Below are 57,671 nucleotides of genomic sequence, written 5' to 3'. Positions count from 1 at the left end.
ATAATAATAAGAATCTCGGTGTATCTTTGTATTTTATAAGACATTTTCACAAAAAAATGATAAGATAAGAAATGGATGTAGCTATAGTGATGGTTTAAAATTTTCTCGGGAATAATCTTCCCGCAGAATTTACATATGTTTACCGGTGTTTCAGGTGAATATGGAAACAAAATTTATATTGAAGGTGATTTAGGATGAAGAGAATTGGAGTTCTTACAAGTGGAGGAGACGCTCCGGGGATGAACGCTGCTATTCGTGCAGTTGTACGTAAAGCGCTGCATGAGGATATGGAAGTTTATGGAGTAAATTACGGTTTTGCCGGACTCGTAGCTGGAGATATCAGAAAATTGACTAGAAGAGATGTCGGGGACATGATTCAGCGTGGCGGTACATTTCTTTACTCCGCACGGTATCCGCAATTCGCAACAGAAGAGGGCCAGCTGAAAGGGATCGAACAGCTCAAGCGTTTCGGGATCGAAGGATTAGTAGTTATTGGTGGAGATGGATCATACAGGGGCGCTTATGCACTGACGAAACATGGTTTTCCATGTGTAGGACTCCCCGGAACAATTGACAATGATATCGCAGGAACAGATTATACGATCGGATTTGATACAGCGATCAATACTGTACTTGAAGCATTAGATAGAATCAGAGATACAGCTACTTCCCATATCCGTACGTTCGTCATAGAGGTGATGGGTAGAGATGCCGGAGACATTGCTTTATGGGCCGGTGTGGCCAGCGGATCAGAACAGATCATCATCCCTGAAAAAGATTTTGACATTACTGAAGTCGCTGAAAACATAAGACAAGGTCGTGAAAAAGGCAAAAAACATTCAATTATCGTGCTTGCTGAGGGAGTTATGGATGGCCAGGAATTTGCTGAGAAACTTGATGCGATCGATAATTTCCATGTCCGGGTAACTGTTTTGGGACACGTGCAAAGAGGCGGTTCGCCGACTGCAAGAGATAGAGTTCTAGCCTCTCAATTTGGAGCTAAAGCCGTAGAAACCTTGAAAAAAGGTCGAGGCGGTGTATGTATCGGATTAGATAAAGAAGAATACATTGTAAGAGAAATTATTGATACTTTAGACAATATGAAGCACGAACCTAATCTTAACCTTTATAAGCTGAATGAAGAAATTTCAACCTAAAGGGATGCCATAGTTATTAATTATTTTAAATCGTCATTATATTAAAATTATATAGGAGTGTTACGTATGAAAAAAACGAAAATTGTCTGTACCATTGGCCCGGCCAGCGAATCACTGGATACGTTGGTCAAGTTGATTGAAGCTGGGATGAACGTTGCCCGATTAAATTTCTCTCACGGTGATTTTGAAGAACACCTTGCACGTATTGAGAACATCCGCAAAGCCTCAGAAAAAACAGGAAAAATGGTAGGTATCATGCTCGACACAAAAGGGCCTGAAATAAGAACAAACAACATGAAAGACGGAGCTATTACCATTACAAAAGGCGATACTGTTCGTGTTTCAATGACAGAAGTAGAAGGAACAAAAGAAAAATTCTCTGTCACGTATGAAGATCTGATCAACGATGTTACACCCGGTTCAAGTATTCTTCTTGACGATGGACTTATTAATTTACAGGTTACCGATCTTGATCACGACAATGGAGAAATCGTTACTGTAGCTCAGAACACCGGTGTTTTGAAAAATAAAAAAGGTGTCAACGTTCCTGGTGTATCAGTCAAATTACCAGGTCTGACAGAAAAAGACCGTGCTGACATTCAATTCGGACTGGATAACAATATTGATTATATTGCAGCTTCTTTTGTAAGACGTCCATCAGATGTTTTAGAGATTACTGAAATTCTTGAAAAAGAAGATAAAATGCATGTTCAGATCATACCAAAAATCGAGAATCAAGAAGGTGTAGACAATCTTGAGGAAATACTCGCTATTGCTGATGGCCTGATGGTTGCTCGTGGTGATTTAGGAGTGGAAATACCAACTGAAGATGTGCCGATCGTCCAAAAACGTATGATTTCTTTGTGTAACAATGCTGGGAAACCCGTTATCACTGCAACTCAAATGCTGGATTCGATGCAGATCAATCCACGCCCTACACGTGCAGAAGCTTCAGACGTAGCTAATGCTATATTTGACGGAACGGATGCGATCATGTTGTCAGGAGAAACCGCTGCAGGAGATTATCCAGTAGAAGCAGTAAAAACAATGTACAACATTGCAATTCGTACAGAATCATCGTTAGTTAACCAGGATGCTTTCGCATTAAAATCCTTTGACCAAACAGATATGACAGAAGCTATCGGTCAAGCAGTAGGCCATACAGCCAAAAATCTGAACATTCACACGATCGTTGCTGCTACTGAATCAGGTCACACTGCACGTATGATTTCAAAATTCAGACCGAAAGCAGATATTTTAGCCGTGACTTTCAGCGAAGAAACAGCAAGAGGGTTGGCTCTGCAGTGGGGTGTACAGCCAACAGTTGCCGGAAAACCTACATCAACAGATGATATGTTCAACCTGGCAACTCAAACGACGGTTGATAAAGGATTTGCCAAAGAAGGGGACTTGATCCTCATCACAGCTGGAGTGCCTGTCGGCGAACGTGGAACGACAAATGTTATGAAGATCCAGTTGATTGGATCTAAACTTACCAGCGGTCAAGGTATTGGGTCGGAATCTGTTATTGGTAAAGCGATTGTTGCCAATACAGCTGATGAAGCAATTGAACGTGCTATAGAAGGTGGTATCTTAGTCGTCAAGAGTACAGATAAAGAGTACCTTCCGGCAATTGAAAAATCTGCAGCCATCGTTGTAGAGCAGGGTGGGTTAACTTCTCATGCAGCAGTCATAGGTATTGCTATGGGAATTCCAGTTATTGTTTCTGCTGAAAATGCCACAGAATTGATTGAACAAGATGAACTGATCACAGTTGATGCTCGTCGTGGAATCATTTACCGTGGAGCAACGACAGCGATCTAAGGCGTCTTTAAAAACAGTAAACTAGAATAATAAGCTATAAATGAGATAGTGGTTGATAGAATTCTTAGGATCGGTATGTTAAGTCGCCTTCCAATAACATTCAATCACTGTCTCATTTTTTATTTAAACGTAACGGTAAAGGAGTATGACATGACTAATGATATGGCAACAACAATAATAGCTATAGTCACAGATAAAAATGATAAGGAAGCATTTGTCCAGAAAAACGGTATCACCTACAAAGTTATTTCTGATGATGATGTAACTATTGGCAGTACGTTAAGAGGTTTTGTTTATACAGATAAACAAAATAACGCAGTATTTACGACAGATATACCTGAAATCACTAAAGAAACATTCGGCTGGGGAACTGTGGTCAAAGTAAACAGGAAACTGGGTGTTTTTGTGGATGTAGGATGGCAAGATAAAGATGTTGTCGTTTCTATGGATGACCTGCCTGCAGAAGGACGTCTTTGGCCAAAAGAAGGGGATAAGCTTTTTCTTTCTATTAAAGTGGATAGAAAAAATCGTATTTGGGGGGATTTAGCTGACGAAGAAAAATTGTTTGACGATTACATTGAAGGCACGAAAGAAATGCATAATCAGGATGTTTCAGGGATCGTGTTCCATCTCAAAAAAAGTGGGACGTATATAATGACTGATGAGAAGTATATTTTATTTGTTCACCCAAGCGAACGTGATAAGGAACCTCGGCTGGGTCAAGAAGTGTCTGGTCGTATTATTGGAGTCAGAGAAGATGGAGTGTTGTATGCATCGATGCAGCCACGTGCACATGAAATGATTGAAGATGATGCGCTGATGTTACTTGAGATGCTTAAACGTTCAGAAAATGGTTCGATTCCATTTCATAATAAGACAGAACCTGAGGTCATCAAAAAACAGTTCGGTATAAGTAAAGGACAATTCAAACGCGCTGTAGGAAGATTAATGAAGAAAAATATCGTTTATCAAGATGAAAATGGAACAAAATTGAAACAAGACTATAAAGAAAATCTGAAAATAGATAAATGAGGTTGAATTTATGATCGACCATGAACCATTTGATGAGTATCTCGTATTTTTAAAAATCGAAAAGGGGTTATCTTCTAATACCGTCAGCAGCTATAAAAGAGATATAGAACAATATATATCTTTTCTCGACAAAAATAAGGTGAAATCATTTGCTGCCATTGATCGTTACCTGATACTGGCATATTTTGGTGAACAAAAAAAGATGAATAAAGCAGACAATACGATTATTCGCATGTTTTCAAGTATAAGAAAATTTCACCAGTATTTAAAGCAGGAGGGACACACGGAGGATGATCCTATGTTATATGTCAAGACACCGAAGAAAGCAGACACCCTTCCTAAAACTGTTTCTATGCAGCAGATAGATAAGCTTCTCTTGACACCAGATACAAACAAGCCTCTAGGTGTGAGGGATCGTGCCATACTTGAGGTCATGTATGCTACTGGCCTGAGGATATCAGAGTTGATCGAGTTAAAAACGAATGATTTGCATTTATCAATGAAGTTGATCCAAATCGTTGGAAAAGGAAACAAGGAACGGCTCATTCCCATCGGAGATGAAGGGTGTAAATGGCTTGAATATTACATGACGACGAGCCGTGTGCAATTACTGAAAAAAACAGAACTGGAAACGTCTGTTGTGTTTTTAAATGTACGCGGAAAGCCTCTGAGCAGACAGGGTGTCTGGAAGAATATAAAAAAACTGGCATTGAAAGCAGGATTGTCCAGGGGTATTACACCCCACACATTAAGGCATTCCTTTGCTACGCATTTACTTGAAAATGGAGCCGATCTCAGAGTAGTACAGGAACTGCTGGGACATGCCAATGTGTCGACGACTCAAATTTATACACATATAACAAAGCACAGACTTAAAGATGTCTACACGACCTATCATCCCAGAGCTTAATAATAATTATGAGGATAAATTAAAAATATCTTCATAAAAGCGCTAATTATGTTGGTATTCTTGCATTTTAGAGAAGTCTGATTTATTCTTAAAGTAAGTGAAAATTAAAAGGAGGAAGTTTTTTATGAGTTTTGATCGCGTTCATTTAATTGTTCTGGATTCAGTTGGCATCGGGGAAGCGCCGGATGCCAAAGATTTTAATGACGAAGGAGCCCATACACTAGGCCATATTGCAGAAGAAGCAGGGTTAAATGTACCTCATATGCAATCTTTAGGTTTAGGTAATATCGCACCTTTAAAAGGAATCGAGCCTGTTGATTCACCAAAAGGCTTTTACACTAAACTGGAAGAAAAATCAGTAGGTAAGGATACAATGACAGGCCACTGGGAACTCATGGGCTTGCACATAAAAACACCGTTCAGAGTCTTTCCTGATGGGTTTCCTGAAGAACTTATCAACCAGATCGAAGAGCACACTGGAAGAAAAGTAGTGGGGAACAAACCCGCTTCAGGAACTAAAATCATTGACGAACTTGGAAAGCATCAAATGGAAACAGGCGATTTGATCGTTTATACATCTGCTGATCCGGTACTTCAAATCGCTGCACATGAAGACATCATACCTGTTGAAGAGCTTTACGAGATCTGCGAGTATGTTAGAGACATTACAAAAGACGACCCTTATATGATCGGTCGTATTATTGCGCGTCCATATGTAGGAGAACCTGGTAACTTTACACGTACCAGTAACCGTCATGACTATGCTCTCAGCCCATTTGGCGATACTGTCCTTGACTCTCTTAAAGAGGATGGAAAAGACGTTATTGCCGTCGGTAAAATCAATGATATCTTTAACGGACAAGGAATCACAGATTCAGTACGTACCAAATCGAATATGGACGGCGTCGATCAACTTCTGAAAGTCATGGACAGAGAATTCAATGGTATGAGTTTCACTAACTTAGTCGATTTTGACGCTTTATATGGTCACCGTAGAAATGTAGAAGGATACAGGGATGCTCTTGAAGCATTTGACGCACGCATACCGGAAATTTATGAGTCCCTGGACGAAAATGACCTGCTCATAATTACAGCTGACCACGGAAACGATCCGACAGCTGAAGGAACTGATCATACGAGAGAGTATATTCCAGTTATGGTTTATTCCAAGAAATTTGAAGGCGGAAAAGAATTGCCGCAAGGTCTGTTTGCAGATATCAGTGCAACTATCGCCGATAATTTCAATGTCAAAGGAACTGGCTTTGGAGATAGTTTCTTAAATAAATTAAAATAAAATGAACAGAGGAGAAAAAATGAATGGCTGACAAGTATACTCAAGCAATCGAAAAAGCATCAACATTTCTTGAAAGCAAAGGAATGGAAAAACCTGAGGTAGGGCTTATTTTGGGATCAGGCTTAGGAGAACTGGCAAATGAAGCAGAAAATGCCGTTGTCGTTCCTTATGAAGATATCCCTGAATTTCCTGTATCCACTGTAGAAGGTCATGCTGGACAACTAGTATATGGCGACCTTGGTGGAAAGAAAGTTGTAGCTATGCAGGGACGCTTCCATTACTATGAAGGGTATGACATGCAGGAAGTGACGTTCCCTGTGAGAGTAATGAAAGCATTAGGAGTTAAATCGCTGGTAGTAACTAATGCCGCTGGAGGAGTCAATGAAGACTTTACACCAGGTGATTTGATGATCATCACTGATCATATCAACATGATCGGGGTCAATCCGCTTCACGGTCCGAACAACAATGAACTCGGGCCAAGATTTACAGATATGAGCAGTGCCTACAACAAAGAATATCAGGCTGTGATTGAAAAAGTAGCGTCACAGCAGAATATTGATGTTAAAAAAGGTGTTTACATGGGCTTTTCAGGTCCGACTTACGAAACGCCTGCTGAAGTTAGAATGGCACGTACGTTAGGTGGGGATGCAGCAGGGATGTCTACCGTTCCAGAAGTGATCGTCGCGAACCATGCAGGCCTGAAAGTTGCTGGTATTTCATGTATTACAAATTACGCTGCCGGCATGCAGGAGAACTTGAATCATGATGAAGTTGTGGAAGTCACTACACGTGTAAGAGAAACATTCAAATCCTTAGTTAAATCTGTAATTGAAAATTTATAAATAGTCTTTTTCACTGAAACTAACAGAAAGGACACATGTCTATAAACGTGTGTCCTTTCTGTTTTTACTTATCCGTATCCGTTTGATTTTTGTGGTGTAAATAGGTATGATAATCTTAAACGATTTTCTTACTTTCAAGGAATCAATCAAACAAGAAATGTGGTAAATCATGAATAAACAGACCTATAATAATCGCTTGAAAAATAACATGCATGTTGATGAATTGAACCACCTGACCATAAACGGGGTCAGCACTGTAGATATTGCAAAGAAATATAGCACGCCTGTGAATGTCTATGATTTAACTTTGATCAAAGATAAAATCAGTGCATTTAAAGATGCTTTCAGAACTTATGAAAGCAAAACACAGGTAGCCTATGCAAGTAAAGCCTTCTCTTCCCTGGCTTTGTTTGAATGGCTAGCTAAAGAGGACGTTTCTTTAGATGTCGTATCAGGCGGCGAACTATTTCTGGCTTTAAAAGCAGGATTTGATAGAGAACGGATTCATTTTCATGGAAACAATAAATCTTTAGAAGAACTTGAAACAGCTATTACAGAACAGATCGGGTGTATCGTAGTCGACAATTTTCATGAAATCACGATGATCGAACATTTAGTAAATAAATATAATGTAACGATCGATGTCTTACTTCGGGTAACACCCGGAGTTCTAGCCCACACACATGAATATATTTCAACGGGACAGGCAGATTCGAAATTCGGCTTTGATTTAGCTTCAGGTCAAGTAGATAAGGCGATCAGGGAAATACAGCCTATCGAAGGGATAAAGTTGATCGGACTGCATTCTCATATTGGGTCACAAATATTTGAAGTAGAAGGTTACGAGCTAGTAATTGAAAAATTGTTGAAAAGAGCGAGAGACTGGAGAGACAGCTACGGTTTTGACTTGCAGGTCTTAAATGTGGGAGGCGGATTTGGTATCCGTTATACTGAAGAAGATACACCGCTTCCTTTAGAGGATTACACTATAGCTATTATGCAGTCTGTAAGGAAACATTCTAAACAAAACAATTTAAAACTCCCAGAAATATGGATCGAGCCCGGTAGAAGTATTGTAGGGGAAGCTGGGACTACTCTCTATACGATCGGATCGCAAAAAACGATTCCGGATATCAGAAAGTATGTATCCATCGACGGAGGAATGGCTGATAATATCAGACCGGCCTTATATCAGGCGAAGTACAGCGGTGTTCTTGCAAATAAGGTTCATGATACAAATGAAGAAAAAGTATCCATTGCCGGAAAAGCGTGTGAAAGTGGCGATATGCTCATATGGGATATTACACTTCCTGAACCTGTTCCGGGTGATATCCTGGCAGTCTTCAGCACAGGGGCCTATGGTTACGCCATGGCGAGCAATTATAACCGTCTGACAAAACCGGCTGTTGTATTTCTTGAGAACGGCAATGATTTTCTTGCGATTAAAAGAGAAACTGTGGAAGATCACTTGAAGCTGGAGAACAGCATCAAAAACTGGAAATAATATAGGAGGGCTTTCATGCTCATCAGGTATAAAGCTGATTATCAGAAAATCACGATGGGATTATTGTCCTATGTACCCGATTTAAAAGATACAGCTCGTTTAACTAAAGAGATGGAATGGTACGACCAAGAAGAGAACAGACAGCTTTTTCTGTGGAAAAGTGAAGAAACAAAAGATTTAGCCGGTGTGCTTGGAATTGAAGAAGATGAGGAAATCATCCTGTTAAGACATATTGCTATCAATCCTTCTTATAGAGAAGAGGGTATGGCCTACTCGATGCTATCTGCACTGCAGAAAATGTATGAAAACAAACGGATAGTAGGCACGATTGAAACAGCCGCGCTCGTGACGAAATGGCAGAAAAATGTCGATCATGATTAATACAGCAAAGCAGGGATCATTATGAGCGAACAATGGAAGGTAAATTTAGATATTTTCGAAGGACCACTAGATCTACTCCTGCATTTAATCAATAAACTGGAAATAGATATATATGACATTCCCATAAAAGAAATTACTGACCAATATTTAAACTATATAAAGGCCATGCAGATTTTACGTTTGGATATTGCGGGAGAATATCTAGTTATGGCTGCGACTTTGATGTCGATCAAAAGCCAGCTTCTTCTACCAAGAAATGAGACGTGGGAAGAAGAAGGAGAAGAGTACTTTGTGGAAGAAGAGTCTATTTTAGATTTACAGAAAAAGCTGCTTGAGTATCGTAAAATAAAATATGCTGCTTTGAAACTGGATGAAAATCGAAAGAATAGAGAACAGCATTATTCAAAACATCATGAGGATCTATCGGAATTTCAGCAGTTTATACCTATGGAAGCAGAAGAAATCAAAATTCAGGATCTGATCGGTGCATTTAGTGTCATGATCGAAAGAAAAGAGTGGTTGAATCCCGCGCCTAATACAGTTGATTTAGAAGAAATCAGTATCAACGAAAAAATTGTGTGGCTGGAAAATAGATTGCAGAAAAATAATCGGGACATTCCTTTTAGACAATTATTTACCCAACCAACCAAAAGAGAGTATGTGGTCACCTTTCTGGCGCTCCTGGAAATGATGAAAGATAATAAGGTAATCATCAGACAAGCCGAAAGCTTTGGTGAGATCTATTTATCAAAGTCATAACAAATAAAAGAATGGGATGGTTCAGTAAGATGAAAGAACTTGCTACATATGAAGCACTATTATTTACTGCAGGCGAAGAAGGAATGGGACTTGATACGTTAGCGCGGTTGACCCATTCGACTCCCGATCATGTCAGAGTATGTCTAAACAGGCTTTCGGAGCGTTATCTGAATGATGAGAGCAGTGGACTCAAACTGATAGAAACAGCCGAAACATATCGATTAGTCACTAAAAAAGCATTCTCTTCAGTTATAGAGAAATATGCACAATCGCCTTTAACTAAAAAATTGAGTAAAGCTTCAGTTGAAACATTAGCCGTCATTGCCTACAAACAGCCGATCACGCGAATGGAGATTGAAGAAATCAGAGGCGTTCAACTATCTTCTAGTCTGCAAAAGTTGAAATTGAGAAATCTTATTCACGAAATCGGGCGTGTCGATGCCCCTGGTCGTCCAGTGCTTTACGGCACCACAGACTATTTTCTGGATTATTTTGGACTGAATGATTTAACGGAATTACCCGAACTGGAAATAGAAGAAAAAGCAGAAAATCAACCGCTGTTTGATGAAGAGACAGGATTTTAAAGGAGAATATTATGGAACGTCTACAAAAAGTAATGGCGCATGCAGGCATTGCGTCTCGCAGAGGCTCAGAAAAATTGATACAAGAAGGTAGAGTAAAGGTCAACGGAAAAGTCGTTACCGAAATGGGTCTGAATGTCAGTAATAAAGATGCAATAACAGTCGATGATGTTCCGATAACAAAAGAACAGAAACTGTATTTTATTTTAAATAAACCTAGAGGAGTCATCTCAAGTGCGGTGGATCCAAAAGGGAGAAAAACAGTGGTAGATTTCTTTGAACACATCGATCAGCGGGTCTATCCAGTAGGACGCTTGGATTATGATACCACAGGCGTTCTTTTATTGACCAATGATGGAGAACTAACTAACCAGCTTACTCATCCAAAATACGGGATTGAAAAAACATATATCGCTAAAGTGACAGGGGTTATAGATAAAACAGCGATAAAAAAGCTTGAAAAAGGCCTAAAGATCGATAACTACAAAACCCTGCCGGCAAAGGCAAGGATATTGGAAATCGATAGTAAGAAAAATAAAAGCATGGTCGAACTGACGATCCATGAAGGAAAAAATCATCAAGTGAAAAAGATGCTTAAAACTGTTGGCTATCCTGTCGAGAAGTTGAACAGAGTTCAGTATGGATTTTTAACTACAGAAGGACTGAAGTCAGGAGAATGGCGTGAGCTGAAATCTTTTGAAGTGAAAAAATTAAAACAGCTGGTCAATGAAAGTCTTTAAGAGTGAATATGTTGGCGGAAAACGAATGCGTTAGTTATAATGGTGTTGACTTGATTTTATTGAAAAACAGTTTGCCGATAATGACCAAAGTACGAATCAGAGGAGTGTCTAAACATGACTGACGAGACTAATGAAGAGAATAAAAAGAAATTACTGGTAGTTGATGATGAAGACCGGATCAGAAGACTACTGAAAATGTACCTGGAAAAAGCGGATTATAGTATTGAAGAAGCAGAAAATGGACGAAAAGCCTTGGATATGGCCAAGGAAAATGACTATGACTTGATCCTTTTAGATGTCATGATGCCCGAATTAGATGGTCTTAAAGTTGCAGAAGAAATCAGGAAAGAAAAAGAAACACCCATTATGATGCTTACAGCTAAAGGAGAAGAACTGAACCGCATACAAGGGTTTGAAGTAGGTGTTGACGATTATATCGTTAAACCATTCAGCCCTCGGGAAATAGTTTTACGGGTAGCAGCTATTTTGAAACGAACCAAAAGCGAATCGTTAAATGCATCCAATGGAGATATTTCCGATACATTAACGCTTCCTCATCTGGAAATAGACAATGACTCAAGAAGAGTCACTGCAGACGGAAAAGCTGTTAATTTAACTCCGAAAGAATATGACCTTCTTCATTACTTGATGTCTTCACCGGATCAGATTTTCGGTCGGGAACAATTATTGAGAGAGGTATGGAAGTACGAATTCTTTGGTGATCTGAGAACTGTAGACACACATATCAAACGCTTAAGAGAGAAATTGAAAAAAGAATCAGTTGTTGCGTCGAAAATGATTGAAACAGTTTGGGGGCTTGGGTATAAATTAAATTCATATCCAGACGAAGAGAGGTAATCGTATGAAATTAAACGTAGTGGCGATCAGGATCTGGCTCATTACTTTTGGTATCACGATATTATCTTTCTTCATAACAACAGTCTATTATGGGGTTTTTTATTCTCATGAAATCAAAGAAAACTACATGGATGAATATGAACAGGTCATAGAAAATATGGAGAGACTGACGACTGTCGATCCAGATTTTTTATTGGAAAATATAGAAGCAATCAATAACTTTCATCCCCAAGTCAATTTTGCTCTATTGTTAGATGATACGTATTCCTCAAACGATGACGATTGGATTCAACCTTTTGACGAAAAGGAGAAGGAAGAGATAGCCAGGGAACCTGCTATAATGGATAAAATTTATTCCAGTGACCATGTGGCGATACGATCAGATCAAAATGATGGATACGAAGCGAATATCCCCTATGTTTTTCACATCAAGCCAGCGGTTATAGATGGTCAGGAGGCTTTATTATATTCATGGGCTGATTTATCTTTTTTAGTGACACTGGAAAAAAGGATCAGTTACTTATTGACGGGACTGATACTTGCCCATCTTTTAGCTGCGCTTTATTATTATATGTATTTGAAACGCAATGTTTCTGAGCCGATCAATGCCATGACAAATATTGCTTTTGACTATGCCCGGGATGATTTTAGTCGCCAGCTATCTATATCAGGTCGCGATGACTTATCAGAGCTGGCAATGGCAATGAATAAAATGGGCCATTCTCTGGAAACCAATCGGATGGTCGTTAGACAGGAAAAGGAATTGTTGTCTCATATCCTGGACAATGTCGAAACGGGAATTTTATATTATGATTCTGATAGAACGCTTCTTTTGTCCAACCCGACCGGTGATATTTTTCTGACACATTATCAGATCGAACAGGCATCGTCATCAAAGCAGGATGATTTTGTCGACATTGCAGAAAAACTAAATGATGTTTTTAATACAAAAACATCTGTGGAATTCACTATCGAGTTGAAAGAGACTTATTATGTTGTCAGTATACTGCCTTTACTTGAAAGAGACAGTAGAGAATTACGTGGATTTGTCGTATCAACTAAAGATCTGACAAAAGAACACCGCCTAGATAAAATGAGGGTAGACTTTATCAATAATATTTCTCACGAATTACGCACACCTCTGGTAATGATCCAGGGCTACAGTGAAGCGATCCTGGATGATGTAGCTGAAACCTTAGAAGAAAAGAAAGAAATGGCTCAAATCATTAGAGACGAGTCGCAGCGTATGAACCGCATGGTCAATGAGATGCTGGACTTGTCACGGATGGAAGCGGGCTATATCGAACTGCAAAAGACAGAGGTAAACATGAATACTTACCTCCGTAATCTTCTTTTCCGATTCGATACAATGGCAAGTGATGTAGAGGTTTCCCTCCAAATGGAAGCACCGAAGGAAACTATTTTACTGACGCTGGATAAGGATAAAATGGATCAGGTCTTTGTGAATCTTGTCAATAATGCTATCCGGCATACAAGTATGACGGATAAGGATGAAAAAATCGTGACCCTGCAGCTTCTTAAAGAGGAAGAGCTGGATGAAGTGGTCATGATCGTTAAGGATACTGGAACAGGAATACCTGAGGAAGATTTGCCTTATATTTTTGATCGCTTTTTCAAGGCAGACAAGTCACGCAATAATCAGTTGTCTAAAGCGAAGGGTACTGGAATAGGTCTGTCTTTAGTTAAGAATATCATAGAAGCACACGACGGATATATTGAAGTAGAATCAAGTTTTGAGGAAGGTTCTGCCTTTATTATCCATATCCCAAGTGAATCTAATGAAGAATAGGAAATTGATACTGACTGAAAACGTCTCGAGATAGTGAAATATAAAACAAACACTTGATATCTTTTATTATTGTGCTATAATGAATACAAATTAAAAATAATGATTCATCTTCAGGGGCAGGGCGAAAATCCCTACCGGTGGTAAAGTCCACGAGCGAGTAAAATTGCTGAACTGGTGTAATTCCAGTACCGACAGTATAGTCTGGATAAAGAAGATGGAGCTTTTTGACTGAACGTAAAACTGTCTATAGCTCTGTTTGTCTCCTGAAAATTGGGATAAACAGAGTTTTTTTATTATCTCTTTTTCAGGAAACAACAAGACAGTGACATTCAGGGAAGTTCACCCTCAGTAGGATGAATCCTTTTAGGAGGATTTATTATGTCAAACAACAAAACAAAGAAGCTGGTAGGCGTTGCCATGCTGGCCTCTATAGCTTGGGTAGTTTCTATGCTGTCTTTCCCGCTCTTACCTGGCTCTCCATTTTTAAAGGTGGATTTCAGTGATCTGGCTGTTTTATTCGGCATGTATGTCTACGGACCTGCTGCCGGTGTTTCTATAGCCTTTATTCGTTCACTTTTATCATATGTGCAAAAAGGAGGCGAAATGGGCTTCCCTATCGGAGATACGGCTGCATTTATTGCATCGATTTCCTTTACTTTACCCATATATCTTATCATCACAAGGTATGGTCTTTCCATCAAAAATAAAGTGATCAGCATATTCTCATCCACTCTATCTCTGACAGTGATGATGGCACTTTTAAACTGGCTCTTTATCGCTCCGGCTTATATGGCTGTCATGGGGTTTGATGTCGGACCTATGCGTTCGTATCTACTGTTGGCTGTTGTTCCTTTTAATATGTTGAAAGGTGTTTTAGTTGGACTTACTTTTTATGTTGCCTTTACTAAGCTGAAGCACTGGTTGGATAAAATGCAGAAAAGATTCAAAAAGAAGCACTTTTCTTCAATGATCGCCAATGAAACTCGGTAAATTTAAAATTAAAACTTAAAAAAGAAGCGAGATCATATGTCTGAGATAGTCGTATGATCTTTCTTCTTTTTTTGTTTTTTCTTGTACACTATTTTCTCTGAGATCAGAGATTAATAGTGCTATAATAAAATCCAGGTGAAGGAAATACTTAGCGGTGGGGGATGATGTAATGGAACGTGATTTTCTTTTTAAATATGTCATAAGCTTATTTAATGAAAAGACTTGTGTCACGACCAGGCAGCTGAAGTTGATTGCGACAGCCAAACGAACACCTTCTGTTTTATTTAATGTTGAAAAAAATAAACTCTATGCACTTTTCGGTCTTTTTCCAGAAATGACTGAGAAAAAATGGGAGAAGTTGTCAATGTTTCTAGTAAGTAATGATTTACTTGCTTTACAAGATGAACATTTGGTACTGACTGAAAAAGGCATAAAAAGCAAAACAGCTTTTTCTGACCAGTTTCCAGTAATTAATCATTTGAATCAGTTAAGTTATTATGGTACACTTCCTCTATTTTTTAATCGAATGATTTTTGTTACACAAGTATTGTCAGAATACAGTTTCAGGAATAAAAATTATTCTCCTTTTCTATCCTCAGTAAATGAGCAGCGAAAACTAAAACAATGGCTGATCGAACAGAAGTTGCCGATGAACTCATTGACGTCTAACTGGGCGGCTGAGTTGAAAGCCATGTTAAAGACTTTACCTACTGAAGAAGCTGATTTCATCTCGGCTCATTTTACTGGATATGATGTTTACGGCGAAACAAGTCGTCAATTACAGGAAAGATATGGATTTTCGAAAGAAGAATATAGAGTTAGATTACAACAATTCAACTATAAGATCACTCTTTTAGAGCCGACCCAGTATCCTCTGTTATCCGCTCTTTTGAAAGATACACATAAGGAATGCCATGAAGGGTTGAGTCACAGTGCGAATATAACGAAGCAGTTACTTGAAAAAGGTAAAGGTATTGATGACGTCGCCAGAATGCGAAAATTAAAAGTCAATACGATCAGAGAACATATCCTGGAGTGTGTTTTAATTTTAAATTGGCCCTATTTTAAACGCTATATATCCAGAGAAAAATATGCTGCTTGCCGTGCACTATTAAATAAAAAACCAAAATTACAGTATGCTGAAGCAAAAAATGTAGTCGAGGATCTGGATTTTTTTGTTTTCCGATTGGTTGAAATCGAAAGGACGAGACGTAATGGACAAATCATTGAAAAGTCAGGTATATGATACTCTTGAAATGAAATTCGGATTCAAAAAGCTGAGACCGGGGCAAGGAGAAGCGATAGAAGCTGCTTTGACAGGAAAGAATTCGCTTGTCATGTTACCGACAGGTACCGGAAAAACTTTGTGTTACCAACTGCCATCTTATTTGATGCGTGGTACGACATTAATTATTTCTCCACTGCTTTCTCTTATGGAAGACCAGGTTGAAAAAATGAAGAGAAATGGAGAGAAATCTGTCCTCGCTTTAAACAGTCATATGTCAGCAAAAGAAAAAAGACAAGGACTTGAATTTTTGCATACATATAAATTTATTTATGTCTCGCCAGAAATGCTGCAGCAGAAAAGAGTTGTAGAACGGCTAGAAGACATCGAGATTTCATTGCTTGTAGTAGATGAAGCTCACTGTATTTCCCAGTGGGGTATGGATTTCAGACCGGATTATTTAAAAATTGGCGATTTGAGAAAACAGTTATCAGAACCACTGACAATGGCACTGACCGCAACGGCGGTTTACGAAGTGAGAAAAGAAATCATTGAAAATTTGAAACTTGAATCAAATATAAAAGAAGTAATTTATTCTGTTGATCGCCCGTCGATACAGTTGAGAGTTGAAAGATGTCAAGGGGATAAGGTTTCGAAGGTGATCCATGCAGTAAATACCTTCGGCTCGTCCGGTATTATATACTTTTCAAGCAAAAAAATGTCGGAAAAAACAGCAGAAAAAATCAGACGAAGGACTGCGTTCTCTGCGGAAAGTTATCACAGTGAAATAGAAACCAAAGACAAGAAAAAAATACAGGCGCAGTTTTTAGCTAATAAATTAGATATCATCTGTGCGACGAGCGCTTTTGGTATGGGGATAGATAAACCTGATATACGTTATATTATTCATTATCACATACCTGCAAATCCTGAGATGTATTTACAGGAAATCGGACGGGCCAGCAGAGATAAAAAGGGTGGAATCGCCCTTCTTCTTTATGAACCTGGTGATGAGTATCTTCAAAAAAGACTGCAAGAAGCATCTCTCCCAGAAGAAAACGAACTGAAGTATGCATATCGGCATCCCGATGAATTGAAAAAATTTAAAGACGACAGCAAACTGCGACTTGCCCAATATTTTATAACTCAAAAAATAAACATCAAAGAAGCTTTAAAGCTCGTTGAAGAAAGAAAAGTACTTAAAAATAAACAATTGGCTGTTATGCTGCAGTATGTTATGTCAGATCAGTGTAAACGGGAATTACTATTAAATTATTTTGGCGAGGAAACGCTAGAACAGCAAAAAAAATGCTGTTCATATTGTGAAGAAAACTTATCGTTACCTTTTGAAAAACGTGGACCAAATTTGCATTATACTCAGAACAAAGAGGACTGGGAAACGATTTTGAACAAATTATTTAATTTCAACAGTCAGCCTTAAAAGTGCTTTTAAATATGCTATAATAAGTACCGTAACATTTGAAAGGAGTCACATAATGAGTAAAAATGATCGTCAATCCATGGAAGAGCTATGGTCAAAACGCTTTGACGAAGAATCTGAATTCAATGAAGGGGAACCCCTGTCAAGAAAAGCTAAAAGGGAAAGAGAAAAAAGTATTTCACCTATTCTAACTGTCACCTTGATATTCTTAGCTTTACTTATTATTTTACCAACATCCGCTTATGTCTGGTGGTCGAGTCGAGATTCACTGGCGGAAGAACCAACCAGTCCTTCAGTAGAACAGGTTGCTGAAAATAATCAGGAAGAAACAGATACTTTAGAGGAAAGCAAGGAAGAAAAAACAAGTAATGAATCTGAATCTGAAAAAGCAATGGATGAAAATCAAGACGGAGCGTCTATCAGCGAAGAAGCGCCAAAAGAAGAATCGGTGGATGCCGCACCTGAAACAGAAGAAACAGGTGAAGATCAAACAGCAACGGATCCAGAAGAAAAACAGCAAGTACCTGCGACGAGCACGGACACTTCTGAAACGACTGAAGCTGAAGAACCAACTGCAGATGAAGGAGAAAGCAGCGCTGCAGCTCAAAATGCCGCTTACTACACGGTCAAAGCAGGAGACAATATGTACCGTATAGCACTTAATCACGGCATGACTACTGAAGAGTTGATGCAGCTGAACGGCCTGCAGGATGAAACAGTTTATGTTGGTCAACAGTTACAGGTAAATTAATCTGACAATGAAAGTGTGGAGAGTATGGAAAACAAATCATTGACCATTGCGATAGATGGACCAGCATCATCTGGAAAAAGCACAGTGGCAAAAAAAATCGCTGCAGAGCTGGACTTGATTTATGTAGATACTGGAGCCATGTATCGGGCGTTGACGTATCAGGCTTTAGAAAAAAATGTGAATATAAAAGATCAAAATGCACTAGTTCAGCTGCTGAAAAAGACAGATATAACATTTGAACCTAATGAAAAAGGGCAATTTGTGTTTTCAAACGGAGTCGATATCACTCATGATATAAGAGATAACAATGTTACAAATACAGTCTCAGTGGTTGCCGCGCATCCAGAAGTCCGTAAATTAATGGTCAAGCGTCAACAGGATATGGCTTTGAATAACGGGGTCGTCATGGATGGACGTGATATCGGTACAGTAGTTTTGCCGGATGCGGATCTTAAGATATTTTTAGTTGCCAGTGTCAAAGAAAGAGCGGAGCGCCGACATAAAGAAAACAAGGAAAAAGGGATATTTTCAGATATGGATCAACTTAAAAAAGATATAGCTGAAAGAGACTATAAAGACTCCACTCGTGATTCTTCTCCTTTAAAACAGGCAGAAGATGCTATCCGGATCGATACAACCAAAATGACCATTGACGAAGTTGTAAATGAAATCAAACAATTGATTCAAAAGATATAATTAACAGTTATCAGATAAGATAGTATGTTTTAGTGGAAATTATTTTATTTATTCGGTACAATAAAAGATGTAGGAATTATTGGTTTTGGGAGGCAAATATAATGACAGAAGAAAACAGAAACGAAAGAGACATGAACGAGGTAACAGAAGAGGAAGCAGTAGAAACTGCAAAAGAGCAGGTACAGGTAGACACACCTGACGATACGACTGCACAGGATGTCTTTGCGGAAAACGAAAAGCAGCAGGTACATCCTGCAGTTGAAGTAGATGAGGCAGCATCTGGCGAATCGATGTCTGACGTAATGAAAGATGTCGATGACATCACTCCTGGTGATCTTGTTAAAGGTGAAGTACTGACTATCGACAGTGATAAACAAGTCATCGTTGGACTGGAAAGTGGTCAAGAAGGTGTGATTCCACCTCGTGAACTTTCAACTGAACGTTTTGATAAACCCTCTGATGTTGTCTCTATCGGCGACACGATCGATGTCGTCGTATTAAGAGATATCAAAGATAAAGAACAGGGTAGCTTTATCCTATCTAAAAAACGTGTCGATCAGCGTAAAGTATGGGAAGAATTACAGCAGAAATACGACAACGATGAAGTGATCGAAGCAACGGTTTCTCGTGTCGTTAAAGGTGGATTGACTATTGATCTTGGCGTACGGGGATTTGTTCCAGCTTCACAGATCGATACCCATTTCGTCAGTGACTTGAATCAGTTTGAAGGCAACACGTACAAATTTAAAATTATTGAAATCGATCCAAAAGAACGTCAGCTTATCCTTTCACGTAAAGTTCTCCTGGAAAAAGAGCGGGCAGCCGAGCGTGAGGAAGCACTTGAAAACCTTGAAGAAGGTTCAGTAGTTGAAGGTGAAGTCGTTCGCTTGACCAACTTTGGTGCTTTTGTGAATGTTGGCGGCGTTGATGGACTCGTTCATATTTCAGAGATCGCTCACGAGCGTATCGCATCTCCGAAAGATAAGTTATCCAAAGGGGACAAAGTAGATGTCAAAGTTCTTAAAGTCGACAAAGAGCAGGAACGCGTTTCCTTGTCCATCAAAGAGACATTACCTGGACCTTGGGATAATATCAAAGAAGAACTTCCAGCTGGAACTGTAACTAAAGGAACAGTCAAACGTGTCACTGACTTTGGTGCATTCGTTGAAGTAAAACCAGGTGTTGAAGGCCTTGTTCATATCTCGGAAATGGCACACAAACATGTGGAAACGCCACATGAAGTTGTAGCTAAAGATGAAGAAATAGAAGTCAAGGTATTGAGTGTCAATCCTGAAGAAGAACGTATTTCTCTAAGTATCAAAGCTTTAGAAGAAAATACGAATGAATCAGCAGACACTGAGCAACCTAAATCAGCGCCTAAGATGAAAGCTAAGGATAAACCAGAAATCACACAGCCATCATTGCGTGATGATGATGACGAAGGGGCATTCACGTTAGGTGACCAGATCGGTGATCAACTTTCAGGATTATTGGATGAAGATGACGAAGAGTAGTCAATAAAAAGGTATCTTTTACCGCACCCAACTGTATTTAGGTATAATGCCTATTGCAGTTGGGTGTCGTGCTTTATGAAACAATTATAACTATGGAAGAAGGTGTTATGGTGGTGAAACCAACTGTAGCCATTGTAGGAAGACCCAACGTCGGTAAATCCACGATTTTCAATCGTATTGTAGGAGAACGTATATCTATCGTCGAAGATACATCAGGAGTAACGCGAGATAGGATTTATGCTGATGCAGAGTGGCTTGGAAGAGACTTCGCATTAATAGATACGGGCGGCATTACTCTTGAAGACGAACCGCTTAACGTGCAAATCCGTCAGCAGGCTCAGATCGCAATAGAAGAAGCTGATGTGATCATAATGATAACAAGCGTAAAAGAAGGCGTTACTTATGAAGATCAGCAAGTGGCTCCTATTCTTTTCAAATCCGGAAAACCTGTCATACTGGCAGTGAACAAAGCTGATAATCCTGAACTCAGGAATGATATATTTGAATTTTATTCTCTAGGTCTGGGAGATCCTTTTCCTATATCGGGTTCTCATGGTCTAGGTCTGGGAGATGTGCTGGACGAGGCTTTAAAATATTTTCCAGAAGATTCAGAAGATGAGTATGATGATTCAACGATCAAATTCAGCGTGATCGGGCGCCCTAACGTTGGTAAATCAAGCCTTGTCAATGCCATTATCGGTGAAGAGCGGGTCATTGTCTCTAATATTGCAGGGACGACACGAGAAGCTGTAGATACTCATTTTCAAACGAAAGCAGGCCGGGATTTTGTTGTTATTGATACAGCAGGCATGCGAAAAAAAGGGAAAGTTTATGAATCCACTGAAAAATACAGTGTTTTAAGAGCCTTAAGAGCTATCGACCGGTCTGACGTCGTCTTATGTGTCATCAATGCTGAAGAAGGCATCAGAGAACAGGATAAGCGTGTATTTGGCTATGCTCACGAAGCCGGCAAAGGAATCATACTGGTTGTGAACAAATGGGACGCAATCGAAAAAGAAACCAATACAATGAAAGAATTTGAACTGGATGTTAGAGAAGGCTTCCAGTATTTAAGCTACGCACCAATCGTTTTTGTTTCTGCATTGACAAAGAAACGCCTTCATCTTCTGCCAGAGCGTATTGAAGAAGTCTTTATGAACCGGCACTTACGTATTCAGTCATCTATCTTGAATGATGTCGTCATGGATGCTGTGGCAACAAATCCGACTCCAACGGATAAAGGGCGCCGCTTGAAGATTTTCTATACGACACAAGTTTCTGTATCACCTCCAACATTCGTCATTTTTGTAAATGATCCGGAACTACTTCACTTTTCGTATGCACGTTTTTTAGAGAATAGGTTCAGAGATACATTTAACTTTTCGGGAACGCCTATTCGTATTATTCCAAGAAAACGAAAGTAGTAAAAAAAGACATCTTATTATTTATACTGCATAAGATTCTCATGAAAAAAAGCTGAAATTACAGGAGAATAGTACAAAAGCATTGCAGTATCAAGGATTCTGTGGTATCTTTTTAATTGAAATGTCATAACCGACTATTTCACCCAAGTGCATGTCAAGAAAAAGAATGCGGTTAGTTTGCAAATACATTCATTGAATTATATGCATTAGCTTCTTTCGAGGAGGTGAAAGATAACGATGGCAAATAAAGCAGAATTAATCGAAAAAGTAGCATCTTCAGCTGATCTATCAAAAAAAGATGCAACAGCTGCAGTAGAAGCTGTATTCGACTCAATCAAAGATACATTAGCTGACGGCGAAAAAGTACAAATCATTGGATTTGGTAACTTTGAAGTACGCGACCGCGCAGCACGTAAAGGACGTAATCCTCAAACTGGGGAAGAAATCCAGATTCCTGCAACTAAAGTTCCGGCATTCAAAGCTGGTAAAGCTTTAAAAGATGCAGTTAAAGCATAAAAATGTCATGCTTTTAAAACGTCGAGGTCCTAGGATCTCGACGTTTTTTGATAAATGGCTCTTATTCACCATAACTTATTACATAATTTGAAACTGATGTACCATGGCTAGTACATAGAAAAGTAAAACGGTTGACAATTAAATGGGTTGCACGTAATCTTAAAGAAATAGAACGACATTACTGAAAGGATGATGAATGGACAATGTCCTCCAATCGCAAAGAGGAAATAAAGAAAGAAGCAAAAGAGAGAAACGTCAGATTTCTGAGACTGATGTTTACAGATATCGATGGGGTGATCAAAAACGTTGAAGTCCCTATCAGTCAGCTGGATAAGGTTATGGACAATGAAATGGCTTTTGATGGTTCTTCTATAGATGGCTTTGTGGAGATCGATCAAAGCGATATGAAACTGCATCCAGACCTGGATACTTGGCTGATTTTTCCCTGGGAGCTCGAATCCGGTGACAGTCGGATCGCCCGCTTCATTTGCGATGTCTATATGCCTTCAGGTGAACCCTTCAAAGGAGACCCTCGAAGCAATCTCAAGCGCATTCTAAAAGAAATGGAACATTTAGGTTTTACGGAATTCAATTTAGGCCCTGAACCAGAATTTTTCTTGTTCAAGTTGGATGAGAACGGTAATCCAAGCAAGAATCTCAATGATCACGGCGGCTATTTTGATTTAGCACCGACAGATTTGGCAGAAAACTGTCGAAGAGATATCGTGCTGGAACTCGAAGCATTAGGTTTTGAAATCGAAGCCAGCCATCACGAAGCAGCACCTGGTCAACACGAGATCGATTGGAAGTACGCCAATGCAGTAGAAGCCTGCGACAATATACAGACGTTTAAATTGATCGTCAAAACCGTAGCTAGAAAACATGGGCTGCATGCCACCTTTATGCCTAAACCGATTGAAAACATCAGTGGTTCGGGCATGCATTTCAATATGTCTCTATTTAAAGATGGAGTAAATGCCTTTTACGATGAAAGCAGTGCAGACGGCTTAAGTACAACGACTTATCAGTTTATCGCAGGACTCTTGGATCACGCTCAAGCCTATACAGCTATCTGTAATCCAATCATCAACTCCTATAAACGACTGACGCCTGGATTTGAGGCGCCTGTTTATGTGGCCTGGTCTGAAACGAACCGGACACCTTTGATTCGCGTGCCATCTTCCAGAGGACAGTCCACACGCGTTGAATTAAGGAGCGTCGATCCGACAGCCAACCCTTATCTAGCTCTGGCAGTATTATTGAAAGCTGGTATGATGGGTATTTCTGAAGCTAAAAGTGCTCCAAAGCCTATCAACAAGAATATCTATAATATGGACCAGTTCGAGCGCGAAGAAAATCAAATTCAATCACTGCCTAAAACGATTGCCGAAGCACTGGAAGCACTGAAAAATGATGAAACGATCATTGATGCTTTGGGTCAGCACATTTTTGAAAGATTTGTAGCAGCCAGAGAAGCAGACTGGAGAAAATATTCCACTGCAGTATCACAATATGAAATGGATAGATACTTTAAGCTTTACTAATAAAGAATGAGCTTGGTAGTCGAACTCTTGAAAGAAGCAGATAAGGCTTCTTTCAAGAGTTTTCAACTGTAAACCATCTAAAGAACCACAAGTTATCGATCGATTTTAAGACAATGAAAGGACGGGATAATCAATGAAAGTATATACGGGTAGAGGAGATTACGGAAATACAAATTTGATCGGCGGACGAACAGTTAAAAAAACCAATGGACGTGTGGATGCTTATGGAAATATCGATGAATTGAATGCTCACATCGGTTTACTTGTAAGCATAGTCGATGAAAATTACAGAGATACAGAAAGAGGCATCCTTACAGATCTCTATACTATCCAGCACGACTTGTTCGATATCGGCAGTATCCTGGCAGATAAAGAAAACAAGCTGGCGTTTGTATTCAGTCCATCCAAATTCAAAAATATAGAGAAAAAAATTGACGAGCTGACGCCACATCTTAGCGAATTAAAATATTTTATCCTTCCAGGAGGGACGAAACCGGCAGCGCAAGCTCATGTAGTTCGAACAGTCACGCGCCGAGTAGAACGGGATATATTGGCATTTGCTGAAGAAGAGCCCGTTCAGGAAAATATTCTGATCTATCTGAATCGCTTATCTGACTACTTTTTTATTCTGGCAAGATATTTGAATAAGCGAGTAGGAAAGAGAGAAACAGTGTACACAAAAACAGGGGAAGTTTTTCATAATGATTAAGAGATAAAGCCTAAAAACAAAATTTAAACATGAAACCAGCTTGGCTGAGCAAATCTTTGAAAGAATAAAACCAATTTATTATTGACATCAGGCAATAATCGCTATATAATAAGTTCTGTTGGTAAAATTGTTCTGGTAGCTCAGCTGGATAGAGCATTCGCCTTCTAAGCGAACGGTCGGGGGTTCGAATCCCTCCCAGAACGTCATTATATTAAATAGACTAAAAAAGAAAAGACTCTGGTCTTTTCTTTTTTTTATGATTATTTACCTGCTGATACAAGTTTAATATAAGTAGAAGAAAAACAATTCAGCAGGCAATACTTTTAGCCAAAGGACAAAGTGGAATCTGACTTATTTGTGGGTGGTCACAACTGGAAGCATGTACTGCCTTCTCAAGTAAAATCTTTCTGTTAGAAGGACTTAAAGCGCACATCTGTGTCCATCTCGAACAAGTAAATCTTTCCACTGGTCACTACAAAAGACCTTTAACGCACACTCAAACATCATCTACTCCTTAGTTGTCAAGACGAGGAAAAACTTCACTAAATTTGGAAGATTCAATGAGTTCAGCTGGAACAAGAAATAAAGTGTTAAAGACATAGTCTAGAATCTAAAGTGATTTACACGGTAGTTCAAAGAAATGAATGAATAGTTTGAAACTGTTTTAAATACGGCATTTTTCCGCTATAATATAAAATGAATATAATTTAAGGAGAATGTATAGTGGATTGGTTTATTTCTTTACATCCTGTGATGCAGGCCTTTCTGGCTACGCTTTTTACATGGGGCGTAACAGCACTAGGTGCATCGCTGGTCTTTTTAATGAAAGATATGAATAAAAGTGTTTTAACTGCCATGTTGGGATTTGCTGCAGGGGTAATGATCGCAGCAAGCTTCTGGTCTCTCCTGGCTCCAGCTATAGAACTTGCTGAACAAACGAATGTACCCGGCTGGATACCCGCCGTCGTTGGCTTTTTAGCAGGAGGTCTGTTTTTATGGATCACTGACAAGTCGTTGCCTCATTTGCACCCAAGCCTAAATGGCAGCAGTGGTAAAGAGGAAGGAATCAAAACGGATTTAAGACGTAGTGTTCTATTGGTGCTGGCAATTACACTACATAATATCCCTGAAGGACTTGCGGTCGGCGTAGCGTTTGGTGCTGCTGCAGCTGGTTTTCCCGCTTCCACTGTAGCAAGTGCTATAGCGCTTGCAATAGGGATCGGACTTCAGAACTTTCCGGAGGGCGCTTCCGTGTCTCTTCCTTTGAGAAAAGAAGGTTTCAGCAGAACCAAGGCTTTTCTTTATGGACAGGCGTCAGGGATCGTCGAACCTATTGCCGGCGTGTTGGGAGCGGCTTTAGTTACCTCCATGCGGCCGATTTTGCCTTACGCTCTGGCTTTTGCCGCAGGTGCTATGATTTACGTAGTTGTTGAAGAATTGATTCCGGAAGCCAAAGTTGAAAGACACAATGATATAGGAACGATCGGTGCTATGATCGGTTTCACGGTCATGATGTTTTTAGACGTCGCTTTAGGCTAACAACAATTTTTGAACCTTATGTTTGGTGATAGGCTTACTGCTCTGTTAGAATTACAATAAAGAGGAGGATATCATCGTGAAAATATTAGAAGCTAAAAAAGAAGCGAAAGATATGGCTGTTGTAGTTGAAAATTATATACAGAAGATGGATTACTCAAAAGATGATCTGCTGCTTATATGTTCAGATGAGAATAAATCAGAATGCGAAAAAGTTAGAGGTATCGAAAATGAAACAGTTAATGTGAAAGAACTGGATACCGATAGAAAAGAAACCCTTAGAAAATATAGTCTTAACGAAGCAGATGAAAAACGGTTTGATGATGTGATCACTCAGGGAGGCTTTCTTATTTTGCTGAAAGACTCGTCTCATTCTATATTCAGTACGGAAGAAAAATCTGATCAGTCTGATGAAACAGACGAACCTCATACGAAAAAGATCAAAGACACATCAAAGAATTCTGACACATTATCATCCGAAGGGATCAAGGCTCCAGGGTTCGGTGTAGATTTTAATGAACCGCAATCCAATGCCGATACACACGAAGATGTTTTTAACCCTGATGACCCAGATCCAGACAATCTTCGAAAATAATTAAAACCGGGACGTCGGGGGAAGCTAGCGAAAATCTTCTGAGTCCCTTTTTTTCATTGAAAAAGCAGTGGACATTAGATATAATGTAACTTGTAAATACGGGAGTTACCCAAGCCTGGCTGAAGGGGACGGACTCGAAATCCGTTAGGCGGCTTTATGTCGTGCGAGGGTTCGAATCCCTCACTCTCGGTATATAGAAAGGAATGATGATATGGCTCTGAGAGATTGGTTCAAAGTACCGAATCTGCTGTCTTATTTCAGGCTGATCCTCATTCCTTTTTTTGTTTACTACTATCTAGGGGCAGAAACACAGATGGATCATCTGTTTGCCACAGGGATCCTTGTTCTGTCAGGAGTGACAGATGCCTTGGATGGCTATATTGCCAGGAAGTATGATCAGGGTACGCGTATCGGTCAGCTTTTGGATCCAGTAGCAGACAAACTGACTCAAATCGCGGTCGTAGGTGTGCTGATGATCAGGTGGCAGCTGTTTATTTTTTTATTTGTCCTGTTTTTGATCAAAGAAACATTTATGTTTGTCCAGAATATAAGACTTTATCGAAAAAATATGACGCTTGACGGAGCGAAATGGTATGGAAAAATTGCAACCATTATTTTTTATCTCACCATGTTCATTGCCGTCTTTTTCCCTAAACTATCGAGTGGCACAATAGCTGTTCTTGTAATATTAGCAAGTTCTTTTCAGTTACTGGCCTTTTATAAATATGCTAAACTGTTCAATGACATGGAAAACGAGTAGCAATGAGATTCTTTGCCTTAATCGACTATTTAGAAAAGATGAAGAGAAAGCAAACCAGCAAAAAAATAAGATTATTTAAAGGTGATGGATAAAAAGATGAACGAAGAAGAATTGAGGGCTTTAAGAATATTATTGAAAGCCTCTACCAGTGTTGAAAAACTTGTGAAAAAAGATATGAGTTCTTATGGATTAAACGCAACAGAGTTTACAGTTTTAGAGCTTCTTTACAGTAAAGGAAAGCAGCCTATCCAAAAAATCGGACAGCAAGTACTGCTTGCTTCGAGCAGCATCACTTATGTTGTTAAACAACTTGAAGAAAAGAGACTGATCAATCGGATCGTTGATGTAAGGGACAGGCGTGTCACGTTTTGTGAATTGACTACTAAAGGTAAATCGTTGATGGAGGATATTTTCCCTAAACACGCCGAGAAGATATCAGAAATTTTTGAATCATGTTCCAATGAAGAAGTTTTGGCTCTTCAGACGACACTTAAAAAGATAGGCTATAAAGCGGCTGATCTATTAAAATAATAGTGAGTCATTTGGATAAAGTTGTTGAGAGCCATCCGCTTGGAAGCGTTTAGTCGCTAAGATCGTTTTTTTATGGTATAATGATTAAAGGATTATAAAAAAACTATGAAAGAATTGAGGGATGAAAGTGGCAAAAGTTGAAATAACCACTGAAGTTCAAGACCTTGTGGAAACAGAACTTCGAAAAGGCGCCAGCAATTCCCGTATTGCTAATCTACTAGATTTGCCTTACAAAGAAGCAGTAGAGATTATTGAAACAATCAAAGAGAATTTGAGACCAGACGTTGGTGATGAAATCATTTTTACTTTTCGCGATGAACCAATGGAAGGTAAAATAGAAAAATTACTGACGAATAGTGCGATAGTTAAAATCAACTGGACGCATTCAGCTGAACGCATGCATGATTTGGTGGAAGAAAAAACAGTTGTTAATTTTAAGGATATCGAAGGCTTTAAAAGTCAAGTTAACGAAGAAGAACAAGAGTGAACAGCGGATAAGCCATTTTAAATGGCTTATTTTTTTTAGATTATTCTTGACAGAAATATAAATCTAAGTTATTATTTTGATTGTCAAATAGTTTGACGTTCAAAGCATATTTTAAATGTGAAATTGGAGGGGTTGGTGTGGATCAACGAATAAATGAAGTCAATGAATATTTAGTATCGATATTCAATGATGTCCTTATGATAGAAGAACGAACATTACAAATGAGTCAATTTAAAGATGTTTCGATTAAAGAAATGCACACAATCGATGCCATTGGGATGTATCAGGAACATACAACGAGCGAAGTTGCAAAAAAACTTGGAATCACTGTGGGAACACTAACGGTATCTGTTAACAATCTTGTCAGAAAAGGCTATGTTAAACGGGTGAGAAGCGAGATCGATCGTCGTGTTGTCCAGCTGGCGCTGACCAAAAGAGGCCGGTTACTCTACCGTGTTCATGATAAGTTCCACCGTGATATGGTAAAAGAAACCATTAATGAAATGGACGAAAAAGAGTCTGAAGTACTTATGCTGGGATTAAAAAATCTGCATAGGTATTTGGAACGAACGAAGGGACAGTTACCAGACTAATGAAAACATTCGGCGTAACCATTCATTCAACAGGTAAATATGTTCCAGATAACAGTGTCTACAACGAAACATTGACTCAGTGGATGGATACATCTGATGAATGGATTAGAAAAAGAACAGGAATTAAAAAAAGATATCTTTCTAAAGGTGAAGACACGAGCGATTTATGTATAAAAGCTAGTCTAGATGCTTTAAATAAAAGGAGAATCGATATCAGCCAGATTGGGTTAGTCATTGTAGCCACAATGACTCCGGACAGTCAGTCTCCTTCAGTTTCAAGCAAAGTACAAGCGGCTTTAAAAGCCAATAACGCTATGGCATTTGATTTGAGTGCTGCATGTTCGGGTTTTGTATATGGTTTGTCTGCGGCAGAGAAAATGTTGCGTCACATGGATCATCCCTATGCGCTTGTCATTGGTGGCGAAGTGATGTCAAAGACATTGGATTGGAATGATCGGAAAACCTCTGTGTTATTCGGTGATGGGGCTGGAGCAGTTATTCTGAAGAAAGAATCAGGTGCTGAAAGCTTTATTGCAGAAGATCTGCATACCGATGGAGAAAAAGGTCATGCACTCGTTTCAGGTGAGCAGGCAGTCAGAAATCCCCTTTGCGAAATGAATGTTAAAGATGGTTTTTTAGTGATGGATGGTCGTGCGATATTCAATTTTGTAACCAAATCGATACCTAAAAGTATTGAGCAGGTTTTAAAAAAAGGATCAGCAGACATTATAGATGTCGATTACTTTTTACTGCATCAGGCAAATGCGAGGATCATTGAAATCGTATCAAAAAAATTAGACCGACCGCTAAGTAAATTTTTGATGAATATCGAAAATTATGGGAATACGTCGGCTGCCAGTCTGCCTATACTGCTGGATGAATCGATCGAGAATGGAACGATCAAACTGAATAGTGGACAAACCATTGTTTTAAGTGCATTTGGTGGCGGATTGACCTGGGGAACGCTTTTAATAAAAATATAATAATAAACTAATAACTAAATGGAGGAATCAGCAATGACAACATTCGAACAAATTCAGGAAATTATCGTGGATCAATTAGACAAAGAAGAAAGCGAAGTACAAATGGATACAAATTTCAGAGATGAACTTGAAGCAGACAGTTTGGATTTATTCCAGATCATTAACGATATTGAAGATGAATTTGATATCAAAATTGAGTCTGAAGAAGGTTTGAATACAGTTAAAGATTTGGTAGACTACGTTGAAAAACAAAAAGAAGCTAAATAAATATGGAAGGAGCTCCTAGATGAATCAATCATTAATCGAAAAGATAGGGATCGATTATCCTATCATACAAGGAGCCATGTCCTGGGTAGCGACTCCAAGTCTCGCAGCAGCGGTCTCCAACGCTGGAGGCCTGGGTATGTTAGGTTCAGGCCATGAACCCGGAGAGTTTATCAGAGGATTGATCAAAGAAACAAAAAAGTTGACAGATAAACCTTTCGGGGTAAATTTACTGCTCTTGTCCCCATACGTGGATGAAGTCGTGGGTGTGATCTGTGAAGAGAACATCAAAGTGATAACGACAGGCGCGGGAAGTCCCGGAAAATATATGCATAGGTTCAAAGAAGCGGGAGTTACAGTTATACCAGTCGTCGCTTCAGTGGCATTAGCACGTCGTATGGAAAAAGAAGGTGCGCACGCCGTCATTTGTGAAGGAATGGAAGCTGGTGGACATATTGGTAAACTGACTACGATGACGCTTGTCCCTCAAGTCGTTGATGCGGTAAAAATACCCGTTATTGCAGCTGGTGGAATCGCTGACGGACGGGGTATGGCTGCAGCCTTTGCACTTGGAGCTTCTGCTGTTCAATTAGGTACACGGTTTGTTGTTGTTCATGAAAGTATTGCGCACGATACATTTAAACAGCGTATCATTAAAGCACGCGATATCGATACCGTAGTTACGGGGCAAATCACTGGACATCCAGTCAGAGTTTTAAGAAACAAATTAACGAAAGAGTATTTAAAAGTGGAAAAAGAATTGTCGAGTGACAATGATCCTGATTTTTCACGATTGGAAGAATTGGCTAAAGGAGCGCTTAGAAAAGCAGTCGTTGAAGGCGATAAAGATGGCGGCTCGTTTATGTCCGGACAAATAGCTGGTCTCGTAAAAAAAGAGCAGAGCAGTCATGAAATCATTCAGGAACTCATGAGTGAATATGGTGAAATAGTCAGGAATCCAATATTTTTTTGATTATTTACTTTGATATTCAAACAAATAAAATGAAAGCATATCTGCTTTTAAATGACTAAAGGAACAGGAGAGATCGTTTGAAAACTGCTTTTTTATTCAGTGGACAAGGAGCCCAGTACAACGAAATGGGCAAAGATTTTTATGATAACTATAGTGAAGTCAGAGGAATTTTTGATATGGCCAGTAGACAATTGGGTACTGATTTAGCTGAACTATGTTTCAATAATGATGCGCGATTAAATGAAACGGCCTATACCCAACCCGCCATACTGACTGTCAGTCATGCCATCGAACACATCGTGAAGACGTCCGTGGGCATTTCTCCCGACGCTGTTGCCGGATTGAGTCTAGGTGAATACACAGCTTTGGTTTCATCAGGCGCTTTAACTTTCGAAGAGGCGATACCTTTAGTTCATAAACGTGGTTCGTTAATGGAACAAGCTGTACCAGATGGAGAAGGAGCAATGGCTGCGGTTTTAGGTTTAAATGCCTCTACATTAGCACAACTATGTAAAGAAGTCTCAAAAGATTCCTTCGTTTCCATAGCGAATTATAACGCTCCAGAACAACTGGTTATCTCCGGTGAAACTGACGGAGTAGATAGAATAATGAAAAAAGCAATGGATAAGGGGGCCAAAAAAACATCACGATTAAAAGTGAGTGGCCCTTTTCATACGAAAATGCTGGAACCTGCTGCACATGAATTCTCTGAAGATCTTGGCAAAGTAGCTTTTAAATCGTTCACTACACCTGTCTATTCTAATGTCACAGCTGAAGTTTATACTGATGCTGCAATGATCAAACCACTTTTAGAAAAACAGATCGCATCATCTGTGAAATTTGAACAAATGATCAAACAAATGATTTCTGATGGGGTGACGACCTTTGTTCAAGTAGGACCTGGAAAAGCACTGCGTTCATTTGTTAAACGTATCGACAGAGATGTGACTGTGAAAAACATCGAGAAGATCAAGCAATTGGAAACCATTGCGAAGGTATTTCAGTCTTAAAGGAGCCGAGTATGGACAATAAAAAAGTTGTAATTGTTACGGGTAGTTCAAGAGGTATAGGTAAAGCGATCGCGTCTGCATTTTTAAAAGAAGGGCACACGGTCGTTGTCAATGGCCGATCGGAATTCACTCCTGAATTGCTGGAGTATTTCAATGCATTTAGCGGAGAGGTTCATCCTGTCGTAGGAGACATCAGCGATGAATCGTTTGTAAAAAAAATGATCAAAGAAATAAAGAAAACATTTAAAAAAATCGATGTCCTAGTGAATAATGCAGGACTTACGAGAGATAATCTGCTTATCCGAATGACCGAAGAAGAGTTTGATTCTACGCTGTCAGTTAATTTGAAAGGGACTTTTTTTACCGCAAGAGAAGTTGCTAAAGTTATGTTGAAGCAGCGCTCAGGGCATATCATCAACATTTCAAGCGTGGTAGGAACAATTGGAAATGTCGGACAGTCCAATTATGCTGCAAGTAAAGCTGGTGTGATTGGCTTTACAAAGTCTATTGCTAAAGAACTAGCATCACGCGGGGTTATGATTAATGCCATCGCACCTGGTTTTATTGAATCTGACATGACCGATAGCCTAACAGAGGACATCAAGGAACAGGCTTTGCAGTCCATACCACTCAAACGACTGGGTACGGTAGAAGAAATTGCAGAATTAGTGACTTTTTTGAGTGATCAGAAATACATTACGGGTCAAGTGCTGCATGTTGATGGCGGCATGGTCATGAATGGCTAAATCTAGGAGGATACAAATGGAAAGAGTTGTCGTTACAGGTTTGGGAGCTATTACTCCTTTAGGAAACTCTGCACAAGAATTTTGGACAGGATTAAAGACGGGAAAAAATGGTATTGGTCCTTTAACAAAATTTGATGGAGGAGCGATAGATGTTAGCGTCGCTGGAGAAGTGAAAAATTTTGTACCCAAGGAACTGATGGACAGAAAATTAGCTAAACGCATGGATCCCTTTTCACAATACGGTGTCGCAGCGGCACTAGAAGCAATGAGAGACAGCGGATTGGAGGACTTTGATTTTGATGCTGATCGATTAGGTGTGATTGTTGGTTCTGGTATTGGCGGATTAGATACGATGCAGAAACAAATCATAAAAATGCATGAAAAAGGATTAGATAGAGTGGAACCCCTGTTTGTCCCTAAAGCCATAGGGAACATGGTAGCTGGAAATATTTCGATTGCTACAGGAGCTAAGGGTCTTAATTTATCGATCGTCACCGCCTGTGCTTCGGGCAATAACTCGATCGGTGAAGCATTCAGACAAATCAAACACGGTTATGCAGATTATATGCTGGCAGGCGGATCTGAAGCGAGCGTGAATGAAATCGGCATGTCCGGCTTTGCTGCATTAAATGCCTTATCAACAAGCAATGATCCAGATACAGCCTCAATACCTTTTGATAAAAACCGCCACGGCTTCGTTATGGGTGAAGGTTCAGGTGTTATTATACTTGAAAGTCTGTCTTCAGCTAAAGAACGTGGCGCGCATATTTATGCTGAAATCGTTGGCTACGGCGCAACAGGCGACAGTTTCCACATGACGGCACCTACACCAGACGGCGAAGGGGCTGCGAAAGCTATGAAGATGGCCATGAAAGAAGCTGGGATAGAACCGGGCGAAGTAGGGTATATAAACGCACATGGAACATCAACACCGGCCAATGACTCTGCAGAAACGAGTGCTATAAAATTAGCCCTTGGAGAAGCAGCATCTAAAACAGTTGCAGTATCGAGCACAAAAAGTATGACTGGGCATTTATTAGGTGGAGCAGGAGCAATAGAAGCCATTGCGACCGTAATATCTCTTCAAGAAAACATTATGCCTCCAACGATCAATACAAAAGAATTGGATGAAAAATGTGATTTAGACTATATTCTCGGAGAAGCTCGTACAAAAGAAAACATCTATGCTTTAAACAATTCACTTGGTTTTGGCGGGCATAATGCGGTGACCTGTTTTAAAAAATGGAGTGATACTGAATGAAAAACGAAGAAATAAAAGAATTGATTCAATTGATCGATCAGTCTAGTCTCACGCATTTTGAATTTCAGAATGCGTCGGCTTCACTCAAACTCAGTAAGCGCGATGCTGATAGCACAAATCAAACGTTAGATTCAGTTCAAGCGAGTGAACAGGTTAGTACATTAAAGCAAGAAAGCAAAGCTAAACAAACGGAAAAAACAGAAATGGAAGTCGATTCAGTCGAGGTCGAAAATGCAGAAGATGAATCTTTTCATTTAATCAAATCACCGATCGTCGGCACAAGTTATCTCTCTAGCTCACCGGATTCTGAACCTTTCGTCAAAGCAGGCGATACTGTCGAGGAAGGCCAGACTGTCCTTATTATTGAAGCAATGAAAGTGATGAATGAAATCAAAAGCGATATAAAAGGGACAGTAGAAGAGATAAGTGTTGAAGACGGCCAGGCGATTGAGTTTGATCAGACACTAATAAAAATAAAAGCGACTTAAAAGGAGATTACAATGACATCAATGAATATTGCGGAGATTCAGGAACTGATCCCGAATCGCTATCCTATTTATTATATAGATAAAGTGACAGAAATGATTCCAGGTGAACATGTCACAGCAGTCAAAAATGTTACGATAAACGAAGAGTTTTTCCAGGGGCATTTTCCTGGAGACCCAGTCATGCCTGGTGTACTGATTGTTGAAAGTCTTGCTCAAGCGGGGTCGATCCCACTCCTTAAACTGGACCGGTTCAAATCACAGACGGCTTATTTAGGCGGACTGAATAAAGTAAAATTCAGGAAAAAAGTTCAGCCCGGGGATGTTCTTGAGCTGAAAGTGGATATCGTGAAATTAAAAGATTATGCGGGCATCGGTAAAGGTGTCGCATACGTTGACGGTAAGAAAGTATGTGAAGCGGAACTGACTTTTATTATTGGTAGATAATAAAAATATTGGTTAAAAATGACTAAGGAAGGTATGTGCATGTTTAAGAAAATACTTATAGCCAATAGAGGAGAAATTGCCGTTCGGATCATTCGAGCCTGTCAGGAATTAAATATTAAAACAGTGGCTGTCTACTCAACGGCGGATAAGGATGCGCTTCACATGCAGCTGGCAGATGAAGCAGTATGCATAGGACCTTCTAAAGCAAATGAGTCCTACTTGAATATACATAATATTCTAAGTGCAGCTGTTTTGACTGGAGCTGAAGCTATTCATCCAGGTTTTGGATTTCTTTCTGAAAACAGTACATTTGCAGCAATGTGTGAAGAAGTGAATGTATCTTTTATCGGTCCTAAAAAAGAAGTGATCGATCAGATGGGAAATAAATCCAATGCCAGAGATATGATGAAAAAAGCAAATGTACCTGTTGTTCCTGGAAGCGATCGATCGATTACAGAGTTTGAAGAGGTCAAAGATATGGTCGATGAGATCGGTCTCCCGGTTATTATAAAAGCAGTTGCCGGCGGGGGAGGAAAAGGGATGCGCATGGTTTATTCTGAAGCAGAACTTGAAGCAAATTTCCTTCAGGCCCAATCAGAGTCTAAAGCTGCTTTTGATGATGACCGTATGTATGTCGAACGGATCATTGCGCCGGCTAAACATATCGAGGTGCAAATCTTAGGTGATCATTACGGTAATGTGATTCATTTAGGTGAACGAGACTGTTCTCTACAGAGAAATCATCAGAAGATTTTAGAAGAAGCACCAGGCCCGTCATTGACCGAAGAAACGAGACAGCGTATTTGTCAAAGTGCAGTAGCAGCTGCAAAAACAGTTGGTTACGAAAATGCGGGGACCATTGAGTTTCTTGTAGACACTGACGAAAATTTTTATTTTATGGAAATGAACACACGCATTCAAGTGGAGCACCCGATCACTGAAATGATCACAGCAGTGGATATTGTTAAAGAACAAATCAAAATTGCTTCAGGCGAACCTCTGTCTCTTACTCAAGCAGACGTGACCTTAACAGGACATGCGATAGAGTGTCGTATCAATGCTGAGAATCCGTCATTTAATTTTGCGCCTTCTCCTGGGACGATCGAATTTTTAAATATACCGTCTGGAGGATTAGGACTGCGTGTGGATACAGCAATGTATGCCGGTGCAGTAATTCCTCCTTATTATGATGCTATGATCGCTAAAGTGATTACGCACGGCAATTCAAGGGCTGAGGCAATCAGTAAAATGGATCGGGCTTTAAACGAAATGGTCATAGAAGGTATTCAGACTAACCTGGATTTTCATATCTACCTACTTCACGATGAGGATTTTAAAAGCGGTCACTATACAACTGACACCCTTAAAAATATTATTATTCCACGCTGGCTTGGAAACAAGGAGGCTAACGGATGAGGTTATTCAAGAAAAGACCTTATATCTCTCTGCAAAAAACACAAGGCCAAAACGGACCTCAAGTACCGGACGGTATGTTTGAGAAATGTCCCAACTGCCAAAAGCCTATATATGTGAAAGCTTTAGGTAAAGCGAGACGTTGCCCAAATTGTCAGTACACGTTTAGAATCAGCGCACAAGAAAGACTGACGATAACCGTCGATCCTAAATCATTTAAAGAATGGGATACGGAAGTGACAACACTAAACCCACTTGATTTTCCAGATTATGAAAACAAAATAGCTAAAATACAAATAAAAACGGGCCTGAGAGAAGCAGTCATGACCGGGGAGGCGCGTATAAGCGGGCATGATACAGCTATAGGCATCATGGATTCTAATTTTATAATGGGCAGTATGGGACAGGCTGTCGGAGAAAAAATCACCCGTCTATTTGAAAAAGCAGCTGAAAAAGAGCTGCCGGTCGTCCTTTTTACAGCCTCAGGCGGAGCGCGTATGCAGGAAGGAATTTTCTCACTTATGCAGATGGCTAAGACAAGTTCAGCCATTAAACGCTTCTCCGACAAAGGACTGTTTTATCTGACCATTTTGACAGATCCAACGACTGGCGGTGTGACAGCAAGTTTTGCTATGGAAGGCGATATTATTCTGGCTGAGCCAGGAGCCCTAGTCGGCTTTGCAGGTAAAAGGGTGATCGAACAGACTATCAAGGCTTCACTGCCTGATGATTTCCAGCTGGCTGAGACAGTTATGAAAAATGGCTTTATCGACCAGATCGTCGAAAGAGAAAAGCTGAAACCAGTCATTGCCTCTCTCATAGATATGCACTCCTGTTCTATTGGAAAAGAAGGTGGACAACATGAGTAATGCAATGGAGATCGTCAAGCAGGCACGTCAAACAGATCGATTAAGTATGAAAGAGATAACCACTGAAATGATTGAAGGATTTATTGAGTTGCATGGAGACAGACTGTACAAAGATGATCAGGCAATCATTGGAGGAATAGGTAAAATAAATGGTATGCCAATCACTGTTATTGGAAATGAGAAAGGCACAGATGTAAACGAAAGTGTCCAGCGTAATTTTGGCTCGCCGCATCCAGAAGGATACCGTAAGTCTTTAAGATTAATGAAGCAGGCTGAAAAATTCAATCGGCCCGTCGTGAACTTCATCAACACTTCTGGAGCGTACTGTGGTGTCGAGGCAGAGGAACGCGGACAAGGCGAAGCAATCGCAAAAAATTTGTTTGAAATGAGCAATTTAAAAGTCCCTGTCCTTTCGATCATTATGGGAGAAGGCGGCAGTGGAGGGGCTTTGGCTCTTGCCTTGGCAGATGAGGTTTGGATGATGGAGTATTCCATTTATTCTATCTTATCTCCTGAAGGTTTTGCTTCGATCCTTTGGAAAGATGCCAAACGATCAGCTGAAGCGGCGGATTTGATGCGTTTAACATCCATTGATTTAAAAGAACTGGGTGTTGTTGAACGGGTTATCACTGAAAAGAAAAATGACGAATGGATAGAAAAACAGCTCTTAATGAAACAAATGAAAAAAAATATTTATGATAAACTGATCAATTTAGCTGCAATGCCTAAAGAGACATTAGTAGAGAAACGCTATCAGAGATTTAGAAAGTTTTGAGCAATGGGTGAATATGATCCCATTGCTTTTTTATATACTGATTCATGGTCTACTTGTGATAAACTAGTGAAGAGGTGAGAGAAGCAATGGGAGAACAAATAGAATTTCCAAAAAATTATACTGTATATATGGCAGAAGTCATGAACGCTTTACAGAAAGGTAATATCGTGACCGCCATCGATTATATGAAAAAAGCGTATCGTATTAAAAAAGAAGACAGTTTGAATATTTTACTGGTTTCTTCTTTATTACAAGTGGGAGATAATGAAGAGGCACTGCTCTTGGCAGACTCAAAACCTGACTTTTATGAAGCAGATGAAAAAAGGCTGCTTATCTATGTTGAAGTTTTAATAGAAAATAATCAGATACTTAAGGCAGAGAAATATATCAACGAACAATTAACAAACACATTGGCGAAATACTCTGAGTCCTGGATACGGCTAGCTGATCAATTAAATGAACTCAAAGAGCTGCAGGAAAAAAACAGACAAAAAGAAGAAGAAAAGCTTCTGAGAAACCTTTTCTCTCTGCCGTCACTCAATACGCTCGAACAGTTTTCCAGGATGAAAGATATCTATAAACTGACTAATCCACATCTAATCCAGTTAGCTGAACAGCTTCTTGTCAACCCGTATATTCATCCATTTAATCGTGCAACGCTTTTTTCTCTTTTAACAGAAAGAGGAATGGATAGACAGATTAAGTATCTTTGGTTTGGAGAATCGAAGGATATAAATCCAATAAATACGTTGTCCATAGAAGAAAGTCCGACAGCCGCTCGATTATTTGAAGAACTGGATGCTGTTCTTTCAAAAAATCCTTCGCTTTATCAATTAGCTGAAAACGAACTGAAAACACTTCTCTTGATGTTGTATCCGTTTGAAAAAGACAGCATTGTTTGCGGCGAGGAGAGACTGTGGATCGAAGCGATTATCCAAACACTGGAATTAACGGAAGAAACTCAAATCAATGACGAGAATACGAAACTTTTGGATATTGCGAGAAGGATCAAAAAGATTCGTGAAGAATTACTGCGTTTTGAAGGACAATAGTTTACATTTGCCCTCAAATATTGTATGATATGTAAGTATGTTCGATTCATATATATAATAAATTGTTTGCAGCTGGATGAAAGAAATACTGGCTGCGTCTATTTATAACGTTTAAAACAAAATAAATGTTGGAGGTAAATAGTAATGGAAACAAGTTTTGAAAAGACTGGGGCAACTACTGGTCGCTTAGAGTTTACAATTGATCAAGAAACAGTAAAAAATGGATTAGATAAAACATTTAAAAAAGTACAGAAAAACTTAAATGTTCCCGGATTCCGAAAAGGGCGAGTACCTCGTCGCATTTTCAACCAAATGTATGGTGAAGCGGCTTTATACGAAGATACACTAAACGACTTACTGCCTGAAGCTTATTCCAAAGCAATCGGCGAAGTGGACGTGGAGCCTGTTGCTCAACCAAATATCGATATTAAATCAATTGAGAAAAATCAGGATTGGGAATTAGTTGCTGAATTAACTTTGAAACCTGACGTGGAACTTGGTCAGTACAAAGATTTAGATGTAACAAAACAAGACCGAACAGTAGAAGAAGACGAAGTTAACGAAAGAATTGAAAAGCGTCGTCAAGACATGGCAGAACTTGTACTTAAAGAGGAAGCTGCTGAAGAAGGCGACACAGTCGTTATCGACTATGAAGGCTTTAAAGGTGATGAAGCATTTGAAGGTGGAAAAGATGAGAACCATTCACTTGAGTTAGGATCTAATTCTTTCATTCCAGGATTTGAAGAGCAGCTGGTGGGCGTTAAAGCTGGCGAGGAAAAAGAAATCAGCTTGACTTTCCCTGAAGACTACCAGGCTGAAGATCTAGCTGGCGAGGATGTAACTTTCAAGGTCAAAGTGCATGAAGTGAAATCCAAAGAACTACCAGAACTCGATGATGAATTCGTCAAAGATTTAGATGAAGACGTTGAAACCGTTGATGAATTAAAAGAAAAAGTTCGTAAAGAGCTTGAAGCAAACAAAGAAGCAGCAGCAAATGATGCTAAAGACGATGAAGCTATCAGAAAAGCTGTAGAAAATGCTAAAATCGAAGAAATTCCTGACGAAATGGCACATGAAGAAGTCCACCGTCAGATGGAGATGTTCTTAAATAACTTGAAACAACAAGGCATATCAGCAGACATGTACTACCAAATGACAGGCTCCACTGAAGCAGATCTGCATAAGCAGTTTGAAGGCGAAGCTGAATTTAATGTTCGTACAAACTTGGTGCTGGAAGCTATTGTTGAAGAAGAAAACCTTGAAGCAACTGAGGAAGATAGAGAAAAAGAAATACAGGAATTAGCTGAACAATATAATATGGACGTTGAACAAGTAAAAAATGTTCTTTCTCCGCAACTTTTAAATAGAGATATTTCATTGAAAAAAGCAATTGATTTAATTACTTCAACTGCCAATGAAACTTTGGAATCAGAAAAGGATTCTGACTCTGAATAATTTTAAATAGAGATTGGGGATGCTGATGCAGCATTCCCGTTTTTCTTAGAACGACGTGTACAAAAACTGGTAAAGGGGTGACCGAATATATGTTTGATGATGAAGGACAAAATGGGAACATTTCGTGCTCTTTTTGTGGGAAATCTCAGGGTCAAGTTAAAAAAATCGTAGCTGGGCCTGGTGTCTATATATGCAATGAGTGTGTAGATCTTTGTCAGGAAATCATGGATGAAGAATTCAGTAGGCAAACCTTTGATGATGATATGACTGTACCTAAACCATTTGAAATCAGAGAGATTTTAAATGAATATATTATTGGTCAGGAATCTGCTAAGAGAACGTTATCTGTAGCGGTATACAATCATTATAAGCGCATCAACAGCATGGTGGATGCAGAAGACGATGATGTTGAACTTCAAAAAAGTAATATATGTCTGATCGGTCCAACAGGGTCTGGTAAAACGTATCTAGCGCAAACATTGGCCCGTCTTTTAAATGTTCCTTTTGCTATAGCAGACGCTACTAATTTAACTGAAGCAGGATATGTCGGCGAAGATGTCGAAAATATTCTTTTAAAATTACTGCAGTCAGCGGATTATGATGTGGAAAGAGCTCAGCGAGGGATCATTTACGTTGATGAGATCGATAAAATTGCTCGAAAATCAGAAAACGTTTCTATCACAAGAGACGTCAGTGGTGAAGGTGTCCAGCAAGCCTTGCTCAAAATTCTTGAAGGAACAACAGCAAGTGTGCCCCCACAAGGAGGACGAAAGCATCCACACCAGGAACTGGTTCAAATCGATACAACCAACATCCTGTTTATTGTAGGTGGAGCATTTGATGGAATCGAAACAATCGTGAAAAACCGTTTAGGCGACAAAGTTATTGGATTCGGAGCATCTACCCAGCGTAAAGAAACGGAAGACAAAGGCAGCATCATGCAGCAGATCATTCCGGAAGATTTACTGAAATATGGCTTGATCCCTGAATTTATTGGCCGATTGCCGATCACTGCTGTTTTGGATAAATTAAATGAAGATGATCTAGTTGAAATTTTGACCAAACCTAAGAACTCACTTGTAAAGCAGTACAAAAAACTACTCAAAATCGATGATGTCGATTTGGAATTTGAGGAAGATGCTTTGCGCAGTATTGGTAAAAAAGCAATTGAACGCGACACGGGCGCACGAGGTTTGCGTTCGATCATAGAGACATTAATGATGGATATCATGTTTGAAGTACCAAGTCGTACTGAAATCAAGAAAGTTCGTATAACTGAAGAAACTGTTGAAACCAATAAAAACCCGCTGTTTTATGATGAAAATGGTGAAATGGTCAGTTAATCAGCATAAAACTATAAAAAAAGCTGCGATTCCGCTATTACTTACGCGGGAACGCGGTTTTTTTGCTATTGAAAACAGGTTAGCTGCTAGTTTTAATTAAAATAGGATGCGCATCAAACTAAAATAATGCATTGTTAAATTCTGGACTAGATTCAGAGCATTCAAATAAAGCAAATCACTGACTCGGTCAAACATCACCACCATCTTTAAGTTTTTTTAATATTTGAACAACCACGAACCGACCAAAGGCATAGGTTTATATAAGGGAAGAGTCAAAATGCTTTGACTCTTTAAAACCCATTGAACTAAGTACAAAAACCCTTCCCAACCAATCATTGCAATCGATCAGGAAGGTTTAAATATATTACCTGTAGAAATAAGATAAATCACTGGCAGTTGATGGATAAGCGAATACGATATCAGATAAGTCTTCGATTTTCACTTTTTTATTGATGAGGATACTGAAATAGTTTATCAATTCATCGGCTTCATTATTGATGCAAGTCGCCCCGACAACCTGTTTTTTTTCATCGTCAATAACTACTTTCACTTTGGATACAGGTTCATTTTTTCTAAGATAAGTGAAAAAATCCGTAGCATCCAGCTCTCTGATTTTGTAGTTGTTTTTATCTGATTCAGCTTCCTCAACTGATACACCCACTTTAGCCAGCTTAGGACTTGTGAAGACTATACTGGGGATGCTTGGGTAGTTGATTTTGTTTAGTTTACCACTTAGAAACTGATCTGTGAGATATCCTGCTTCGAGGCTGGAAACAGGGGTAAGCTTAGGCTGTTCTTTTGATAAAACATCTCCTAATGCATAGACAGAAGGGTTACTTGTTTGAAGGTAGTCATCAACTTTTATCCCTTTTTTATCATAGTCAACGCCGGCTTTTTCCAGATTCAACTTATCGATGCTTGGTGCGCGACCTGTCGTGCCAAAGACCAGATCTGTTTTTAGAGAAAAGTCGCCATCATCAGTGAGTAAATAACTGTCAGATTCTTTCTTGATTTTGGTGATATTCGTATTTAAATGAAAACTCACACCATTAGACTTCAACTGTTCCATAACCACTTCTACAAATTCCTGATCAAATTGTTTGAGTGGGGCAGAATCATGCTGAATGACATGGACTTTTGCTCCGGTAGCTGAAGCTATAGCTGCAAATTCAAATGCAATATAGCCACCCCCAATAAACGTTATGGTTTCAGGCATGTCTGATAGAGATAAAAAGTCATCACTTGTCAGAAAATGTTCTTTTCCATCAATGTCCAGGATATTGGGATGAGCACCTGTAGCAATGATAAAGCGCTCAGCTGATAGTGTATCATCGTTGACTTTTACAGTCTTTTCATCTGTGAATTCAGCAGTTCCGTAAAAGGTATCTGCTCCTGCCGATACAAGGCTTTGCTGACTTTTTTCAGGGACAGAATCAGTATAGCTCTTTTTAAAACGCATTAAATCATCCCAATTAATGGAGGGCGTAGCTGTGATGCCTTTTTCCTGCATCTGATGAGCCATGGACTGAGCTTCAACAGCAGAAACCATCATTTTCTTCGGGTCGCATCCTTTGTTTGGACAAGTCCCTCCCCATAAATCGTTTTCGATGACCGCTACTTTTTTATTTTTTGAAGCGAGACTCGAAGCGACTGACTTACCGCCAGGGCCACTACCAATGACTATCACATCGTATGTGTTGTTCAAAGTATCCTCTCCTAACATTTTAGATATCAATAAATAAAAGGTGACAACTGTAAAAATATTTTCAGTTTAAAAGCGGAGATTTTTCTTTATTTGACAAAACAGACAATACTTTCTTTATTTCTTGTTAACTGAGGCATCGTATATTGTTTCGACTGCTTTTTTTAGTGATTCATTGAATTCTTCATCAGTCTGATCATAACGAAGATCCTGCGCTAAAGCTCTTGAAAAACTGGCAATAATATTGTCATTATGTCTAAGCTTTTCATTGGCTTCCTTTCGTGAGTAACCGCCGGACAAAGCAACAACTCTAACGACTTTTGGATGTTCTGTCAATTCTTTATATAAGTTGGATTGATCTGGCAGGGTCAACTTAAGCATGACTTTTTCGTCATCAGCAAGTTTATCTAAATGTTTCATTATTTCATTTTTTAGAATGTTTTCAGCTTCTGCTTTATCATCACTGTGAATATTTACTTCCGGTTCAACAATAGGGACTAAGCCCGCATCAGTGATTTGCTTTGCCACTTCGAATTGCTGCTGAACGATTTCTTTGATACCCTCTTCATTTGCTTCATGGATCACTGAGCGCATTTTAGTACCAAATATATTTCTCTCATTTGCCCGCTCAAGCATTTTTTCTAAACCAGGGTTAGGTTTCATCATCTGAACACCTTTAGCTCTGTCAGCAAGTCCTTTATCGATTTTCAGGAAAGGAGCAATTCCTTTAACCTCTGATAAATAGTCTGCTGTGTATTTGCCTTCGATTTTACTATCCATCGTTTGTTCAAAAAGTATGGCTCCAAGTATATGTTCTGAATCAAAAGCAGGGGCTGTAATGATTCGTGTTCTCATTTGATGGACACGATCGAACATTTCCTCTTCAGATGAGTAGGTATCTTCCGCCACGCCATAAGCAGCCAATGCTTTAGGGGTGCTTCCTCCACTTTGGTCTAAAGCTGCAATAAATCCCTTACCATTTGACATTCTTTCCATTTGTTTCTCTTTCATTGTTCAACACTCCTTAATTTTTAAAAATAAGATTGAAAGAAAAATCTCCTATAAATATTGTATCATTAGAATTAAAAAACATATAGTAAAGCACATTCACAAAGAGAATTTTATGCAAAAAGTATATCTAAGATAGTGATTCAATCGAACCAGCGGATTTTTAATAAATATGACAGTAGACTGTAACAAAACATGTATTTGTAACCAATATTTAATATTCATCTTTATGTTGCCAAGAAATATGTTATACTTATTAGTGCTTCACTAAAAGAATCAAGGAGAGATGACGATGAATAGCAATAAAATCAATTATGCTGATATAACGATTAGTGCAGTTTCTCCTTCTCAATATCCCAAAGAGGGGCTACCAGAAATCGTACTGGCAGGTCGTTCCAATGTAGGAAAATCGTCTTTTATAAATACGATGGTCAACCGAAAAAAGCTTGCGCGGACCTCAGGAAAACCTGGAAAAACAAGAACTCTGAATTTTTTTAATATTGAAAATGAACTCTTTTTTGTAGACGTCCCAGGATATGGCTACGCTAAAGCCTCTAACGCTGAACAGGAAAAATGGGGGCGTATGATGGAAGATTACTTTTCGACCAGAGAAGAGTTGGTGCTGGGCATCCTTCTTGTCGATTTCAGGCATGAACCCTCAGAACATGATCGCTTGATGTACGATTTTTATAAGCATTTCGATGTGCCGGTTTTTATTGTGGCGACTAAGTCTGACAAAATTAAAAAAGCGAAGTATAACAAGCACGAAAGTATTATAAGAAAAGCATTGGATATAGATCCTGACGATAAATTTTTCACTTTTTCCTCTTTCACAAAGGAAGGAAGAAATGAAATCTGGGAAGCAATCGCTGCACATTTACAAAAGGATGAGAGAACATGAAACTGATTATGTATGGAATGAATCAGGATACTGTTGCTTCAGATGATCTTCATAAATATCGTCTTGACTATTCAATGAGAGAAAGACATTTAACTGATATCAGTTCTTTTAAAGGCGTTTCTGAAGTCGCATTGATCAGTACTGAAAGCAGAAATGAATATTATTTATACATTGACGAAAAAGCATTTAAACATGGTGACTTGTTAAGATATTTATCTGCTTATACAGGAAGATGTCTGGAAGATATTATTCTCGAGACCTACAGCAAATTCAATGGTGATGTGGTGAGCCATCTGTTTCGCTTAACGAGCATGATAAGTGAGCAGGCGATTCCTTTAAGTGTGCTGGAACAGTCGCTTTATGAAGGGAATTTATTTGAAACGTCGGGTAAAACCTTGACGCGTTTATTCGAGGGTGCCTTGACTTTTTCTCTTTCGCTTTATGATGAAAAATCTTTGTATCCTATTTTGATCGGCAATGAGGCAGAAATCATACAGTCCATGAAGAATTATTTTTCTTTGAAAGAAGATCTGGACTTTCTTATAATAGGAAACCATCAGATCATAAAACAAGTGTCCATGTATCTTATCGGAAAAGCAGATACATATCTCACTTTTCTAGGAAAAAATGAGAAATCAAGAAAGATGATAGCGAGTGTTAAGAGAAGACTGTCAATTGTCAATAAACCGAGAAAAATAAATACAGTTCAGACTGCGGATTTGAATCAGCTTGTTTATCGGTTATCCAAGTCTGATGTCATCATCATCGGTCCATCTATAAAGAATGCGTGGTTGTCCTTTGAACTGCTGGAAGATGTGCTTGAAATGAGACCGTCTAAAAAAAGGCAGTTGATCATAGATTTGTGCGGTTCTCAGGATGAGACACTTTTCATGGATTATCCTGAAATGAATTATGTACAAATACCTCATGATGCTGATAAAGAATATGCGTCAGAAAAATTAAAAGCAGCCAGTGCTTATTATGAAGAGTATGTGCTTAATAAAGTGAATGATTTTATGGAGGATTTTTATCTGGAAAATGAAGAAAACAAAGACAAAATCTCTTTGAAAAAAACATTCAATAATAAGTACCGCTATAATAATCTAAAAAGTTCTAAAGTATAAGAAGAGTCTAATGCGGGCTCTTCTTTTTTACTATCAATCTGATTAGATATCTAAAGGTATTTAGTGTAAAATAAATAGACGACAGAGTAGTGTTTTATAGAAAGAAGGGATATATGTGTCCATGTTTTTGGATCAGGTCAAAGTAAATGTAAAAGCTGGAAACGGCGGAGATGGCATGGTGGCTTTCAGGCGTGAAAAATACGTGCCTGACGGCGGACCAGCTGGAGGCGACGGTGGAGAAGGCGGCGACGTCGTTTTTATTGTAGATGAAGGACTAAGAACGCTTATGGATTTTCGGTATAATCGCCATTTCAAAGCTGAACATGGAGAAAACGGTATGTCAAAAGGCATGCATGGCAGAGGAGCAAAAGATCTTTTTGTAAAAGTTCCACCAGGGACTGTGGTCAAGGATGCGGAGACTGGAACCCTTTATGCCGATTTAACGGAACACAATCAGAAAGCGGTAATAGCCAAGGGTGGCCGCGGGGGTAGAGGAAACATCCGTTTTGCTTCGCCTAAAAATCCTGCTCCGGAAATAGCTGAAAATGGTGAACCAGGTGAAGAAAAAGAAATCGAACTGGAATTAAAAGTATTAGCTGATGTGGGACTTATAGGTTTCCCTTCGGTTGGCAAGTCAACTTTATTATCCGTGGTTTCTGCAGCTCGACCGAAAATCGGGGCCTATCACTTCACAACACTAGTGCCTAATCTTGGCATGGTTAAAACTGAAGACGACCGGAGTTTTGTACTGGCGGACATGCCAGGTTTGATCGAAGGCGCTTCTCAAGGTGTCGGTTTAGGTATTGAGTTTTTACGCCATATCGAAAGAACGAGGGTCCTTCTGCACGTTATTGATATGAGTGGTGTCGAAGGTAGAGATCCTCTTGAAGATTACTATACGATCAATCAGGAGCTGGAGGAATATGATTTGAAACTGCGCGAAAGACCGCAGCTGATCATTGCCAATAAAATGGATATGCCTGACTCGAAAGAGAATCTCCAGAAGTTCAAGGATGCCCTTGAAACAAATGAACAGGACGTCGAAATCTTTGAGGTTTCAGCCTTGACTCAAACTGGATTAAATGCTGTCATGTCTCGAACAGCTGAATTACTGGAAACAGCACCCGAATTTCCATTGTATGAAGAAGAAACAGAAAAAGAGGAAAGAGTACTCTACAAATTTGTACCGGAAAATAAAGAATACACTATTACCCGCGATCCTGATGGCACATGGGAAATCTCTGGAGATAAAGTGCAGAAACTTTACAAGATGACAAATTTTCAGTTTGATGAATCTGTTATGCGCTTTTCAAGACAACTTAGAGGAATGGGGATCGATCAGGCGCTCAGAGATCGTGGGGCGCAAAATGGCGACACAGTGAGAATTGATGATTTTGAATTTGAATTTGTCGAATAAAAGAAAGTAAAGGAATGTTTTATGGAATTATTATTTTTAGGGACAGGGTCGGGCGTTCCTGCTAAACATAGAAATTTATCGAGCATCGTCCTGAAACTGCTTGATGAAAGAAACAGTATGTGGATGTTTGACTGCGGTGAATCGACTCAACAGCAAATTTTAAATACAACTGTTAAACCACGTAAAATCGAAAAGATTTTCCTAACTCATATGCATGGTGATCATATCTTTGGCTTGCCCGGTCTTTTAAGCAGCCGGGCTTTTCAGGGCGGAGACACGCCTTTAACGATTTACGGTCCCAAAGGAATCAAGCAGTATGTGATGATGTCACTCAAACTGTCCCAGTCACATCTCCGATATGGTATACATTATGTAGAAATAGACGAAGATGGCATGATTTTTGAAGATGATCAGTTTCTTGTTACAGCAAAACGCCTGCAGCATGGTATTCCTTCTTACGGCTATCGAATCGTCGAGAAAGACCGCAAAGGGGAATTGATGGCAGATAAACTGCAGCAGCTCGGTGTTCCTTTTGGTCCTTTATACGGCAAATTAAAAAAAGGTGAAACAATCAGATTGGAAGATGGTCAGGAGATAGATGGAAGAGATTTTATTGGACCAATGCAAAAAGGCCGGATCGTCACTATTTTGGGTGACACGAAATTTAGCGAAAAAAGTATAGAGCTTGCAGAAGACTCAGATATTCTAGTTCACGAAAGCACCTTTATGCATAAAGACAAAGATCTGGCTTATCGGTACAATCATTCTACGAATGTTGAAGCTGCTACGGTAGCAAAAAAAGCTGGAGCAGAAAAACTTTTACTGACACACATCAGTGCGAGATACCTTTACGCTGACAGCAAGCAAATGGAAAAATCTGCACGGCAACTCTTTGAAAACACCTTTATCATGAATGATTTTACTGAAGTTTCAATCCCATTAAAAAATGAGGAGAGATGAGATGAAATCTATAAAAGATAAAATCGTTTGGATCACAGGCGCTTCCTCAGGTATCGGCGAAGAGATCGCCTACAAACTAGCTGAAAAAGGTGCTTTGCTGATACTAAGTGCCAGACGAAAAGAAGAACTCGAACGTGTTAAACAAAATTGTATTATAAAATATGAGGCAAACGCTATTGTTTGTCCACTGGATGTTGCAGACAAAAATGAAGTTGATCGTGTTTATTCTATTCTGTTAAAAAAGCTTGGTAAGATAGATGTTCTGATAAATAATGCTGGATATGGTCTGACCAAGGAATTTGTTGACTATGACATCACTGAAGCAGAAAACATGTTCAGAGTGAATATTCTAGGTATGATGCATATAACTCAAAAGGTAGCAGCACATATGATTGAACGTAATACCGGACATATTATTAATGTAGGGTCGATCGCTGGGAAAATCGCAACTCCTAAATCAGCTGTTTATTCTTCATCAAAATTTGCGGTCATTGGATTCAGTAATGCTTTACGACTGGAACTAAAGGATTATGATATCAAAGTAACCACAGTAAATCCTGGTCCTGTTGATACGTCGTTTTTTGATTCATTTGATCCAGATGGGAGTTACCTTGAAAAAGTTAAATCATTTGTCCTGACACCTGAGGAAGTAGCTGGAAAAATCGTAGCTGTGATCGGCAAAAATAAAAGAGAAGTGAATATACCAGGAATAATGGAAGTAGCCTTTAGATTTTATACGCTATTTCCAGCCGTTGGAGACTTTCTTGTCAGAAATGTATTCGATAAGAAATAATATATATCAATTCACTACATGAATAATATGTGTTATTCTTGTTTTATATAAAAACGAGATACTGGAGGAGAATAGAATGAAAAGACAGTGGAGCATGGTTGGTGCGATCGTATTGTTCTTGATCATCGCTATTTTATCTGTATTAAATGTCGATCCTGTGCCTGTTAATTTTGGGTTCGTTGAAGTGGAATGGCCGCTTATCGTCGTGATCTTTGCTTCTTTATTACTTGGAGCTTTAATTGCTACTTTGCTGTCAACATACAAGGCATTTAAAGATCAGCGAAAACACAAACACCAAAACACAGTGGAACATTCTGATTCTGAAAATAATTCATCTCTTTACACGTCTCAGACAGATGATTCAACTGGAAACCAAGTAGATATCGACAATAATGAAAGTGACTTGAATAACAGCTAGAAATATGCTAACTAGTAAGAGTCTGAATTATGGTAGGGGGAAAAGTTATGAATGAAAATAAAATTGCAGTTTTAACTGATTCAGGTTCTGATGTGCCACAGGAAATCAAAGAAAAGTACGATGTAAAAGTTATACCTTTGAAAATTATTTTCAGTGATGGAGAATACATCGACAAGGAGACAATTACAGCTCAGGAAGTCTATGACCGTATGAAAAAGGAAATACCAAAAACATCTTTACCTGATGGAGAACTGATCAAGAAGATGTTTGATGAAATTAAAGCTGAAGGTTATGAGAAAGTTATCGCGGTAACTATTTCCAGTGGACTGAGTGGAACTAATAATATGGTGCGTGTAGTAGCTGAACAATACGAAGACCTGGATATATTTGTTTTAGATACGAAAAATATTGGTATCGGGTCAGGTTTTTCTGTGGTTGAAGCTGCTAAACAAGCCAATAGCGGTGTGGAATGGGAGGCTATCAAAAACAACCTCAAAAAAGGCGTGGATAAGGCGAAGGTTTTCTTCCATGTCCCAACACTTGAATACTTGCAGAAAGGCGGAAGGATCGGACTGGTACAGTCAGTTGTAGGGAGTCTGATGAACCTTAAACCGATCATTACTTGTAATGATGAGGGGATCTATCATACAGTCGCCAAAGTTAGAGGGAAATCTAAATCAGTGAGAAAAACGATTGAACTGGTACAGGAATTTGCTGAAAACTCGAAAAAATATAATTTAGCTATTGCTTACGGTGGCGAATCAGCCCGGGAAGAATCTGAAGGAATCAAAGAAGTAATGAAAAAGAAATTACCTGATTTTGAACGTTTTTTCTTTGATCAGGTCAGCCCGGCTCTAGGTGTTCACACAGGTCCTGGATTGATAGGTATCGGTATCCAGATACTTGATTAAAAAAGCTTTAAAAATGAATAATAGAAAAAGGATGCAATGGAGAAGACTCTTTATTGTGTCCTCTTTTTTGTTATAATAAAAGCCTGTGAGTAAGATAAGGAGTGTCTGAATGCAAACAAAAGCTACGCTATGGAAACAGGACAAGCAAATAAATGAAAATAAAAAAACTCAATTGGCAGCAGAGCTTGAGAAATCAGAGGTTTTTGCTCAATTATGCCTGGAAAGAGGATTGAATACTAAGGAAGACGTCGAAAGTTTTGTCTCGCCGGATCTAAATGCGATAGACGATCCGTTTTTATTTTTTGACATGGAAAAAGTAATCCAACGTATTAAACAAGCAATCCTAAATGTAGAAAAAATAACAGTTTACGGAGATTATGATGCGGACGGTGTAACAAGTACTGCAATATTATACGAAGCAATTGAACTGCTTGGTGGAAAAGTTGATTACTTTATACCTAACCGATTCAAAGAGGGATACGGACCCAACATAGAAGCTTTTGATCAATTGATTGAAAATGGAACTACTCTGATCATAACTGTAGATAACGGGATTTCAGGACATGATGCGGTAGCTCATGCAATGTCAAAGGGAATAGATGTCATTATCACCGATCATCATGAATGTCCGGCTGAATTGCCCGAGGCATATGGGATTATCCATCCAAGACACCCGGAGAAGTTCTATACGACACCAGATTTATCTGGTGCAGGAGTCAGCATGAAAGTGGCACAAGCCTTACTTGATGAAAACTCTTCAGAGTTCCTGGAATTAGCTGCTATTGGTACAATTGCTGATTTAGTATCGCTGACTGGTGAAAACCGGGTCATAGCTTATTATGGACTCCAATCACTGAAAACAACACAGCGTCTGGGCCTTATTGCTTTAATGCAGTCAAGTAATATTCATCCTGATTCGATTGACGAAGAAACGGTAGGTTTTCAGCTGGCGCCGCCGATCAATGCTGTAGGCAGACTGGGTGATGCCACAATGGTTGTTGATCTACTTACGACTTTTGACGAAGAAAAAGCTTTTGATTTGAGCGAAGAGATTTTGGCGAAAAATAAAGAAAGAAAAGCCATCGTTGAATCCATTACAGAAGAAGCTCTGGTCATGGCGGAAGAAAAGAAAAAACACTCTTTGATCGTCATAGCCAATAAGAACTGGCATGAGGGAGTCTTAGGAATCGTTGCAAGTAAAGTCACTGAAAAATATCATAAACCAGTTATAGTGCTGACAATGGATGAAACAGAAGATAAACTTAAAGGATCGGGCCGGAGTATCGAGGGCTTTGATCTTTATGATTGTGTAAATGCTTTCAGAGATGATCTGCTTAGTTTTGGCGGTCATGAAATGGCTTGTGGTTTAAGTTTAGAACCGGGTTATCTTGAGGAATTTACGGAAGAAATCAATAAAAAAGCAAGTCTTTTATCTGCGGACCTGTTAAAAGAAAAGGTGTATCACGTCGAAATATCTGTAAAAATAGACGAGATTGATATTCAAATGGTCGAAGAAATAGAATTACTGAAACCGTTCGGCCAGGATAATAAAAAACCACTGGTTAGAATCGATTCAGTCTACCCGGAAAGTTCCAAGAAAATCGGTGCAGACCAGTCTCATTTTAAAGCGACTCTACATGATGATGACAAACAATTAGACATGATTGCTTTTTACCATTCGGAGTGGATGGATGTTATGCGAACCTCGCCAGAAATCGATGTTATAGGCTATATTTCCATAAATGAATGGAATGGATACAAAAAAGTTCAGCTTCAGGCGCTCGATTATAAGACAACAGGCCCCGTAGTTATCGATCAGCGCAAAAGCAAATTAAACAAAGAAATGTTTAGAGAAACGAATGCCCATTTTGTTTTCTTTCAGAAAAAGATTGCAGAAAAATGCCTCCCATTGATTGATGAAAACTCAACGTGTCAGATTATCGATAATGAAAATAACTTAGCGAAAATTCCGGTTGATAGAGCGGTTATCTTCGTGGATACACCAGAAGATATCGATGATTTTCTTTCAGTATACCAGCACTATCGCTTACATCCATTGCAGCTTTATTTTCACTCACCAAAAGAGTATTATATGCAGGGCATGCCTAAAAAGCAGCAATTTCAGCTACTCTATAAATGGTTAATAAAAAAGCAGGAAATCGACTTGTCAAAAGATACAAAAGAGATGGTCAAGCACACAAATATAAATAAAGACAGCTTAAAATTTATGTTAATGGTGTTTTTAGAGAATAAATTTGTTACAATGGAGGATGGTAAGTTAAGTATAGTATCAAACCCTATAAAAAAAAGATTAGAAGATACATTAACCTATAAAAAGAGACTGAAACAAATCGAAGCTGAAGAAATCCTTGTATACAGTTCTTTTAAAGAGTTGCTTGCTTATCTGAAAAATAATGATGAACGATATAAGTAATGGAGGAAGACAAATGGATTTTAAGAAGTATATTGCTGATGTTCCTGATTTTCCAGAAAAAGGTATTATATTTAGAGATATTTCGCCACTTATGGCGGATGGTGAAGCATACAAAGCTGCTACTGATAAGATCGTAGAGTACGCTAAAGACAAAGGCGTTGAAGTGATCGTAGGACCTGAAGCTAGAGGATTTATCGTTGGGTGTCCGGTTGCCTATGAATTAAAAATAGGATTTTCACCATGTAGAAAAAAAGGAAAGCTCCCTCGAGAAACAATCGAAGTCAATTATGGTTTAGAATATGGATCAGACGTCCTTCAATTGCATAAGGATTCGATCACACCCGGACAAAAAGTTCTCATTACAGATGATTTGCTGGCAACTGGAGGCACTATTGCAGCAACGATTGAGTTAGTTGAAAAACTCGGTGGGATCATCGTTGGCTGTGCTTTCTTTATTGAACTCGAAGAGCTTAAAGGCAGAGATAAAATCAAAGGTTATGATATATTTACCCTGATGAAATATTAATGGAACATTTCCAGGCTTTGTTAGCGAGAAAATCTGACATTGACGAAAGCAAGAACAGAAATTGTATATCCAAATAAGATAAAACATACCTAATAAAAAACTTTATCAATTAGAGGCATCTATTAAAGATGGAAACATGAAATTAGACAGACGCTTAAAAACACATCAAAAGGGCTGAGACATTTGTCTCAGCCCTTCTCTTTCGATTAAGGTCACCCGTTAAAATATATGACTTCTGTATAAAGAGACAACTTTACCTAAAATTTTTACATTGTTAAGTATAATGGGATCCATTGTTTCGTTCTCCGGTTGCAGCCTGATGCGATGTGATTCTTTGTAGAAACGTTTGCATGTAGCCTCATCTTCGTCAGTCATAGCAATAACGATATCACCGTTATTGGCCGATTCCTGCTTTCTGACAATAATCTGATCACCATCTAAAATACCGGCATCGATCATACTGTTACCACGAATAGTCAGCATAAACAGATTCCCTTTTTCTATTTCCAGATCATTGGGTACAGGGAAATAATCAGACGCTTCTTCTACAGCCAGGATGGGCTCTCCTGCTGTGACGACTCCCAAGAGCGGAATCTTATCCTCGTCAGGGTTGATTCCCAGTCTATCAAGGCCTAAAGGGGTAAATTCTATAGCACGCGGTTTAGATGGATCGCGATATATATAACCGTTTTTTTCTAATCTGGCCAGATGTCCATGGACTGTTGAAGTTGAAGAGAGTGCTGTTGCTTCGCCAATTTCTCGAACAGTCGGTGGATAGCCTTTCTTTTTAGCCTGCTTGTAAATATAATTTAAAATCTCCAGCTGTTTCTCACCTTTACGTCCTCTTGTCGTCATGATAAAACCCTCTCTATAATATAATATTTAAATGGAACAACCGTTCTATATTTTAGTAAAGTATAGCACAATTACTGCTGTAAATCAAACGAATGTTCGAGTAACTGATTTCTATAAACATACTCCTGTCTGACTGTTAAACAATATTAGCTAGTCAAAATACTACGAAAAAAGAAATATATAACTTTCTTATATTTCTGACAAATGGTATGATGAATAGTGTATGTAAACTGTCTTATTTAAACCAATGTAAGGGGGATAATATGCTTGAAAAAGAAAAGCTTGATCGAATAAATGAACTGGCAAATAAAAAAAAGGCGAGTGGTTTGTCTGATCGGGAAAAACTTGAACAAAAAAAATTGCGTGAAGAATACCTTACTGCTTTTCGATCCGGAATGAAGAGCCAGATCGAAGGGATGAAGATCGTCGACCCAGATGGAAACGATGTGACACCTGACAAAGTAAAAGAAATTCAAAAAAACAAAGGACTGCATGACAGGAAATAGCACTCTCATATTAACTTACAGTGTTGACATTGAAACAAAAGTAGAATGATAGTACAATGATAAAGAAAGTTTTAATTAAAGAAAATGGAAGGAATGATGTTCATTGTTCGATAAAACTGATCAAATGGCAGTCGATACGATTCGCACACTAAGTATCGATGGCGTGCAAAAAGCTAATTCAGGCCATCCGGGTCTACCTATGGGAGCTGCACCAATGGCGTACACACTGTGGACGCGTCACTTAAATGTCAACCCGAAAAATTCACAATGGTTCAACCGCGACCGTTTTGTATTAAGCGCAGGGCACGGTTCTATGATGCTATACAGCCTGCTGCATTTGTCTGGGTATGATGTCAGCATTGATGATCTTAAAAATTTCCGTCAATTAAATGGCAATACGCCAGGACATCCAGAAGTGCATATCACTGATGGCGTGGAAGCAACAACTGGGCCACTGGGACAGGGAATCGCAAATGCTGTAGGTATGGCTATGGCAGAAGCTCACTTGGCAGCAACATATAATACTGAGGATAAATCTATCGTCGATCATTATACGTATGCCTTATGTGGAGACGGTGACCTTCAAGAAGGCGTCTCTCAAGAAGCGGCTTCCTTAGCTGGTCATTTGAAACTAGGTAAACTGGTCATGTTGTATGACTCCAACGATATCCAGCTCGATGGACCGACCTCAAAAGCTTTCACTGAAGATGTCGGTAAGCGCTTTGAAGCTTACGGATGGGAGCACATCTTTGTTGAAAATGGGAATGATCTGGAAGCAATCGATCAAGCGATCGCAAAAGCTAAAGAGACAACAGACAAACCAACACTCATCGAAGTCAAAACAGTTATCGGTTTTGGAGCACCTAACCAGGGCACACATGGGGTCCATGGTGCACCTCTTGGGCCTGAAGGCGTTGAAGCAGCCAAAGAAGCATACGGCTGGAAAGGTGAAGAATTCTTTGTTCCAGAAGAAGTAACTGAACGCTTTAAAGAGCACATGATCGATAAAGGTGAAAAAGCCGAGGCAGAATGGAACCAAACCCTTAAAGATTATCGTAAGAATCATTCAGATTTAGCTGATCAATTTGACAAAGCTTTATCTGGAGAGCTACCTGAAAATTGGGATGCAGAGTTACCAAGTTTCTCAGAAGGTGACGGGGATGCTGCCACACGTTCAACAAGTGGGCAGGTTTTAAATGCCATTGCTAAAGCTGTACCTAACTTATGGGGCGGTTCGGCTGATTTATCAGGGTCAAACAAGACAATGATCGATGGCGTCAAAGATTTCCAGGCTGGACAATACGAAGGGCGCAATATCTGGTATGGTGTGCGTGAATTCGCTATGACAGCAGCTCTGAATGGAATCTTGCTACACGGAGGAACAAAATCTTATGTGTCAACATTCTTTGTTTTCACAGACTATCTGAGACCTGCTGTGCGTTTGGCAGCCTTATCGGAAATACCGGCTATTTATGTTATGACACACGACTCGATCGCCGTTGGAGAAGACGGACCGACTCATGAACCGGTTGAACAACTCTCAAGTTTCCGTGGTATGCACAACTTGACCGTTATGAGACCCGCCGATGGGAACGAAGTGGCTGCTGCTTGGGAAGTGGCTTTGACTTCTGAAAAACGTCCTACTATGCTTGTTCTGACACGTCAGAATCTACCGGTGCTTAAAGGAACCAAGGAATTGGCTAGAGAAAGTGTTAAAAAAGGTGCTTATGTCCTGTCGCCTTCAGACAAAGAAACACCGGATGGTATTCTTATCGCAACAGGATCTGAAGTTTCCTTGGCAATGGCTGCTCAAAAAGAATTAAAAGCTCAAGGTAAAGATGTTTCAGTCGTTTCAATGCCAAGCTTTGACTTATTTGAAGATCAGTCAGACGAATATAAAGAATCAGTTCTTCCAGCTGCTGTTAAAAATCGTTTGGCAATTGAGATGGGCTCATCATTCGGCTGGCATAAATATGTAAAAGATGCCGGCAAAGTCATGGCCATCGACAAGTTCGGTGCCAGTGGTAATGGTG

The 57,671-nt window shown here is 39.2% G+C and carries 58 protein-coding genes, 2 tRNA genes and 1 riboswitch (2 of these 61 cut by a window edge); of the genes, 57 read left to right on the top strand and 3 right to left on the bottom strand.

Annotated elements, in window-relative coordinates:
* The 46 genes from dnaE to clpX form a co-directional block, all read left to right on the top strand.
* A protein-coding gene (dnaE, locus tag AKA01nite_RS02915; protein WP_146923630.1) for a DNA polymerase III subunit alpha crosses the window boundary here: on the top strand, positions 1 to 4 show its final stretch. Its footprint begins 3,305 nt before the window's first position; the window shows 4 of its 3,309 coding nt (coding positions 3,306–3,309); its start codon lies beyond the left edge, outside the window; it ends in the stop codon at positions 2 to 4.
* 190 nt (positions 5 to 194) lie between these two features.
* Positions 195 to 1,157: a 6-phosphofructokinase gene (pfkA, locus tag AKA01nite_RS02910; RefSeq protein WP_146923628.1), complete on the top strand. Its 963-nt coding sequence runs from the start codon at positions 195 to 197 to the stop codon at positions 1,155 to 1,157.
* Between the two features lie 66 nt (positions 1,158 to 1,223).
* Positions 1,224 to 2,981 (top strand): pyruvate kinase, encoded by a 1,758-nt coding sequence (gene pyk, locus AKA01nite_RS02905; protein ID WP_146923626.1) that lies wholly within the window; start codon positions 1,224 to 1,226, stop codon positions 2,979 to 2,981.
* A gap of 150 nt (positions 2,982 to 3,131) precedes the next feature.
* On the top strand, positions 3,132 to 4,013 hold the full coding sequence (locus AKA01nite_RS02900; RefSeq protein ID WP_146923624.1) for a CvfB family protein: 882 nt from the start codon (positions 3,132 to 3,134) through the stop codon (positions 4,011 to 4,013).
* A 10-nt stretch (positions 4,014 to 4,023) separates the two neighbouring features.
* Entirely contained in the window at positions 4,024 to 4,923 is a 900-nt protein-coding gene (gene xerD, locus AKA01nite_RS02895; protein WP_146923622.1) for a site-specific tyrosine recombinase XerD, read from the top strand.
* Positions 4,924 to 5,047: 124 nt separating this feature from the next.
* Entirely contained in the window at positions 5,048 to 6,217 is a 1,170-nt protein-coding gene (gene deoB, locus AKA01nite_RS02890) for a phosphopentomutase (RefSeq protein WP_146923620.1), read from the top strand.
* A gap of 23 nt (positions 6,218 to 6,240) precedes the next feature.
* Entirely contained in the window at positions 6,241 to 7,062 is an 822-nt protein-coding gene (locus tag AKA01nite_RS02885; RefSeq protein WP_146923618.1) for a purine-nucleoside phosphorylase, read from the top strand.
* Between the two features lie 169 nt (positions 7,063 to 7,231).
* Complete coding sequence (gene lysA, locus AKA01nite_RS02880) at positions 7,232 to 8,566, top strand: diaminopimelate decarboxylase (RefSeq protein WP_246116972.1); 1,335 nt, start codon at positions 7,232 to 7,234, stop codon at positions 8,564 to 8,566.
* A gap of 15 nt (positions 8,567 to 8,581) precedes the next feature.
* The gene (locus AKA01nite_RS02875; protein WP_146923616.1) at positions 8,582 to 8,947 is read left to right on the top strand and encodes a GNAT family N-acetyltransferase; all 366 of its coding nucleotides are present in this window, start codon (positions 8,582 to 8,584) and stop codon (positions 8,945 to 8,947) included.
* A gap of 21 nt (positions 8,948 to 8,968) precedes the next feature.
* Positions 8,969 to 9,706 (top strand): segregation/condensation protein A, encoded by a 738-nt coding sequence (locus tag AKA01nite_RS02870; RefSeq protein WP_146923614.1) that lies wholly within the window; start codon positions 8,969 to 8,971, stop codon positions 9,704 to 9,706.
* A gap of 29 nt (positions 9,707 to 9,735) precedes the next feature.
* The gene (gene scpB / locus AKA01nite_RS02865; protein ID WP_146923613.1) at positions 9,736 to 10,290 is read left to right on the top strand and encodes an SMC-Scp complex subunit ScpB; all 555 of its coding nucleotides are present in this window, start codon (positions 9,736 to 9,738) and stop codon (positions 10,288 to 10,290) included.
* Positions 10,291 to 10,301: 11 nt separating this feature from the next.
* Entirely contained in the window at positions 10,302 to 11,027 is a 726-nt protein-coding gene (locus AKA01nite_RS02860; protein ID WP_146923611.1) for a pseudouridine synthase, read from the top strand.
* Between the two features lie 114 nt (positions 11,028 to 11,141).
* Positions 11,142 to 11,885: a response regulator transcription factor gene (locus tag AKA01nite_RS02855; RefSeq protein ID WP_146923609.1), complete on the top strand. Its 744-nt coding sequence runs from the start codon at positions 11,142 to 11,144 to the stop codon at positions 11,883 to 11,885.
* 4 nt (positions 11,886 to 11,889) lie between these two features.
* A complete protein-coding gene (locus AKA01nite_RS02850; RefSeq protein WP_146923608.1) occupies positions 11,890 to 13,695 on the top strand; it encodes a sensor histidine kinase in 1,806 nt (601 codons plus the stop codon).
* Positions 13,696 to 13,797: 102 nt separating this feature from the next.
* A riboswitch (FMN riboswitch) is annotated at positions 13,798 to 13,915 on the top strand.
* Positions 13,916 to 14,073: 158 nt separating this feature from the next.
* The gene (locus AKA01nite_RS02845) at positions 14,074 to 14,685 is read left to right on the top strand and encodes an ECF transporter S component (protein WP_146923605.1); all 612 of its coding nucleotides are present in this window, start codon (positions 14,074 to 14,076) and stop codon (positions 14,683 to 14,685) included.
* A gap of 169 nt (positions 14,686 to 14,854) precedes the next feature.
* Positions 14,855 to 15,931, top strand: a complete 1,077-nt coding sequence (locus AKA01nite_RS02840) for a helix-turn-helix domain-containing protein (RefSeq protein WP_146923604.1) — start codon at positions 14,855 to 14,857, stop codon at positions 15,929 to 15,931.
* Complete coding sequence (locus AKA01nite_RS02835; RefSeq protein WP_146923602.1) at positions 15,900 to 17,351, top strand: RecQ family ATP-dependent DNA helicase; 1,452 nt, start codon at positions 15,900 to 15,902, stop codon at positions 17,349 to 17,351. Before AKA01nite_RS02840 ends, AKA01nite_RS02835 begins: the two co-directional genes overlap by 32 nt.
* 55 nt (positions 17,352 to 17,406) lie before the next feature.
* Entirely contained in the window at positions 17,407 to 18,102 is a 696-nt protein-coding gene (locus tag AKA01nite_RS02830; RefSeq protein WP_146923600.1) for a LysM peptidoglycan-binding domain-containing protein, read from the top strand.
* A 24-nt stretch (positions 18,103 to 18,126) separates the two neighbouring features.
* A complete protein-coding gene (gene cmk / locus AKA01nite_RS02825; protein ID WP_146923598.1) occupies positions 18,127 to 18,798 on the top strand; it encodes a (d)CMP kinase in 672 nt (223 codons plus the stop codon).
* A gap of 101 nt (positions 18,799 to 18,899) precedes the next feature.
* Positions 18,900 to 20,312 (top strand): 30S ribosomal protein S1, encoded by a 1,413-nt coding sequence (gene rpsA / locus AKA01nite_RS02820; protein ID WP_443092682.1) that lies wholly within the window; start codon positions 18,900 to 18,902, stop codon positions 20,310 to 20,312.
* Between the two features lie 110 nt (positions 20,313 to 20,422).
* A complete protein-coding gene (gene der, locus AKA01nite_RS02815; RefSeq protein ID WP_146923651.1) occupies positions 20,423 to 21,736 on the top strand; it encodes a ribosome biogenesis GTPase Der in 1,314 nt (437 codons plus the stop codon).
* A gap of 237 nt (positions 21,737 to 21,973) precedes the next feature.
* Entirely contained in the window at positions 21,974 to 22,252 is a 279-nt protein-coding gene (gene hbs, locus AKA01nite_RS02810; RefSeq protein ID WP_146923596.1) for a non-specific DNA-binding protein Hbs, read from the top strand.
* 203 nt (positions 22,253 to 22,455) lie between these two features.
* Entirely contained in the window at positions 22,456 to 23,796 is a 1,341-nt protein-coding gene (glnA, locus tag AKA01nite_RS02805) for a type I glutamate--ammonia ligase (RefSeq protein WP_146923595.1), read from the top strand.
* Positions 23,797 to 23,929: 133 nt separating this feature from the next.
* Positions 23,930 to 24,505: a cob(I)yrinic acid a,c-diamide adenosyltransferase gene (locus AKA01nite_RS02800; RefSeq protein WP_146923593.1), complete on the top strand. Its 576-nt coding sequence runs from the start codon at positions 23,930 to 23,932 to the stop codon at positions 24,503 to 24,505.
* 129 nt (positions 24,506 to 24,634) lie between these two features.
* Positions 24,635 to 24,708 (top strand) — tRNA-Arg (locus AKA01nite_RS02795).
* A gap of 517 nt (positions 24,709 to 25,225) precedes the next feature.
* Complete coding sequence (locus AKA01nite_RS02790; protein WP_222592468.1) at positions 25,226 to 26,044, top strand: ZIP family metal transporter; 819 nt, start codon at positions 25,226 to 25,228, stop codon at positions 26,042 to 26,044.
* Between the two features lie 76 nt (positions 26,045 to 26,120).
* On the top strand, positions 26,121 to 26,636 hold the full coding sequence (locus tag AKA01nite_RS02785) for a hypothetical protein (protein ID WP_146923590.1): 516 nt from the start codon (positions 26,121 to 26,123) through the stop codon (positions 26,634 to 26,636).
* A gap of 99 nt (positions 26,637 to 26,735) precedes the next feature.
* Positions 26,736 to 26,826, top strand: a tRNA-Ser gene (locus tag AKA01nite_RS02780).
* Positions 26,827 to 26,847: 21 nt separating this feature from the next.
* Entirely contained in the window at positions 26,848 to 27,396 is a 549-nt protein-coding gene (locus AKA01nite_RS02775; RefSeq protein ID WP_146923588.1) for a CDP-alcohol phosphatidyltransferase family protein, read from the top strand.
* Between the two features lie 96 nt (positions 27,397 to 27,492).
* Positions 27,493 to 27,927, top strand: a complete 435-nt coding sequence (locus AKA01nite_RS02770) for a MarR family winged helix-turn-helix transcriptional regulator (RefSeq protein WP_146923587.1) — start codon at positions 27,493 to 27,495, stop codon at positions 27,925 to 27,927.
* Between the two features lie 127 nt (positions 27,928 to 28,054).
* Positions 28,055 to 28,414: a DUF2187 family protein gene (locus AKA01nite_RS02765; RefSeq protein WP_186805064.1), complete on the top strand. Its 360-nt coding sequence runs from the start codon at positions 28,055 to 28,057 to the stop codon at positions 28,412 to 28,414.
* A gap of 137 nt (positions 28,415 to 28,551) precedes the next feature.
* Positions 28,552 to 29,007 (top strand): fatty acid biosynthesis transcriptional regulator FabT, encoded by a 456-nt coding sequence (fabT, locus tag AKA01nite_RS02760; RefSeq protein ID WP_371860847.1) that lies wholly within the window; start codon positions 28,552 to 28,554, stop codon positions 29,005 to 29,007.
* Positions 29,007 to 29,990 carry a beta-ketoacyl-ACP synthase III gene (locus tag AKA01nite_RS02755; protein ID WP_146923583.1) on the top strand — a complete coding sequence of 328 codons (984 nt, stop codon included), beginning with the start codon at positions 29,007 to 29,009 and terminating at the stop codon, positions 29,988 to 29,990. Before fabT ends, AKA01nite_RS02755 begins: the two co-directional genes overlap by 1 nt.
* Before the next feature lie 33 nt (positions 29,991 to 30,023).
* Positions 30,024 to 30,257, top strand: a complete 234-nt coding sequence (locus AKA01nite_RS02750) for an acyl carrier protein (protein ID WP_146923582.1) — start codon at positions 30,024 to 30,026, stop codon at positions 30,255 to 30,257.
* A gap of 19 nt (positions 30,258 to 30,276) precedes the next feature.
* Entirely contained in the window at positions 30,277 to 31,227 is a 951-nt protein-coding gene (gene fabK, locus AKA01nite_RS02745) for an enoyl-[acyl-carrier-protein] reductase FabK (protein ID WP_146923580.1), read from the top strand.
* 77 nt (positions 31,228 to 31,304) lie between these two features.
* Positions 31,305 to 32,237: an ACP S-malonyltransferase gene (fabD, locus tag AKA01nite_RS02740; protein ID WP_146923578.1), complete on the top strand. Its 933-nt coding sequence runs from the start codon at positions 31,305 to 31,307 to the stop codon at positions 32,235 to 32,237.
* Between the two features lie 11 nt (positions 32,238 to 32,248).
* On the top strand, positions 32,249 to 32,983 hold the full coding sequence (gene fabG / locus AKA01nite_RS02735) for a 3-oxoacyl-[acyl-carrier-protein] reductase (protein WP_146923576.1): 735 nt from the start codon (positions 32,249 to 32,251) through the stop codon (positions 32,981 to 32,983).
* 16 nt (positions 32,984 to 32,999) lie between these two features.
* Positions 33,000 to 34,244, top strand: coding sequence for a beta-ketoacyl-ACP synthase II (gene fabF, locus AKA01nite_RS02730; RefSeq protein ID WP_146923574.1), 1,245 nt, complete (start codon positions 33,000 to 33,002; stop codon positions 34,242 to 34,244).
* On the top strand, positions 34,241 to 34,732 hold the full coding sequence (gene accB / locus AKA01nite_RS02725) for an acetyl-CoA carboxylase biotin carboxyl carrier protein (RefSeq protein WP_146923572.1): 492 nt from the start codon (positions 34,241 to 34,243) through the stop codon (positions 34,730 to 34,732). The genes fabF and accB overlap by 4 nt, the downstream gene beginning before the upstream one ends.
* 21 nt (positions 34,733 to 34,753) lie before the next feature.
* The gene (fabZ, locus tag AKA01nite_RS02720; RefSeq protein ID WP_186805067.1) at positions 34,754 to 35,176 is read left to right on the top strand and encodes a 3-hydroxyacyl-ACP dehydratase FabZ; all 423 of its coding nucleotides are present in this window, start codon (positions 34,754 to 34,756) and stop codon (positions 35,174 to 35,176) included.
* A gap of 39 nt (positions 35,177 to 35,215) precedes the next feature.
* Positions 35,216 to 36,592, top strand: coding sequence for an acetyl-CoA carboxylase biotin carboxylase subunit (locus AKA01nite_RS02715; RefSeq protein WP_146923568.1), 1,377 nt, complete (start codon positions 35,216 to 35,218; stop codon positions 36,590 to 36,592).
* Positions 36,589 to 37,458 (top strand): acetyl-CoA carboxylase, carboxyltransferase subunit beta, encoded by an 870-nt coding sequence (gene accD / locus AKA01nite_RS02710; RefSeq protein WP_146923566.1) that lies wholly within the window; start codon positions 36,589 to 36,591, stop codon positions 37,456 to 37,458. Before AKA01nite_RS02715 ends, accD begins: the two co-directional genes overlap by 4 nt.
* Complete coding sequence (accA, locus tag AKA01nite_RS02705) at positions 37,451 to 38,233, top strand: acetyl-CoA carboxylase carboxyl transferase subunit alpha (RefSeq protein WP_246116971.1); 783 nt, start codon at positions 37,451 to 37,453, stop codon at positions 38,231 to 38,233. The genes accD and accA overlap by 8 nt, the downstream gene beginning before the upstream one ends.
* A gap of 86 nt (positions 38,234 to 38,319) precedes the next feature.
* Positions 38,320 to 39,285: a hypothetical protein gene (locus tag AKA01nite_RS02700; RefSeq protein ID WP_146923562.1), complete on the top strand. Its 966-nt coding sequence runs from the start codon at positions 38,320 to 38,322 to the stop codon at positions 39,283 to 39,285.
* A 144-nt stretch (positions 39,286 to 39,429) separates the two neighbouring features.
* Positions 39,430 to 40,740: a trigger factor gene (gene tig, locus AKA01nite_RS02695; protein WP_146923560.1), complete on the top strand. Its 1,311-nt coding sequence runs from the start codon at positions 39,430 to 39,432 to the stop codon at positions 40,738 to 40,740.
* An 89-nt stretch (positions 40,741 to 40,829) separates the two neighbouring features.
* Entirely contained in the window at positions 40,830 to 42,083 is a 1,254-nt protein-coding gene (clpX, locus tag AKA01nite_RS02690; RefSeq protein ID WP_146923558.1) for an ATP-dependent Clp protease ATP-binding subunit ClpX, read from the top strand.
* Positions 42,084 to 42,447: 364 nt separating this feature from the next.
* On the opposite strand, the gene AKA01nite_RS02685 is transcribed toward clpX, so the two are convergent.
* Entirely contained in the window at positions 42,448 to 43,788 is a 1,341-nt protein-coding gene (locus AKA01nite_RS02685; protein WP_246116970.1) for a dihydrolipoyl dehydrogenase family protein, read from the bottom strand.
* Positions 43,789 to 43,902: 114 nt separating this feature from the next.
* On the bottom strand, positions 43,903 to 44,796 hold the full coding sequence (locus AKA01nite_RS02680) for a fructose bisphosphate aldolase (protein ID WP_146923553.1): 894 nt from the start codon (positions 44,794 to 44,796) through the stop codon (positions 43,903 to 43,905).
* A 289-nt stretch (positions 44,797 to 45,085) separates the two neighbouring features.
* On the opposite strand from AKA01nite_RS02680, the gene yihA reads away from it, so the two are divergent.
* The 9 genes from yihA to AKA01nite_RS02635 all read left to right on the top strand — a co-directional run bounded on the left by yihA (position 45,086) and on the right by AKA01nite_RS02635 (position 54,277).
* Positions 45,086 to 45,694 carry a ribosome biogenesis GTP-binding protein YihA/YsxC gene (yihA, locus tag AKA01nite_RS02675; RefSeq protein WP_246116969.1) on the top strand — a complete coding sequence of 203 codons (609 nt, stop codon included), beginning with the start codon at positions 45,086 to 45,088 and terminating at the stop codon, positions 45,692 to 45,694.
* Positions 45,691 to 46,818, top strand: a complete 1,128-nt coding sequence (locus AKA01nite_RS02670; RefSeq protein WP_146923549.1) for a Rossmann-fold NAD(P)-binding domain-containing protein — start codon at positions 45,691 to 45,693, stop codon at positions 46,816 to 46,818. Before yihA ends, AKA01nite_RS02670 begins: the two co-directional genes overlap by 4 nt.
* Positions 46,819 to 46,939: 121 nt before the next feature.
* Positions 46,940 to 48,235 carry a GTPase ObgE gene (gene obgE, locus AKA01nite_RS02665; protein WP_146923646.1) on the top strand — a complete coding sequence of 432 codons (1,296 nt, stop codon included), beginning with the start codon at positions 46,940 to 46,942 and terminating at the stop codon, positions 48,233 to 48,235.
* A 21-nt stretch (positions 48,236 to 48,256) separates the two neighbouring features.
* Positions 48,257 to 49,195, top strand: a complete 939-nt coding sequence (gene rnz, locus AKA01nite_RS02660; RefSeq protein WP_146923547.1) for a ribonuclease Z — start codon at positions 48,257 to 48,259, stop codon at positions 49,193 to 49,195.
* 1 nt (position 49,196) lies between these two features.
* Positions 49,197 to 49,988 (top strand): SDR family NAD(P)-dependent oxidoreductase, encoded by a 792-nt coding sequence (locus tag AKA01nite_RS02655; protein WP_146923545.1) that lies wholly within the window; start codon positions 49,197 to 49,199, stop codon positions 49,986 to 49,988.
* 76 nt (positions 49,989 to 50,064) lie between these two features.
* Positions 50,065 to 50,406: a LapA family protein gene (locus AKA01nite_RS02650; RefSeq protein ID WP_146923543.1), complete on the top strand. Its 342-nt coding sequence runs from the start codon at positions 50,065 to 50,067 to the stop codon at positions 50,404 to 50,406.
* A gap of 47 nt (positions 50,407 to 50,453) precedes the next feature.
* Complete coding sequence (locus tag AKA01nite_RS02645) at positions 50,454 to 51,317, top strand: DegV family protein (RefSeq protein WP_146923541.1); 864 nt, start codon at positions 50,454 to 50,456, stop codon at positions 51,315 to 51,317.
* 109 nt (positions 51,318 to 51,426) lie between these two features.
* Positions 51,427 to 53,751, top strand: a complete 2,325-nt coding sequence (recJ, locus tag AKA01nite_RS02640) for a single-stranded-DNA-specific exonuclease RecJ (RefSeq protein WP_146923539.1) — start codon at positions 51,427 to 51,429, stop codon at positions 53,749 to 53,751.
* Positions 53,752 to 53,764: 13 nt separating this feature from the next.
* A complete protein-coding gene (locus tag AKA01nite_RS02635) occupies positions 53,765 to 54,277 on the top strand; it encodes an adenine phosphoribosyltransferase (protein ID WP_146923536.1) in 513 nt (170 codons plus the stop codon).
* Between the two features lie 219 nt (positions 54,278 to 54,496).
* Here the strand turns inward: AKA01nite_RS02635 and lexA are convergent, their stop codons facing one another.
* Complete coding sequence (gene lexA / locus AKA01nite_RS02630) at positions 54,497 to 55,132, bottom strand: transcriptional repressor LexA (RefSeq protein ID WP_146923535.1); 636 nt, start codon at positions 55,130 to 55,132, stop codon at positions 54,497 to 54,499.
* A 263-nt stretch (positions 55,133 to 55,395) separates the two neighbouring features.
* Here lexA and AKA01nite_RS02625 point away from each other — a divergent pair, with 263 nt between their 5' ends.
* The gene (locus AKA01nite_RS02625; RefSeq protein ID WP_146923533.1) at positions 55,396 to 55,638 is read left to right on the top strand and encodes a DUF896 family protein; all 243 of its coding nucleotides are present in this window, start codon (positions 55,396 to 55,398) and stop codon (positions 55,636 to 55,638) included.
* Between the two features lie 103 nt (positions 55,639 to 55,741).
* Positions 55,742 to 57,671: the 5' portion of a transketolase gene (tkt, locus tag AKA01nite_RS02620; protein ID WP_146923531.1), read on the top strand. 71 nt of this gene lie beyond the right edge of the window; 1,930 of the gene's 2,001 nt are visible here — the first part of the coding sequence; its start codon is at positions 55,742 to 55,744; its stop codon lies beyond the right edge, outside the window.

This window comes from Alkalibacterium kapii (genome assembly GCF_007988865.1).
Lineage (GTDB): Bacteria > Bacillota > Bacilli > Lactobacillales > Carnobacteriaceae_A > Alkalibacterium > Alkalibacterium kapii.
Note: the sequence above shows the minus strand (reverse complement) of the source record. Positions and strands in the feature narration are given on the sequence as shown.

Bases quoted from the DNA above. Each gene is read 5' to 3' on its own strand.
- pfkA (WP_146923628.1), top strand. From the start codon at position 195: ATGAAGAGAATTGGAGTTCTTACAAGTGGAGGAGACGCTCCGGGGATG.
- pyk (WP_146923626.1), top strand. From the start codon at position 1,224: ATGAAAAAAACGAAAATTGTCTGTACCATTGGCCCGGCCAGCGAATCA.
- AKA01nite_RS02900 (WP_146923624.1), top strand. From the start codon at position 3,132: ATGACTAATGATATGGCAACAACAATAATAGCTATAGTCACAGATAAA.
- xerD (WP_146923622.1), top strand. From the start codon at position 4,024: ATGATCGACCATGAACCATTTGATGAGTATCTCGTATTTTTAAAAATC.
- deoB (WP_146923620.1), top strand. From the start codon at position 5,048: ATGAGTTTTGATCGCGTTCATTTAATTGTTCTGGATTCAGTTGGCATC.
- AKA01nite_RS02885 (WP_146923618.1), top strand. From the start codon at position 6,241: ATGGCTGACAAGTATACTCAAGCAATCGAAAAAGCATCAACATTTCTT.
- lysA (WP_246116972.1), top strand. From the start codon at position 7,232: ATGAATAAACAGACCTATAATAATCGCTTGAAAAATAACATGCATGTT.
- AKA01nite_RS02875 (WP_146923616.1), top strand. From the start codon at position 8,582: ATGCTCATCAGGTATAAAGCTGATTATCAGAAAATCACGATGGGATTA.
- AKA01nite_RS02870 (WP_146923614.1), top strand. From the start codon at position 8,969: ATGAGCGAACAATGGAAGGTAAATTTAGATATTTTCGAAGGACCACTA.
- scpB (WP_146923613.1), top strand. From the start codon at position 9,736: ATGAAAGAACTTGCTACATATGAAGCACTATTATTTACTGCAGGCGAA.
- AKA01nite_RS02860 (WP_146923611.1), top strand. From the start codon at position 10,302: ATGGAACGTCTACAAAAAGTAATGGCGCATGCAGGCATTGCGTCTCGC.
- AKA01nite_RS02855 (WP_146923609.1), top strand. From the start codon at position 11,142: ATGACTGACGAGACTAATGAAGAGAATAAAAAGAAATTACTGGTAGTT.
- AKA01nite_RS02850 (WP_146923608.1), top strand. From the start codon at position 11,890: ATGAAATTAAACGTAGTGGCGATCAGGATCTGGCTCATTACTTTTGGT.
- AKA01nite_RS02845 (WP_146923605.1), top strand. From the start codon at position 14,074: ATGTCAAACAACAAAACAAAGAAGCTGGTAGGCGTTGCCATGCTGGCC.
- AKA01nite_RS02840 (WP_146923604.1), top strand. From the start codon at position 14,855: ATGGAACGTGATTTTCTTTTTAAATATGTCATAAGCTTATTTAATGAA.
- AKA01nite_RS02835 (WP_146923602.1), top strand. From the start codon at position 15,900: ATGGACAAATCATTGAAAAGTCAGGTATATGATACTCTTGAAATGAAA.
- AKA01nite_RS02830 (WP_146923600.1), top strand. From the start codon at position 17,407: ATGAGTAAAAATGATCGTCAATCCATGGAAGAGCTATGGTCAAAACGC.
- cmk (WP_146923598.1), top strand. From the start codon at position 18,127: ATGGAAAACAAATCATTGACCATTGCGATAGATGGACCAGCATCATCT.
- rpsA (WP_443092682.1), top strand. From the start codon at position 18,900: ATGACAGAAGAAAACAGAAACGAAAGAGACATGAACGAGGTAACAGAA.
- hbs (WP_146923596.1), top strand. From the start codon at position 21,974: ATGGCAAATAAAGCAGAATTAATCGAAAAAGTAGCATCTTCAGCTGAT.
- glnA (WP_146923595.1), top strand. From the start codon at position 22,456: ATGTCCTCCAATCGCAAAGAGGAAATAAAGAAAGAAGCAAAAGAGAGA.
- AKA01nite_RS02800 (WP_146923593.1), top strand. From the start codon at position 23,930: ATGAAAGTATATACGGGTAGAGGAGATTACGGAAATACAAATTTGATC.
- AKA01nite_RS02775 (WP_146923588.1), top strand. From the start codon at position 26,848: ATGGCTCTGAGAGATTGGTTCAAAGTACCGAATCTGCTGTCTTATTTC.
- AKA01nite_RS02770 (WP_146923587.1), top strand. From the start codon at position 27,493: ATGAACGAAGAAGAATTGAGGGCTTTAAGAATATTATTGAAAGCCTCT.
- AKA01nite_RS02755 (WP_146923583.1), top strand. From the start codon at position 29,007: ATGAAAACATTCGGCGTAACCATTCATTCAACAGGTAAATATGTTCCA.
- AKA01nite_RS02750 (WP_146923582.1), top strand. From the start codon at position 30,024: ATGACAACATTCGAACAAATTCAGGAAATTATCGTGGATCAATTAGAC.
- fabK (WP_146923580.1), top strand. From the start codon at position 30,277: ATGAATCAATCATTAATCGAAAAGATAGGGATCGATTATCCTATCATA.
- fabG (WP_146923576.1), top strand. From the start codon at position 32,249: ATGGACAATAAAAAAGTTGTAATTGTTACGGGTAGTTCAAGAGGTATA.
- fabF (WP_146923574.1), top strand. From the start codon at position 33,000: ATGGAAAGAGTTGTCGTTACAGGTTTGGGAGCTATTACTCCTTTAGGA.
- accB (WP_146923572.1), top strand. From the start codon at position 34,241: ATGAAAAACGAAGAAATAAAAGAATTGATTCAATTGATCGATCAGTCT.
- fabZ (WP_186805067.1), top strand. From the start codon at position 34,754: ATGAATATTGCGGAGATTCAGGAACTGATCCCGAATCGCTATCCTATT.
- AKA01nite_RS02715 (WP_146923568.1), top strand. From the start codon at position 35,216: ATGTTTAAGAAAATACTTATAGCCAATAGAGGAGAAATTGCCGTTCGG.
- accD (WP_146923566.1), top strand. From the start codon at position 36,589: ATGAGGTTATTCAAGAAAAGACCTTATATCTCTCTGCAAAAAACACAA.
- accA (WP_246116971.1), top strand. From the start codon at position 37,451: ATGAGTAATGCAATGGAGATCGTCAAGCAGGCACGTCAAACAGATCGA.
- AKA01nite_RS02700 (WP_146923562.1), top strand. From the start codon at position 38,320: ATGGGAGAACAAATAGAATTTCCAAAAAATTATACTGTATATATGGCA.
- tig (WP_146923560.1), top strand. From the start codon at position 39,430: ATGGAAACAAGTTTTGAAAAGACTGGGGCAACTACTGGTCGCTTAGAG.
- clpX (WP_146923558.1), top strand. From the start codon at position 40,830: ATGTTTGATGATGAAGGACAAAATGGGAACATTTCGTGCTCTTTTTGT.
- AKA01nite_RS02680 (WP_146923553.1), bottom strand. From the start codon at position 44,796: ATGAAAGAGAAACAAATGGAAAGAATGTCAAATGGTAAGGGATTTATT.
- yihA (WP_246116969.1), top strand. From the start codon at position 45,086: ATGAATAGCAATAAAATCAATTATGCTGATATAACGATTAGTGCAGTT.
- AKA01nite_RS02670 (WP_146923549.1), top strand. From the start codon at position 45,691: ATGAAACTGATTATGTATGGAATGAATCAGGATACTGTTGCTTCAGAT.
- obgE (WP_146923646.1), top strand. From the start codon at position 46,940: ATGTTTTTGGATCAGGTCAAAGTAAATGTAAAAGCTGGAAACGGCGGA.
- rnz (WP_146923547.1), top strand. From the start codon at position 48,257: ATGGAATTATTATTTTTAGGGACAGGGTCGGGCGTTCCTGCTAAACAT.
- AKA01nite_RS02655 (WP_146923545.1), top strand. From the start codon at position 49,197: ATGAAATCTATAAAAGATAAAATCGTTTGGATCACAGGCGCTTCCTCA.
- AKA01nite_RS02650 (WP_146923543.1), top strand. From the start codon at position 50,065: ATGAAAAGACAGTGGAGCATGGTTGGTGCGATCGTATTGTTCTTGATC.
- AKA01nite_RS02645 (WP_146923541.1), top strand. From the start codon at position 50,454: ATGAATGAAAATAAAATTGCAGTTTTAACTGATTCAGGTTCTGATGTG.
- recJ (WP_146923539.1), top strand. From the start codon at position 51,427: ATGCAAACAAAAGCTACGCTATGGAAACAGGACAAGCAAATAAATGAA.
- AKA01nite_RS02635 (WP_146923536.1), top strand. From the start codon at position 53,765: ATGGATTTTAAGAAGTATATTGCTGATGTTCCTGATTTTCCAGAAAAA.
- lexA (WP_146923535.1), bottom strand. From the start codon at position 55,132: ATGACGACAAGAGGACGTAAAGGTGAGAAACAGCTGGAGATTTTAAAT.
- AKA01nite_RS02625 (WP_146923533.1), top strand. From the start codon at position 55,396: ATGCTTGAAAAAGAAAAGCTTGATCGAATAAATGAACTGGCAAATAAA.